The sequence below is a fragment of the Methylocystis sp. Uni0008 genome (assembly GCF_056838045.1).
In genome coordinates this window covers 1376585-1434255 of sequence record NZ_CM166370.1, presented here as the reverse complement: position 1 = coordinate 1434255, position 57671 = coordinate 1376585, and the positions used below count along the sequence as shown (strand labels likewise).

Sequence of the window (57671 nt, the reverse complement as noted above, 5' to 3'; positions counted from 1 at the left end):
TGAGCCTTTCGGTCGTCATTTCCGTACTGCTCTATCTCGTCGGCCTCGTCGAGGCGCCGCTTCTCGTCGCGCTGATCCTGCCGACGACGGCGTTCGGCATATTGATCCCCATGTTGCGTCAGTCCGGGGATCTCGAAAATGAATTCGGGCGCTACGTCCTGGGCGTGGCGGCGGTCAGCGAACTCGGGCCGCTCGTTCTCGCATCGATCGTTCTGGCGCAGCACAATCATCATCTCCATCAGACGCTGTTGAGCGCGCTCTTCATCGCCATCGGACTCGCGGCGATTTTCTTTCTCAAGAGGGCGCGCTCCGATCGCCTCGCCGACAGCGTCGTGCATTGGCTTGGCGACGGCGAGCTTCTTCCCATTCGAATCTCGCTGGTGGTTTTGCTCGGCTTCGTCTCCTTCGCCGACAGGTTCGGCATGGAGCTTGTTGTCGGCTCCTATATGGCGGGCATGGCGGTCGCCATCCTCGTGCGCGGCACCAAGGCGGAAATATTGGAGGAGCGCCTGACCGCGATCGGCTCCGGCTTCCTGATCCCGCTGTTTTTCATCGAGAGCGGCGCGTCGTTCGACTTGATGGCGCTCGTCAGGAGCCCCGCGACCGCAGCGCTCTTTGCCTTTTTTTGCGCCGCCTTCCTGCTCATCCGGCTGGCGCCGCTGAACCTGTTCCGCGGGAAGTTGCCGGAGCGCGACATGCCGGCGCTGGCGCTCCTGTCGTCGACCACGCTGCCGCTCGTCGTCGCGCTGACCTATCTCGGCGTGGGGAGGGGACAGCTCGCGCCGCAGACGGCCTCCGCGCTCGTGGGCGCCGCGATGGTGACCGTCACGGCCTTTCCGACATTGGCGCTCTGGCTGCGCGGAACGCAGCGGCCGTCGCGTCTTGAAAGCGGCGTCGCGTCGGTGGCGCACGCCGTCGCCGACTGGTTCTCGCTGCAAGCCTCCGCCGCGCTCGCCAGGCTTCCCGCTGAATGGCTTCAGGCGCTCCAGGGCTTGGAGCGACGCGTCTCTGATCGGCTCGACCGCTCGTAAGGCGCGCCGCCAAATCGGTCCGGGGGCGCAACGCGCGTCACGCGGGCCTCAGCCAAGCAGGCCGCTTGTTCTTGGCGCGAGCGGATTGTCGGCGAGCGCCTGCGCGTCTGGCTGGTCCGGCGCGGGGTGATTGACGAGCGCGCCGTAGAGTCCGTGGACGAAGCCTTCGTCGAGGTCCTTGACGATGAAGACGATGCGCGTGCGCCTGTCCGCGTCCGGCCAGGCGTCGAGGCGGTGCGGCGGATGAAAGACATGCTGCACGCCATGGATCGCCACAGGACGCGACGGATCGTCCGAGAGCGCGACGATTCCCTTCACGCGCAGCATGCGCGGCCCATGCGTGTGGCGCAGAAGGTCGATGAAGATATCGAAGGAGGCCGGCGTCAGCGGCGCATCGGACGAAAAACAGAAGGCGCGGATATGCGCGTCATGACGATTCACGTCATGTCGATGGCGGTGAGTCTCGCCGTGATGACCATGATCATGATCATGATCATGGTCGTGACCGTGCGCGTGATCGTGCGCCTGCGCCTCTTCGACCGCTTCGGCGTTGAGCCATTCCTTCACGCGCGGCGTCTTCGTCTCGGGATCATAAAGACCGCAGTTGATGAGCGCCTCTGGCGCCGCTTCGCCCTTGGCTGCGTCGAGTTGCAGCGCCCCAGGATTGAGCCGCGCGAGCCGCGCCTTCAGCGCTTCGATGCGCCCGGCGCCTTGCGGCAGATCCGTCTTGGTGATGACGAGGCGGTCCGCAACGGCGGCCTGTTTCACGGCCTCCTCATGCGCGTCGAGCGTCGCCTCGCCATTGACCGCGTCGACGAGCGTCACGACGCCGTCGAGCCGATAGCGCATCATGAGATAGGGGTGGTACATGATCGCGTGCAGGATCGGCGCGGGATCGGCGAGGCCGGTCGTCTCCAGCACCACGCGCTTGAACGGCTTGATCCGGCCGTTGTCGAGCCGCTTCAGCAAATCTTCGAGCGTATTCACCAGATCGCCGCGGATCGTGCAGCACACGCATCCCGAACTCATCAGCACCATGTCGCCGTCGATCTTCTCGATGAAGAGATGATCGAGGCCGATCTCGCCGAATTCATTGATGAGGACGAGCGTGTCGGCGAGCGCCGGCGAGGCGAGCAGTCTGTTGAGCAGCGTTGTTTTGCCGGCGCCAAGAAAGCCCGTGACGACGGTGAGGGGGATTGGCGCCGGCGCGGAGCGCGTCGCGCGACCGGCGGCGGGCTTGGTCAGATCGTTCATTCAGGCGGAGCTCGCGTCGGAGCAGAAGTGATTTCCTGCTCACGGACGGCGCGCATTTTCGTCGAAAACCGCGCGAGACTCCAGAACGAACGAAACCTGCCTATTCTCAGCTCTTGCCCTGTTCCCCGGCGGAGCGAGCCTTCGGCGCGGCGGGCTTTGCTTCGGCGCGCGGCGCGGCGGGCTTCGGCTTCGCTGCGCTCTTCGCCTTGGGCTTCGACGCCGGTTCGTCGGCGATGACGTCATCGACCTTTACGGCGTCCGCTTTCGCCGCCTTGGCGGCGGCGCGCGCCGCTTTCGCGGCCTTTGCATGTTTGGCGCGGCGCAGCGACACGGCGTCCGGGGCCGGCTTGCTGATCGGCGAGGCGTCCGCGTCCCCGGGCTCGGGCTGCGACGCATAGGCCGCGAGGTCGGTCTGCTCGCCGACGGGCGCGCCGGGCGCACGCGTGCGGGCGACCGGGCCGACATAGCCGGGGGCGCGTCCGACATAGACCGGGACGGCCTCGAAGCGCGGGCGCGGCAGATGCGCGATCTCCTTGGCGTTCATCTGCTGCTGAGCGCCGCCGAGCGTGTCGAGCAGGGGAACTCCCGAGCCGACCGGGACCGACGCGTCCTCGATCTCCGCCATGAATTCGGCCGCCGCCGGGCCGCGATGATGACAGACCGACTCGCGCAGGTCAGGCGCCGCCGTGGGACCCGAAGCCGGGAGCGACGCCAGCGAGGCGACAGCCGCGCCGCTCTGGAAGCCACGGTCGAGCAGGGCCGCCATCTTCGCCGTGCGAAGGATGGGGTTCGGCGCGCCGAGGACGACAGCGACCAAACGCCGGCCGCCGCGGGTGGCCGAGGCGACGAGATTGAAGCCCGCCGAGCAGGTGAAGCCCGTCTTCATGCCGTCGGCGCCGGGATAGCGGCCGAGAAGATGGTTGTGCGTGGGGATGATCTGCTTGCCGAGTTGCATCGCGCCGACGTTGAACAGATTGGCGTGCTCGGGAAACTGCAGGTAGAGCGCGCGCCCGAGAATGGCGAGGTCGCGGGCCGAGGTGACCTGCCGCGTGTCGGGCAGGCCGTTGGGATTGACCCACACGGATTGCGTCATGCCGAGCGAGGCGGAGGCTCGGTTCATTTCGTCGGCGAAGGCTTCGACCGAGCCGGAGACGCCTTCTGCGATGGCGACGGCGATGTCGTTCGCCGATTTCACCATCAGCATGATGAGCGCGTTGTGCAGGGTGACTTCCGAGCCGGGTCTGAAGCCCATCTTGGAAGGCGCCATGCGGCACGCGCGCGGCGACATCATCACGGGCGTGTCGAGCGAGATGCGGCCTTGGCGCACCGCGTCAAGCGCGACATAGACCGTCATCAGCTTGGTTAGGGAAGCGGGATACCAGGACGCCGTCGCCTGATCATGCGAGAGCACTGCGCCCGAGGTGACGTCGATGACGATCGATGGCGTCGCGCGGGCCGGCGCGGCTGCGCCGAAAGCGATCATCAATGCGCTAGCCGCCGCAATCAATGTGGACTTCGAGAAGATCATCCGCTTAGCCCCGTTACCCGACGCTGAAACGGCCGGGATCGCATGAAAACGCCGCTTATATAATAGCGCCGGAGGCGCCCAGCCGAAATAGGGGGAGAATTAGGGCGATTCGGGGGCGGCTATTAGCGAAGCGTTAACCATGCCGCTCGGGCAGCGCGGCCGCGACCTTCAGCGCGGAACGGGATGATGTCGCCTCGCGAGCTCTGGCTCGACGAGTTGATATCGGATCAGGAACTTCAGCGCGCGGCTCCACGACTGGTCTGTTTCTCCTCTCAAATCGGTTTGCGACACATGCACGAGATCGCCTGTGCGCGCATCGCGGATGCGCATTTCGAGATATTGCTCCATCACGCTCACTTTTCGAAAGAAGCAGACGAAGGACAGGTCTGCGCCGAGCGCGCGCGCGATATCCGCGTCGCAGCCGTTGCACTTGCGCAGCCAGCGATCCCTCACCCTCTGATCCGTTGAGGCGCTTCCATCGATGATCTCGAAAAGGCCGGATTGGGCCAGAAGCTGCCGCACGAGCGATGTCATCCGATGGAGGCGCGCCGTTTCCTCTGGGCTTTCGCCGGCGATCGGTCCTCCGGCGGAGAAATCGTCGAGCTCGATGTCGAAGACCGCGAGTTTCGCCGGCGGAGAAGACGACGTTTGGGCGTCAGCAGCTGCGCCGCTGATCGCGATCGCGGCCATCGCCGATAAGATGATGTGCGTGAGTGTCTTTTTACGCATCGCCAGGCTCCGCTCTTCAGTGAGAGATCCGTAGCTGCGCAGCGCGCGTGCGGCTTCGGCCTTTCGCCCGGAGGAGGCTGGGCAAATTTCCTTTTTCGAGTGGATCAGGACGCCGATGCGTCGCCGACGAGTCCGGCGCCAATCGCGAGCCAGACGAGATGCGCGTCGGTGCGCGCGCCGATCTTGGATTTGATCTGATAGTGGTAGTTCTGAACCGTCTTCGGACTGAGGTTTAATATCGCGGCGATGTCCTCGGTCGTCCGACCGGAGGCGACGAGCCGCAGGATCTCCGTTTCCCGCGGACCGAGTTCATCAACAATGGCGCGGCCTTCGCCCAGTCGCTCGGCGGCGATTTCGCGCGCGACGTCGTCGCTGAGCGCGCGTCCGCCGGCGGCGACGATCGCGACGGCGCGAAGAAGCTCGGCGGCGTCGCTGCTTTTCGTGACATAGCCGCATGCGCCCGCTTCAAAGGCTTTCAGCGCGAAAGCTGCGCCGCTATGCATGGTGAAGATCAGAATGCGCGCGTTTCGATCCCATTGCCGTATGTGGCGGACCGCTTCGACGCCGCTCGCGCCAGGAAGCGAGAGATCCATGATGACGATGTCGGGCGAAACGCGGCGATAAGCCTGATAGGCGTCTGCGGCGTTGTCGGCTTCGGCGACGATCTTGTAGCCCGGCTGGCGTTCCAGCAGCCGCCTGTATCCCTCGCGAACGATGGGATGATCGTCAACGAGAAGGATCGTCATCATGCAGGCGCGAGACCTTTGGGCGTAGGCTCGACGCCGGCGAGCGGAATGCGCGCCGCGACGCGCACGCCGTGCGCGGCGTCGCTGATCGAGAGACTTCCGCCGAAGGCCGCGATGCGTTCGCGAATTCCGAGAATGCCGTGGCCGGAGGAGACGGCGAGGCGCGCGGCGTCGCCGCCGCCGTCATCCTCGACCGTCAGCGCGACGAGGCCGTTGTTCGAAGCCGCGCGCTCGACGCGCAGATAGACGTTTTTCGAGCGGCCATGCCGCATCGCGTTCGTGAGACATTCCTGCGCGATGCGGTAGAGGCTGGTTGCAATCGTCTGCGGCACGCCGGCGAGGTCGCCCAGGAGCCGGACGTGAACGACGGAATTCCGCCCGGCCTTGGCGTTCCAGCTCGCGGCGAGTTGAATGAGACAGGCTTCGAGGCCGAGCTCTTCGAGGTCCTGCGTGCGCAGGCGCGCCAACGCGTCGCGGAGCGTCGTCATCATGCGCTTGGCGGCGCGCGCGATGGAGCGGGCGTCTTCGGCGACGCCCGGATCAAGCTCGGCCGCCGCGGACTCGATCGAGCCGGCGAAGGCAAGCGTCGCGGTCAGGCATTGGCCGAATTCATCGTGTAGGTCGCGGGCGAGGGCGCGGCGCTCCTCCTCCTGGACCTCGAACAGCCGCTTGGTCAGCGCGGTGCGCTCAGCCGTCGTCTGCGCCAGGCGCTCGGCGAGGTCGTTGACGGCGCGGGCGATCACGCCGAAGTCGCTTTTGACCGCGGCGTTGAGCCGGCTCCCGTAGTTCCCCTGTTCGAGCTGACGTAGCCCCTCGACGATGGCGCGGGTCGGCGCCAGCGCATGAATGATGGCGATCGCCGCGAGCGCGCAAAAGCAGAGGGCCATCGACGCCGCGACGCTCACGACGATCGAAATCTGTCGCCACGCCTGCCGGATCGCCGCCTCCTGGTCCGCCCTGACGAGGATTGATCCGGTTTCAGGCTGCCGCACCGTCAAAGGACGGACGATCGGCGCATGCGCGCCGAACATGCGCTCATAGGCGGATGAGAACCACGCAGGCGCCGGCGCGCCCACTCCCTCGAGCTGGCTGCAGAGCGTGCGCGGCTCCTCTTTTCCCGGCGCATAGCTGATGCAGACGCCCGGCGAGACGAGCTTCAGGGTGGAAAGCGTCTCCCATTCCGGAATCGGCAGGATATTGTCGCGGCGCATGCTGCCGCGCCACAAAATCCCGCGCCAGTAGAGATTCTCAAGCTGATGCGCGATGCGCTCGGCGGAGGCGGCCGCCTCCGTTTCGATGGCGCGATGGGCGTCAACCATGACCCAGCCGGCGGTCAGCGTCAGACATAAAAGGCCGATGCCGATCAGCTGCAAGACAAGTCCGACGATCAACCGCATTGACGCATTCCCCGACGCGAAGACCCGCAGCGAGTAGAGCAGGAATTCGAAAGCCCGCCAATGAGTTCAAGCCGTCTTGCAGCAAGATCGGGCAAATTGCCCGAGCGGGTCATCGGTTTTGAATTCCTTGAAATTTTCGGCGCGACCGGAGCGGATATGCTAATGTGACGCCCGCGTGGTTCGAAGAAAGCGTCGCCAGCGACGCCTGGTCCAGCCGATCTTCGGCAATCTCGAGCTTCGCCCTTGCGTTCTGGCGGCTATCCGCGCCTGTGGACTCCGGTCGTGATCGAAAAGCTTGAATTCCTGATCGCCGTCGCAAAGGAGAAGAGCTTTTCGCGCGCGGCGGAGGCGTGCGGCGTGACGCAGCCCACGCTCTCGGCCGGCGTCAAGCAGCTGGAAGATTCGCTGGGCGTGCTGCTCGTCAACCGCTCGTCTCGGTTCCACGGGCTGACGGCGGAAGGCGAGCGGGTGCTCGATTGGGCGAAGCGCATCGTCGGCGACGCCAGGGCGATGCGACAGGAAGTCCGCACGCTCAAGGAAGGGCTCGTCGGGCAGCTGAAGATCGCCGTCATTCCGACCGCGCTCGGCATCGTCTCGGCGCTGACGACGCCCTATCGCGAGAAGCACCCCGGAGTGCGCTTTTCCATCATCTCCGCCTCGTCCAGCGAAGTGCTGACGATGCTCGACAATCTTGAGATCGACGCCGGCATCACCTATCTCGACAACGAGCCGCTCGGCCGCGTGCGCACCGTGCCGCTCTGCACGGAGCGCTACCGGCTCTTGACCTTCGCGGGCAATCCTCTTGGAGACCGCGAGCGAGTGACCTGGGCCGAGATCGGGCGCATCGATCTTTGCCTGCTGACGCCGGACATGCAGAACCGTCGCATCATCGATCGGCTCATCCGCAAGGGCGGTACCGAGCCCGCGCCGATCCTGGAGTCCAACGACGTGATCTTGCTTTTCGATCATGTGAAATCCGGCCACTGGGCGACCGTGCTGCCCGAGAAGCTCGTCAAGACGCTGGAGGTGGCGGCGCCGCTGCGATCGATTCCTATCGTGGAGCCAGAGGCGGTTCATGAGATCGGCCTTATTGCGCCGCAGCGAGATCCGGTGATTCCGCAGGTCGCGGCGCTCGTCTCGGAGGCGAAAAAGCTCGCGGAAAGCGAAACGCTCGGCGCTTAATAGGTTTGCCCTATCGCACAACGAAGGGTCGCTATTGATCGCGCCTTGGATTTCCGGCACTGTCCTCGGAATTAATCTAAAAAGGGCGGCCGTGTATGCGCAACGCCCGCACTGAAGGGGAAGAAATGGCTGGCGCTGCTCAGTATAGCGACGAGCGCGCGCGGGAAATCATCGCCGCCCACATGGGTCTTGAGGGGCCCGCGATGCCGATTCTGCACGCGTTTCAAAAAGAATTCGGCTATGTGCCGGACGCCGCCGTCAAAGAACTGGCCGAGGCGCTGAACATCTCGCGCGCCGAAATGCACGGCGTCGTCACCTTCTATCACGACTTCCACCGCGCCCCGCATGGCCGCCATGTGCTGAAGATCTGCCGGGCCGAATCCTGCCAGTCGATGGGCGCGGAGCGACAGGCGCTGGCGTTTCTCGAAAAGTTGAAGCTCGACTGGGGCGGCACGACGCCGGATGGCGCGCTGACCGTCGAGCCGGTCTATTGTCTCGGGCTTTGCGCCCACAGTCCTTCGGCGCTTTACGACGATGAGCCGATCGGCTGCGTCGACGCTGAAAGGCTTGACGAAATCGCCGCGGAGGCGCGCGACTGATGGTGAAAATATATATTCCGCTGGATATGGCCGCCGTCGCGATGGGCGCCGACAAGCTCGCCGCCGCCGTCGCCAATGAAGCCGCGGTCCGCGGCGAAAACATCGAGATCGTCAGAAACGGCTCGCGTGGAATGCTCTGGCTCGAACCCCTGATCGAGGTGGAGACTCCCGCGGGCCGCGTCGGTTATGGCCCCGCCAAGGTTAACGACGTCGCCTCGCTCTTTGACGCCGGCTTCCTCGCCGGCGGCGCGCATCGGCTGAACATCGGGATCGTCGACGAACATCCCTGGATGAAGAAGCAGAACCGCGTCACCTTCGTGCGCTGCGGCGTGATCGATCCGCTGTCGGTCGCCGAATATGAGGCGCATGACGGGTTCAAGGGACTGAAACGCTCCTTCGAGATCGGTCCCGCGGCCGTTGTCGAGGAAGTCACCAAGTCCGGTCTGCGCGGCCGCGGCGGCGCCGGTTTTCCGACGGGCATCAAGTGGAAGACGGTGGCGGACTGTCCGCCCGGCCAGAAATACGTGGTCGTCAACGCCGACGAGGGCGATTCCGGCACCTTCGCCGACCGCATGATCATGGAGGGCGATCCGCTCTCGCTGATCGAAGGCATGCTGATCTGCGGATACGCCGTCGGCGCCTCCAAGGGCTATGTCTATCTGCGTTCGGAGTATCCGATCGTGGCCAAGGTGTTCCAGGCCGCGATCGAGAGGGCGCACGAGGCGGGCTGGCTCGGGACGAACATCAAGGGTTCGGGTTTCGACTTCGACGTCGAACTGCGCATCGGGGCGGGCGCCTATGTCTGCGGCGAGGAAACGTCGCTGCTCGAGTCGCTCGAGGGCAAACGCGGCATCGTGCGCGCCAAGCCGCCGCTGCCGGCCCATGTCGGCCTCTTCGAGAAGCCGACGGTCATCAACAACGTGCTGTCGATGGCCACCATACCGATGATCATGGAGAAGGGCGCCAAGCACTACGCCGATCTCGGGGTCGGCCGCTCCCGCGGCACCATGCCGCTGCAGATCGCCGGCAATGTGAAATACGGCGGGCTGTTCGAAACGGATTTCGGCATTCCGCTCGGCGTGGTCGTCAACGAGATCGCCGGCGGCACCCGCTCGGGCCGTCCTGTGCGGGCGGTTCAGGTCGGCGGCCCGCTGGGCGCCTATGTGCCCGTGTCGCTTTTCGATCTTCCGATCGACTACGAGGCCTTCGCAGCCAAGGACAGCCTCATCGGCCATGGCGGCCTCGTAGTGTTCGACGACACCGTCGACATGGCCTGGATGGCGCGCTTCGGCATGGAGTTCTGCGCCATCGAAAGCTGTGGCAAATGCACGCCCTGCAGAATCGGATCGACGCGCGGCGTCGAGACGATCGACAAGATTCGCAACGGCCAGAACGTCGATGCGAATATCGAACTCCTTAAGGATCTCTGTCACACCATGAAGTTTGGCTCGCTCTGTGCATTGGGTGGCTTTGCGCCCTATCCGGTCGAGAGCGCGCTTCGACATTTTCCCGAGGACTTCCGCAAGCCGGCCCTTGAAGCCGCTGAGTGAGGTAGCCATGACGCTCATCAAGGAAATCGATTACGGCACGCCCGAATCAAAATCCGAGAAACTTGTTACGCTGACCATTGACGGGAAGAGCGTCACCGTGCCCGAGGGCACGTCGATCATGCGCGCGGCGATGGAGGTGGGCACCGAAATTCCCAAGCTCTGCGCCACCGACAGCATAAAGGCTTTCGGCTCCTGCCGACTGTGCGTCATCGAGGTCGAGGGCCGCAACGGCACGCCGGCCTCCTGCACCACGCCGGTCGCGCCTGGCATTTCCGTCAAGACGCAGACGCCGCGCCTCGCCGCGATCCGCCGCGGCGTGATGGAGCTTTATATCTCCGACCATCCGCTCGACTGTCTCACCTGCGCCGCCAACGGCGATTGTGAGCTTCAGGACATGGCCGGCGCGGTTGGCCTGCGCGACGTGCGCTACGGCTATGACGGCGCCAATCACGTCTTCGCCCGCAACAGCGGCGAAGCGAACTTCAACTGGAAGCCGAAGGACGAGTCGAATCCCTATTTCAGCTACGACCCGTCCAAGTGCATCGTCTGTAACCGTTGCGTGCGCGCCTGCGAGGAAGTGCAGGGCACGTTCGCGCTGACGATTTCCGGCCGCGGCTTCGATTCGCGCGTTTCGCCCGGCATGGACGAAGCCTTCATGGAATCGGAATGCGTGTCCTGCGGCGCCTGCGTGCAGGCCTGTCCGACCGCGACGCTGATCGAGAAATCGGTTATCGCCGTCGGCCAGCCCGAGCATTCAGAGGTCACGACCTGCGCCTATTGCGGCGTCGGCTGCACCTTCAAGGCGGAGATGCGCGGCGAGGAAGTCGTCCGCATGGTGCCCTGGAAGGACGGCAAGGCCAACCACGGCCATAGCTGCATCAAAGGCCGCTTCGCCTATGGCTACGCGCATCATGGCGACCGCGTCGTCGATCCGATGATCCGCGAGTCGATCGATCAGCCGTGGCGCGTCGTCTCGTGGGACGAGGCGATCAGCTTCGCCGCCGACCGGCTGAAAGCCGCGCAGGAGAAATACGGCAAGAACTCCGTCGGCGTGATCACCTCATCGCGCTGCACGAATGAGGAAAGCTACCTCGTTCAGAAGCTCGCCCGACAGGGCTTCCGCAACAACAACACCGACACCTGCGCGCGCGTGTGCCATTCGCCGACCGGCTACGGCCTGGCGCAGGCCTTCGGCACGTCGGCCGGCACGCAGGATTTCGACTCGGTCGACGACGCCGACGTCATTCTCGTCATGGGCGCCAATCCGACCGACGCGCATCCGGTGTTCGGCTCGCGCATGAAAAAGCGCCTGCGCGAGGGCGCGAAGCTGATCGTCATCGATCCGCGCCGCATCGACCTCGTGAAGTCGCCCCATATCCACGCCGACTACCATCTGCCGCTCAAGCCCGGCACCAATGTCGCCATGATCACGGCGCTGGCGCATGTGATCGTGACGGAAAAACTCGTCAATCTCGAATTCGTGAAGTCGCGCTGCGACTGGGACGAATATCAGGATTGGGCGGAGTTCGTGTCGCTGCCCAAGAACAGCCCCGAGGCGCTGGAGAGCGTGCTGGGCGTGCCGGCCGCAGACATCCGCGGCGCCGCGCGGCTCTACGCCACGGGCGGCAACGCCGCGATCTACTACGGTCTCGGCGTGACGGAGCATTCGCAGGGCTCCACCACGGTCATGGGCATCGCCAACCTCGCCATGGCGACCGGCAATCTCGGCCGTCGCGGCGTCGGCGTGAATCCGCTGCGTGGGCAGAACAATGTGCAGGGTTCCTGCGACATGGGTTCGTTCCCGCACGAGCTGCCGGGCTATCGCCACATCTCCAATGATTCGGCGCGCCAGGCGTTCGAGAAGGATTGGGGCGTGTCCCTCGATCCGGAGCCGGGCCTGCGCATCCCCAATATGTTCGACGCGGCGATCGAGGGCACGTTCAAGGGCCTCTACGTCCAGGGCGAGGACATTCTGCAGTCCGACCCCGACACGCGCCACGTGTCGCGCGCGCTCGCGAATATGGACATCGTCATCGTGCAGGATCTCTTCCTGGTCGAGACGGCGAACTATGCGCATGTCTTCCTGCCCGGCGCGACCTTCCTGGAGAAGGACGGCACCTTCACCAACGCCGAGCGTCGCATCCAGCGCGTCACCAAGGTGATGTCGCCAAAGAACGGTTACGCCGATTGGGAAGTCACCCAGCTGCTCGCCAACAAGCTGGGGCTCAATTGGAACTACACCGACGCCGGCCAGATCATGGATGAAATCGCACGGCTGACGCCTTCCTTCGCGGGCGTGTCGTTCAAGCGTCTCGAAGAAGTCGGTTCGCTGCAATGGCCGGTCAACGCCGACTCGCCGGACGGCATGCCGATCATGCACATCAACGGCTTTGCCCGCGGCAAGGGCAAATTCGTGGTTACGGAATATGTGCCGACCGATGAGAAGGTGGGGCCGCGCTTCCCCTTGCTGCTCACCACCGGCCGTATCCTGTCGCAATATAATGTCGGCGCGCAGACGCGACGCACCGAGAACAGCCAGTGGCATCCCGAGGACATCCTTGAGATCCATCCGCATGACGCCGAGGATCGCGGCGTGCGCGAGGGCGATTGGGTGAAAGTCGCGAGCCGCGCCGGCGAAACGACGCTGCGCGCCAAGATCACGGATCGCGTGGCGCCGGGCGTCGTCTATACGACCTTCCACCACCCTACCACTCAGGCCAATGTCGTCACCACCGATAATTCGGACTGGGCGACCAATTGTCCCGAATACAAGGTCACGGCGGTGCAGGTCTCGACCACCAACGGCCCGACCGACTGGCAGCATCAGTATCGCGAGCTGACGGAGCAGAGCCGCCGTATCGCGAGCGCAATCGACGCGGCGGAATGACAGAAACGCCGTCGCCGACTATTCGGGTGGAATGCCTGGCGCGCCGTCACGATGTGACGGCGCGTTCTTCTCGCGTGATCCCCGAAGAGACGCCGGTCGCCTTCACCTATGGCGGCTCCACCCATGCTGTGATGATGGCGACGCCGGCGGACCTCGAAGATTTCGCGATCGGCTTCGCGCTGACCGAGGGGCTGATCGATTCGCCGGAACAGGCCGGGGAAGTCGAGATCGTCGTCTCCGACGCCGGCGTCGAGCTGCGCGCTTGGCTCAGGGGCGGGCGGCAGGAAGCCTATGCGGAACGACGCCGTTCGATGGCCGGGCCGACGGGCTGCGGACTCTGCGGCATCGAGAGTCTCGAGGCTGCGACGCGTTCGCTGCCGACGCTGGACAATGCGCTGTCGGTGCGCGCCGACGCCCTGATCGAGGCGATGGAGCGGCTTCCCGCCGCCCAGAAGTATAATCAGGAGACCCGCGCCATTCACGCCGCGGCCTTCTGGAACCCGGTCTCCGGCGCGCTGATCGCGCGCGAGGACGTTGGCCGTCACAACGCGCTCGACAAGCTCGCCGGCGCTTTGACGCGTCAGGCGATCGCGGCGACACAGGGCGTGGTGCTGATGACGAGCCGCGTCTCCGTCGAACTCGTGCAAAAGGCGGCGCGCATGGGCGCGCCGATCATCGCCGCGGTCTCGGCGCCGACGGCGCTCGCCGTGCGCAACGCGCAACACTGCGGCATGACGCTCGTTGCGGTCATGCGCGGACGGGACTACGAAATCTTCACCCATCCAGGACGCATCCTCGAACAGGTTTCCGCACATGTCGCATGATTCGGTCGATAAGCTCGTCAGAATGGCTAACCAGATCGGAAAGTTCTTCGTGGCTCAGAAGCATCCCGAAGGCGTCGCGAGCATGACGGATCATTTGAAGAAATTCTGGGACCCGCGCATGCGCGAGGCGATCATCGCACATGTCGATCATGGCGGCGCTGGCCTCGACCCGATTGCGGTCGAGGCGGTGAGGCGTCTGAGACATCGGGCTGGCGCCGCCGCTTCGGGACTGCGCCCCGGCGAAGGCGGCGCCGACGGCTGAGAATGTTTGTGCGGCGCGCCAACCCGCCCCGCCAGAACAAACTGCAAAAACATTGGACGTCGACGCTCTCGTCGCCTAGGTCTTGATGCCTAGGCGCAGCGACGCGCGACACTTCTTACGCCGACCGAGCGATGACCGATCAAACCTGCCCCTGCCGCGCGATGGATGCGCAAAAGCTTTCCTATTCGGCCTGCTGCGCGCCCTATATCGAACAGCGGCAGCCGGCCCCCAGCGCCGAAGCGCTGATGCGCTCGCGCTACACCGCCTTCGTCCTGGGCGACATCGATTATCTCGTGGATTCGCTGGCGCCGGAGTCGCGTTACGATTTCGATCGCAAGGCGATCACGCACTGGTCGCGCAATTCGCAGTGGCACGGGCTTGAGATCCTGTCCACCGAGCAGGGACTCGCTGGCGATGAAACCGGATATGTCGAGTTCGTCGCGCATTTCACCAGCGACGACGAACGGTATGCGCATCGCGAACGATCATTGTTCCGCCACGATGCGGAAGATGGCCGCTGGTATTTTCTCGAGGAAGCCAATCGCAAGAATGCGCCCATCGTGAAGGGCAAGCAGGCGGGCCGCAACGATCCATGTCCGTGCGGCTCCGGCAAGAAATTCAAGAAGTGCTGCGGCGCGGCCGCCGCCTGAATCGTTCGACTTGATTGCCGATGACGCTCGGTTTTCCGCTGCTGGCGTCGTTCAATCCGCGTCCGCTTTTAAGCGCCAAGGTCTGGAACAAGACGGCTCCGCCCGCGTTCTGTCGGCGTGGAACGCTCCTTAACCTTGGGAGAATGGCGATGGATTGGAATCGCGTCGAAGGCAATTGGAAGCAGTTTACCGGCAAGCTGCGCGAGCAGTGGGGTAAGCTGACGGACGACGACCTTGCGCGTCTGGATGGAAAGCGCGAGCAGTTCGAGGGCGTTCTTCAGGAACGCTATTGCGAAGGCCGCGATCGCATTCGCGAAGAAGTCGACAGCTGGTTGAAGACCCTGAATTAGATCCGACTTCGCGTCGCCTTTGGGCGACGCCATCTCCTTGGCGCCTCTCCTGCCCGAACCTTTGGTTCGGGCTTTTTCATAGGTGGGCGCCGTTGGCGAGCAATTCGGCGTCATTGAAGCTTGGCCGGCAACTTTGGAACATTCTCAAAAAGCGGGAGTTGTCTTTCTATCCCGTCTCCGTTGAAAGGAGAGCCAGATGAGTTCGAAGCCTAAACTTGGAGTGTCGTGGCGACAATTTATTCTTGAGGCTTCTGGCGTTGTGGCCAGGATGTTGCTCCTCACTCGGGATGACGTTCGTGAGCGTCGCATCTATGTTCGGGAACCCAAGCGAGCGGAGATCGAACATTGGCTGCGCACCCGAAACTGACTTTCCAATGATTGCCTGTCGATCCGGCAGGCAATCATTTTGTTTTTCGGTGATTTGATTTCAGCAACCCCCGCGCGAAGCTCTTTAAGCTGACGCCCAACTCGTCGCGCACAAGACGTCCATCAGTCTGCGTCCGAGTGAAAATCGTTCGACCAGATCGAAAAGCTGATCATCTGGCGGCGCCACGAACGTTCCGGCTCGCGTGCAAACTGATCTGCGTGTCGAACCACCGTTTGGCTGGACGCAAGCGGAACGATGGGCTCTATTGAGCGTTAAGGGAGAGTTCCCTTTCGTCAGAGAGACGGGGATGGCGCCGCGGTCGTTCTGGAAAGGCTATTTGAAGCTATCGCTCGTGACCTGCCCGGTCGCGATGACCCCGGCCACGACCGAAGGCGAGAAGGTTCGATTTCACATTCTCAATCGCAAGACCGGCAATCGTGTCGTCAGCCAATATGTCGACGCGGTCACCGGCGCCCCGATCGGCGAAGACGACGCGGTGAAGGGCTACGCGCGCGGCGAAGACGATTATGTGCTGCTCGAGGATGAAGAACTCGACGCGTTGAGCCTCGAAAGCACCCGAACGATCGATATCGACGCCTTCGCGCCGGCGACGAGTGTCGACTGGATCTGGTACGAGAAGCCCCACTACCTCACGCCCGACGATCCGATCGGCGTCGAGGCCTTCTCCGTCATTCGCGACGCCATGAAGGCGACAGGCACCGTCGGTCTGTCCCGCCTGGTGATGTATCGGCGCGAACGCGCCGTGATGGTGGAGCCGCGTGATAAGGGTCTTGTGTTGTGGACGCTGCGCTTCGCTGACGAGGTGCGTGATCCAAAGGACTACGTCGAGAAAATCCGCGCCGAGACACCCAACGCAAAAGCGCTCACGCTGATTTCCAAATTGATCGAAGAGCGAAAGAGCCATTGGGATCCTGCAATGGTTCAGGACTCGGTCCAAGCCAAGTTGCTCGACATCATTTCAGAGAAGAAGAAGGAGCACAGGCCCGCGCGCGGCAAGAAGCATGCGCCAGCGGCGCCGAGCAATGTCGTCAACATCATGGACGCGTTGCGCAAGAGCATCGATTCGGAAAAAGGCGCCGCCAAACGGCGCTAGTGTCCTGATTCAGAAGTTTCTATCCAGCTTTGGCTTGGAGGTCGAGGGTGCGACGGCAGAAGCGTTCGATGGAGGCCAGAATGTCGTCGGCTGACTTGGTCCAGCGCAGCGGCTTCGGATCAGCGTTCTGTTGGGCGAGGAAAGCCTTGATGGCGGCGATGAGGTCTTTGACGGACTTGTGCGCGCCTCGCTTGATCTGCTTTTCGGCCAGCAGCGCGAAGAAGCGTTCGACCTGATTGATCCACGACGACGATGTCGGCGTGAAATGCATGTGCCAGTGGGGCCGCTTGGCGAACCAGTTGCGGATCACTTGCGTCTTATGGCTCGAAGCGTTGTCCATCACGACGTGAATGTCGAGGCCGGCGGGAACGTTGCTCTCCACTTCGTCGAGAAACTTGCGGAACTCCTGCGCGCGATGGCGCGGCATGCATGTGCCGATCACACTGCCAGCCTTCACGGTCGTCTCAGCCGTGACAGCAGCGATGAAGCCGGCAAAGAGCGTCGTAGTGCCGTGGCGGTCGTAGTCGTGCGTGCGCCGCTCGACTTGTCCAGGGCGCATCGGCAGCAGCGGCTGCGTTCGATCAAGCGCTTGTATTTGGCTCTTTTCATCCACGCATATCACCAGCGCCTTGTCGGGCGGATCGAGATAGAGGCCAACGATGTCGCGCACTTTCTCGACGAACTGCGGGTCGGTCGAGAGCTTGAAAGTCTCGGTGCGATGCGGCTGTAGGGAGAATGCACGCCAAATGCGATGAACCGACGAAGTCGACACGCCCGATGCTTTCGCCATGCCGCGCGTGCTCCAGTGCGTCGCGTTCTTGGGCTGCGTTTCGAGTGTCCTGGTCACGATCTCCTCAACGCGGTCGTCGCCGATCTTGCGTGGCGCGCCACAGCGCGGCTCATCGTCGAGACCATCGAGACGGTGCTTGGCGAAACGCTCGCGCCATGTGCGCACGGTCTGCCGCGTTACACCGACCGCAGCCGCGATCTCGCAGTTGTTGAGCCCGTCAGCGGCCCGCAACACGATCTCCGCGCGTTGCGCATGCCCACGCGCCACCTTGCGTCGCCGGACGAGCCTTTTGAGGTATTCCCGTTCGTTCTCGCTGAGCTCAATCTTGCTCGCTTTGGTCGCTCCGTCCCTCGCCATGCCGCCCTCCCGAATCCCGCCTGGGCCGAAGGAATCACAATCGCGAAAACGTGGCTAGTAATTTCTGGGACAGGACACTAGGCCTTCTTCCCCTTGCTCGGCTTCGGCGCTTCGATCGGAGCCGCGGCCCGGCGAAAGTCTCTCCAGGGGTCGTTCGTTAGCGAATCGAGACGGGCAAGGACTTTCGCAATCGTGAAATAGTCCGGTCCGATCGCCGGACTGAGTTCGTCCCAGGCCAGCGGCATGGACACGGCGGCGCCAGGGCGGGCCCGCGTCGAGTAGGGCGCAACAGCCGTCGCGCCGCGCTGATTGCGCAAATAGTCGACGAGGATCTTGCCGCGGCGCTTTGCCTTCGCGATCGTCGAGACGAATTTGCCGGGACTGTCATGCGCCATCGCATCCGCGATGCTCTTGGTGAACGCCTTCACTTGCGGCCATTCCGCTTTTGGCTGCACGGGCGCCATCACATGCAGGCCTTTTCCGCCTGACGTCTTGACGAAGGCCGTAAGGCCGAAATCCTCAAGCCGGCGTCGCGTTTCTTCCGCCGCAGCAATGACGGCCTCCCAAGAGACCTGCTCGCCGGGGTCGAGATCCATGATGATGACGTCGGGACGCTCCCAGTCAGATGCCGTCGAGCCCCAGGGATGGATTTCCAGCGCCGCCGACTGGACCAGCGCGGTGAGTCCGTCGAGGTCCTTGATGCTGAGCAGGGGCTCGTCTTCGTCCTTGGGGTCATCGATGAGCACGATGCTGGGATCGATGCCTTTCCACGCGTGCTTTTGGAAGAATTTCTCACCGTCGACCCCATTCGGGCAGCGTAGAAGCGCCAGCGGCCGATTGATGATGAATGGCGCGATATAGCGCCAGATCTCGGCGTAGTAGTCGGCGAGCCCCTGCTTTGTGACCCCTTGGTCGGGCCAATAGAGCCGATCGGGATGGGTGAGGATCACGCCGCTTTTTTCTGCTCTTGTCGCTGCAGGCCGCTCCATGGAAAGCGCTCTTTCACGAACGACGTCGCGCGCTTCCTTGTCCTCGCGCAGACCGCGAAAGGAGGCGTGCCGAAGATTTTGGTCAGCGGTCCAGCCGCGAAATTCAACTTCCGCGACGAGTTCCGGCCGCACATAGCGAACGTTCCGCGCCGCCTCTGTGCTGAGGCGCGCGCCAAAGGGACTCGAGGATGAGCGCATCGGATCGAGCTTCCTGAAAAGCTCATGCGCCATTTCCGTGGTGAAACCCGTGCCGACGCGCCCGACATGACACAGGACCCCATTCTGATAAACGCCGAGCACAAGCGCGCCGATCGCGCGTCGCGACACGGTCGACGGCGTATAGCCGGCGACGACGAATTCCTGCCGCGCGAAGCATTTGGCTTTTATCCAACTCTTCACGCGCCCCGAGCGGTAGGGCGAATCGCGCAATTTCGACACGACGCCTTCGAGGCCGAACCGGCAGGCGTGCGACAGCACGACCGCGCCGCTGTCTTCGAAGTGAATGCTGAGACGGACTTTGTCGGCGCCGTCGCCGACGAGCCGTTCCAGCGCGCGCTTGCGTTCGAGCAACGTCGCGCCGCGCAGATCGTAGCCGTCGAGGTAGAGAAGATCGAACACCCAATAGACGAAGCGTTCGGCGCGTCCTGCGCTCAGATCCGCCTGGAGAGCCGAGAAGTCCGAGGCGCCTGAACTGGTTTCAACGACGATTTCGCCGTCGATGAGAGCGGCGCCGAGCGGCAAGGCCCGCAGCGCCGCGACAATCCCGTCGCCAAACTTCTTCGTCCAGTCGAGGCCGCTGCGCGAGAGCAGCCGCACGCGTCCCGCCTCGATGCGCGCCTGCACGCGATAGCCATCGAATTTGATTTCGTGAACCCATTCCTTGCTCGACGGCGCGGCGCCCGAACTTGCCTGCATCGGCTCAACGAAAGTCGGCAGCTGCGCCTTCTTCGCGCCCTTGATCCGCGACGGCTCCACATCAGGAGCGGGGGATGACTTCGTCGCGGCGGCGCCGGTCTTCACTGACCGGGATTTCGCAATCTGCTTTGGCGCGGCGGCTTTCTTCTCGCGCCGCGCTGACCGACCGTTCGCAACGTCGTCGATCGTGCGCCCGGTCTTCACCGACTGCGGCATTTCGTCGAGAATGTCATCGTCGTCGGGCGAACGCGCAAATTCGTCATCGCTCTTGATGAGAAGCCAATTGTCGTGCTTCTCGCGCGGCTTTTTCGCCATACGCACGAGATGCCAGCGGCCGCTGAGCTTCTTGCCGCGCAATTCGAAATCGAGATGGCCTTTCGCATAGCTCTTGTGCGGGTCGCCTTCGGGAATCCAGACGCCCTTGTCCCAGACGATCACCTCGCCGGCGCCATATTGGCCTTCCGGGATCACGCCCTCGAAGTTGCGATAATCGAGCGGATGGTCCTCGACGTGGACCGCGAGCCGCTTCTCTCCAGGCACAAGGCTTGGCCCTCTCGTGACGGCCCAGCTTTTCAAAACGCCGTCCATCTCCAGACGCAGGTCGTAATGCAGGCGCCGTGCGGCATGTTTCTGGACGACGAAGCTGCTGCCGGTCTTGCGAGCGCTTCGCCCTTTCGGCTCGCCTGTCGTTGAAAAGTCGCGCTTCTTTCGATAGTCGGCGAGGGACATGCGTCGTCAGCTCGCTTTCCGGCGCGTCGCTGCTGTCCTGCTTTTGCGAGTCGGCGTCGCCCGCTTCTTGGCTGCCGTCTTGTCGCCCCGCTCGGATAGAGCGGCGCTCTCGCGCAGCGCATCAAGCAGATTGACGACCTTGGCTTCTCGCGCCTTGCGCGGCGGCGCAATCGACTTGCCTTCAAGCTTCGCCTTCACGAAGTCAGCGAGCGCCTGCTCATAGCGGTCCTCGAAGGTCGATGGATCGAACGCGCCGCGCTTGGTGTCGATGATATGTTTGGCGAGCTGAAGCATCTCGCCCTCGATCTTGATCTCGGGAATTTCGTCAAACGCCTGCTGTGCGGAGCGAACCTCGTAGTCGAAGTTCAAGGTGACGGCGAGAAGCCCGTCGCCATAAGCGCTGACCAGAACCGTGCGCGCGCGTCTGAAGAGCACAGCGTTGGCGAGCGCGGCGACTTTGTTCTTTCGCATGCCTTCGCGGATCAGAACGAAGAGCTCGTTCGCGTCGGTCTGAGAAGGCGCCAGATAGTAGGGCTTGTCGAAATAGACACTGTCGACTTCAACAAGGTCGAGGAAAGTATCGATCGTCAGCGTCTTGTCGCTCTGCGGCCTCGCTTGTGCGAGTTCGTCGGCTTCGAGGACGACATGTTCGTTCTTGTCGACCTCATAGCCTTTGACCTGATCCGCCGATTCGACAGGTTCGCCCGTTTCACTATCCACGAAGGCGCGCCGGACGCGGTTGCCGGTTGCGCGGTTGATCGTGTGAAATGCGATCCTTTCCGACGTCGAGGTTGCGGAATAGAGCGCCACCGGGCAGGTGAGCTCTGCAATCTTAAGAGAGCCCTTCCAATTCGCTCTCGGCGCCAACGCAAACCTCGCACGCTCGCGGGCTCGGGGAGCCCGCCACTAATTACGCTTCTGGAGACTTCATGTTGTCAAGCTTTTGCGCGAGTTTCGACGCAACGAATAGTCCTGCGGCCGCCCCGACGATCAGATGGAGGTTCGGCGCCACGCGTTCGGCGACCGCTCTCGCGGCGACCGGCGCCATCGAGCCGATCGACGAGCCGATCGACCGCACCAGGTCCCCGTCGGCCTTGAGCAACTGGTCGGCGAAGGGCAGGGCAGAAAGGCCGCTTGCTTCGATTGTCGACGCGGGCGCTTGAGTTTCCTCGATCTCAGAACTCCGCGGCGCGGTCGCCAGGTAGACAATGAGAGCGGCCGCGAGGAAAGCGCCGGCGATCACAAGATTGCCGGCGATGTCGCCCCACATCCTCGTGGCATAGGCGTGGGCGGCGGCGGTGGCGAAGCCAAGCGCCAGCAGCGAGAGCGTCATGACGATTGCGAGACGCGACGCCGTTCGCGTCGCGTTCTCAAGGCTTTCGTCAACCCTTCTGAATAGCGGATCCAGCATCATGAGCTTGCCCGAAGTTAGCTGCGGCCCTTCCACATGGCGCCGACCAGGAATCCGCTCGCGATAGCGAGCAACAGCGCCGTCACCGGCTGCTCGCGCACCACGTCTTCGACCGTCGTCTTGAGGCCTTCTCCCGCGGTCCTGGCCTTCTCAGCCACCTGCCGGGATTGTTCGCTCACCGTTGTCAGCGCGGCGTCGGCCTTCTCCATGGTTTCATCGACCTTGGCGCTCACGTCCTCAGCCATGGCGGCGGCTTTTGCGGCGGCATTGCCCGACGCCTTGGTGATGGCGTCCTGCGCCTCCTGAACCTTGTTTGTGACCTGAGATGTTACGCTCATGTCCTCTTCTCCCGCTGTTATTGCCTCGCTGGGCGAATACTGAACTTACAGATCGGTTGATTGTTCCTCGCGAGCCGCGAGCGGATTCCATCGCGCGCGCCTATTCCGGAAGATTGATCTCGTGTTTGGGGAAGAGGTGGCTGAGCGTCACGGCGCCCGTGATCAGCAGAGGCGTCGCGAGAACTGCGCCGACCGGCCCCCAAAGCCATGTCCAGAACACGAGAGCCAGGAAGACCAGCCCCGGATTGAGAGTCAGCCGCCGGCCAACGACGCTAGGCGTGACGACATTCGACTCGAAAGTATCCGCAACCACCATGACGAGCGGCGCGACGAGCGCATGCGTTATCGAGCCGAATGTGGCGAAGCCCACGAGAAACAAAGCCAGATAGATGGCGAGCGGGCCGACATAGGGAACGAATTCCAAAGCGAAAGCGACGAGTCCCCAAAGCAGAGGATTCGGCAATCCCACCGCAAAGGCGGTTAGCGCGACGATCGACGCCAGCGCCAGGTTGATGGCGGCGACCACCGCCATGTAGCTCTTGAGATCTCGTTCGATGTCGTTGAGGAGACGCAACGTGCGCAGCCGCGTCTCCTTTTCTTCGAAGACAAAGACAAGGTAACGGCGCAATTCTTCTCTCCCCGCGAGGGAGAAGAACAAGGCCGCCAGAAAAACGACCAACTCGCCAATCGTCGGCGTAAGGAAATTCATGGTCGATTGCAGCAACGCTGTGGCGTCGAAGGGGACGCCTTCGCCGCGGGCGAAAATGCTTTGCAGTCGTTGCAGCGAGAAGGCGGGGCCGAAGGCCGCTTTCAGCTTGTCGTCGAAGGAGCTCAGCAGTTCGGGCGCGCGGCCGACCCAATCGACGGCGATGGCGGATCCCTGAACGATCGCCGCATGAATGATCAACAAGGCGCTGAAGACGATGGCGGCGGCAAAAGCGCTGGGAGGAACGCCCCAGCGCCGCATGGCGCTTGCCCAGGGTCCGAGCATGAAGGCGAGCACAGCCGCCGAGACGAGCGGCACCATCAGAGTCTGCGCCAGGCTCAATGCGACTGTGAGCGCCAGCGCGAAAATGCCGACCACTGCCCAGGAAGACAGTCTCTGGATGTCGAATGAAGGCTCGAGCGCTTGTTCTTGGATGGTCTGCGTCGTCAAGTTTGGCCCCCGGAAAGCGCGGCAATTCGCCGGAGACCTAACTCAAGGGCGACAGCGAATGTTCCATCGCGATCAGTCGCCTTGGACCTTCGCTAAAGTCCGGGAAGAATATCTTTCCCGTCTTCAGCGAGCTTTGCCTCGCCAATCGACTTTTGAAAACCGCCGACCGCGATTTGCGCCAGTCCGGTGAGGGTGAGATGGGTGGATTGCGTAGCCAGTCCGAGCGTCAGTTTGGTTTTGCCCATGGCTTCATTGGCGTAGCCGCGCATCTGATCGGTGGCGCCCGAGCGGGCGATATTGTCGAGCGCCTCCCACATCGAGTCCTTCACTTGAGAGACGGAGTAGCGGGCGCGCGCGGATTGTTCGAGATCGTCAGCAGGCTCTTCCGGAGGGGCCGGCGGATTAGCTGCGCCAGGAGCGCCGTCACTTTGAGGATACACCAGAGGGCCGCCGGCGCCGTCATCCAAGTCAATCATCGATTCCACTCTCCTAATCTCAATTCCGGCGTTCGGCCGAGGCCGGCCGCCAGAATAAAAACCGACAAGAGAGTTCTATGTTCCGAACTCGTCGCACTGCGAAGCTCGGGGTTGGGCGCCAGAGACAAAAAGACAGGATGGGTTGGTTCCCGGCGATCTATTTGAACGGCTTCTCGACGCCGGGCGGCAGCGCGATGTGGAAGCCCTGATTGATCGTGGAAAACATCTGATAAAATCCCGACAGGACGACGAGTTCGACAAAACCCTTGACGCCGAACGCCTTGATGGCCTCGTCCTGAACGCGCTGCGGAATGTTCCGCCAGGACAATGTCGACGCCAGAACCTGCGCGACGAGATCATAGGGCGGCGCTGCGACGGCGCTCAAATCCTCGCCATTTTGGAGCGCGCTGATCAGCGAGGAGGGAACGCCCGCCGCTTCGGCATGCTGGATGTGGTCGGCCCATTCGAAGGCTGCGCCGGTGCGCCGCGCCACGAAGAGCACGACGAACTGGTAGACGTCGCGCGGCAGATGGCCCTCGAACTTGAGGTAGTAGCCGAGGTCTTCGATCTTTTCGCAAAGCTGCGGATGGTTCATCAAGGCGGCATAGGGTCCGCCGAATCCAGCGCCTTGCGCCTTGCGTCTTTCGACCATGCGTTCGTAGCGCGCGCGATCGTCCGGCGACAGGGTTGAAGGATCGAAAGGCAACTGAGCCATCGGCGTTTCTCTCACTCGTGATAGGAATAGGCCGCGATCGCTTCGGCCCAGTCCTTCACCGGCGTCGTGAAAGCCTTGTCGGCCTTGACGTCGACGAGGCAGGGGCCTTCGCCCTGTAACGCTCTCTCGAACGCGCCGGCGAGATCGCCGGGAGAATGCACCGTCTCGGCGCGCGCGCCCAGCGCCCGCGCGAAGCCGGCCCAATCATGATCCGGCAATCGCGTCAGTTCGTCCGGCGTGGGCCCCAGCCCATGCGCGCGAAGCCAGACATTGCCCAGCGCCGCATTGTTGATGACGACATAGAGGACCGGCAGCTGATAGCGGGCCGCGGTGGCGATCTCCATGCCGCCCATACGCATGCATCCATCGCCTGTGATGACGGCGACGCGCCGGTCCGGCCGCGCGCATTGGACGCCGATCGCCGCGCCGATCGCCCAGCCCATCGGCCCCAGATTGGTGGCCGAAACATAGGTTCTGGGTTCGAAAGCTTCCCAGTAATGGCCGGCGAAAGCGCGATGGGCGCCCGAATCGACCACGAGAACGCCGTCGCGCGGAAAAATGTTTCTCAGCTCGCGGATGACGCGGGCCGGATGCACTGGAAAGGCGTCGCTCTCGCAATGTTCCGGATCCTGCAGGCGGGGTTTGGCGCGGATCTCTGAGACCCAGGTCGCCCGCGAAGCGCTTGTCGGTTCGAGCGCGCCACGCAGCTTCTCGCTTTGATCGAGCAGATAGCGAAGATAGGCGCCGCAGCTCCCCACGATGCCGCCGTCCTGGACGTGCGTCCCGATCGCCGAGGGCAGCAGATTCACGCAGATCGACGCATTGGGCTTCACCTGCAACGCCCAATGCATCGTGTCGCGCTCGTTCAGTCCGGAACCCAAGATGATCAGCAGGTCGAGGGAGGGATCCATCAGCGCGGCGCGGGAGTGATGCGTCCCCGCATAGCCGAAGACGCCGAGCGAAAGCGGATGATCCTCGGGGAAAACGCCCTTCCCGCGCAACGTGGTCGCGACGGGGATCCGCCAGAGCTCGGCGAATTCCCTGAGCGCGTTGGCGGCGTTCGAATGTTCGACGCCCGCGCCCGCGAGAATGGCGATTTTGACGGGCGGCTTGCCTTCGGCGCTGCTCAAGAAATGTCGCAGCGACGCTTCGGCGGCCGGCATGGAGAGCGCATTGTAGTCGACCAGCGCCCGGTCGATCGGCGAATGGCTGACAGAAAGCTCTTCGGCCAGACAATCGCCGGGCAGCGAAAGGTGCACGGGCGAAGCGGGCCGGGTGCGAAGCTGCAGCAGCGCGTGCTGGAACAGGTGCGGCATGTTCTTCGGATTGTCGACCGAAGAAGAATAGCGCGTCAGCGGCTTCATGATCGCGACGTCGTCCAGCGTCTGCGGGCTCGCGTCCTGAAACACGCCGAGGCCTTCGAGGACGGTCGCCACCTCCCCGCTCATGAGAAGCAGCGGCGAGCCGTCGGACTGCGCGGTCGCCACCGCGGTGACGGTGTTGGTCAGGCCGGGCCCGCCGATGCAGAGCGCGGCGCCGAAATTTCCGCTCGCCCGCGCATAGCCGTCGGCCATATAGGCGGCGCCGCCTTCCTGCGCGGCGACGATCGGCGTGAGCGCCTTCTGCCTCCCCAAAGCCGGCAAAAAGGGGTCGACGAGCCCGCCGGGCACCATGAACAAATGGTCGAGTCCTTCACTCGCCAGCGCTTCGAGGATGAAGTCGACCCCTTGGGGCATTCTGTGCTCCAGTTCAGCTTGGCGAGCCCAGCAAGGGGCGGACAATCTTTATGGCTGGAATCATATAGGCGAGCGCAAGCTTTGCGATCAACCGAAGGATTTCGGTTGGGGACCGGCAAGGCTGCGCGCTCGGTTCAAACGCGAGCGGGCCGGTCGTGGGTTGGGGTGAATAGACTCGACCGAGTCCCTATCTATGCTGTCGGTAAAAATCCAAGTTGGACCGACGCGCTTTCATGCCTTCAGCGAGATGAACAAGGATCTGATCGTTTCCACGGCGGAGGGGCTCCACTGCCCTGCCGGAAAATTTCACATCGATCCCTGGCGTCCGGCGGCCCTGGCGGTGATCACGCACGGCCACTCGGATCACGCGCGATGGGGCAGCGGCGCCTATCTCTGCCACGAGGATTGCGCGCCCATCCTGCGCAAGCGGCTTGGCGACGTGCGCATCGAGACGCTGAAGTATGGCGAAATCCGTGAAATCGGCGACGTGCGGCTTTCGCTGCATCCCGCAGGCCATGTCCTTGGCTCGGCCCAGGCGCGGATCGAGCATCGCGGCGAGGTCTGGGTCGCGTCCGGCGACTACAAGCTCGAGGCTGACGGCGTCAGCGCGCCCTTCGAACCCGTCCGATGCGACGTCTTCATAACGGAGTCGACCTTCGGTCTTCCGATCTACCGTTGGCGCCAGCAGGCCGAGGTGATGGCCGACATCAACGCGTGGTGGGCGGAAAATGCGCGCGCGGGGCGGGCGAGCGTGATGCAGGCCTATGGGCTCGGCAAGGCGCAGCGGCTGCTCAGACATCTCGACGCCGGCATCGGCCCGATCGTCTGCCATGGCGCGATCGAACCGCTCAACCAGATACATCGCGATCTCGGCGTCGCGCTGCCGCCTACCGTCAACGTCACCACACTCGACAAGCCCGCGCTCGCGCGGTGCTTTGCGCTTGCGCCGCACTCGGCGATCGAGAGCCCGTGGATCAGACGGTTCGGCGCCCATTCCGACGCCTTCGCCAGCGGCTGGATGCAGCTGCGCGGCAATCGCCGGCGCCTCGGCGTCGATCAGGGCTTCGCGCTCTCGGATCACGCCGATTGGCCGGGCCTGCTACAGGCGATCGCCGCGACCGGCGCCGAGCGGATCCTTGTCACGCATGGAAGCGGGGAAGCGCTTTCTCGCTATTTGCGCGAGAGAGGCTATGACGCGCGGCCGATGGCGACCGAATATGGCGACGCGGCCCTCGAGGACGAGCCGGGCGGTGAGGCAGACGCAGCCGGCGCATGAAGACCTTCGCGACGCTCTACCGGCGCATCGACGCCGCGACCTCGACGCAGCGTAAGAGACAGGCGCTGACCGACTATCTGCGCGACGCGATCGGCGATCCGGCGCAATATGCCAGCGCCGCCTGGACCATCTACTTCCTCGCGGGCGGGAAACCTCGCCAGATGATCGCGACCAGGCTGCTGCGCCAGCTGGTCCTCGCGGCCAAGGCGTTGCCCGAGTGGCTCATTGACGAGTGCTACCACAGCGTTGGCGATCTCGCCGAGACTTTGGCGCTTCTGCTGCCGCCGCCGGCCAACGTCGAAGACGTTCCGCTCGATGTGTGGATGAATGAGCGGCTGCTGCCCCTGCGTGAACTTGATGAAGCTTCGCGGCTCTCGGCTGTGCGCGAGTGGATCGACGCGATGGCGTTCGAGGATCGCTTGCCGTTCTTCAAGCTCATTACCGGCGAGTTGCGCATCGGCGTCTCGAAACTGCAAATGACCCAGGCTATTGCCGAAGCGACGCAGCTTGACGCCAAGCATGTCGCGCAGCGGATGATGGGCTACACGCAGGCGAACCGCGCGCCTCAGGCGCAGGATTTCGTCGCGCTCGTCGCGCCGGCGGAAGCGGCGGAAGACGGGCGGCCTCTGCGCGGCCAGCCTTACCCGTTCTTTCTCGCCCATCCGCTTCAGGCGCCGCTCACCGCTTTTCCGGAACTGCTCGGTCCTGTCGATGACTGGCTGGTCGAATGGAAATTCGACGGCATACGCGCGCAGTTCATTCATCGCGCGGGCGAGTGGTGGTTGTGGTCGCGCGGCGAAGAGCTGATCAGCGACAGCTTTCCGGAGCTCGGCGCGCTCGTCGACTTTCTGCCCGATGACGTCGTCCTCGACGGCGAGCTTATCGTCGTTGCATCCGACGCTCCCCCGCGCGGCGCGGCGGACGACCTGGACGACCTGCGCCCCTTTTCAGAGTTGCAGCAGCGTCTCGGCCGCAAGCTTCTCACCGCGAAGATGCTGCGCGAGCGTCCTGTGGCGCTGATCGCCTATGATCTCCTCGAGAAAGACGGCCATGACCTGCGCGAGAAGCCGCAGCGGGAGCGACGCGCGCTTCTCGAGGAGGTCGTGTCGCGCGCGCATTCTTCCGCCATTCAGGTCGGCGCCAATCTGCCGCTGCGTCTGAGCCCCGCGCTGACGCAGCCCGACTGGGAATCTTTCGCGCGGCAGCGCGAGGAGGCGCGGGCGCGCGGCGCCGAAGGCATGATGCTCAAGGCGATGGGCGCGCCTTATGGCGTCGGCCGCCAGAAGAGCGGCGCAAATCTGTGGTGGAAATGGAAGCTCGATCCGATGAGCGTCGACGCCGTGCTGATCTACGCCGCGCGGGGTCATGGGCGACGTTCCGGCGTCTACAGCGATTACACTTTCGCAGTGTGGAGCGGCCCGCCGGAGCAGACGGACCGCATACTGCTTCCTTTCGCCAAGGCTTACTCCGGCCTCTCGGACGAAGAGATGCGACGAGTCGACGGCGCCATCAGAAGAACCACGATCGAAAATTTCGGGCCTGTGCGCAGCGTTCGGCCGACGATGGTTTTCGAACTTGGCTTCGAGGGCATAGGTCCGAGCAATCGGCACAAGAGCGGCATCGCCGTTCGCTTTCCCCGAATGCTGCGCTGGCGGCAGGATAAACCGGTCGAGGACGCCGATACGATCGACGCTCTGCGCGCTCTGCTGCCGGACGGCGGCGCATGAAGGACAAGCGCGGCAAACAAGCCGCGACGCAGGCCTTGTTCCACGAGCGCGGCTGGAAGCCGTTTCCCTTCCAGCGCGAGGTGTGGCGGGAGATGGCGAAGCGGCGCAGCGGGCTGCTGCACGCCACGACCGGCGCCGGCAAAACTCTCGCCGTCGCGCTCGGCGCCTGGCAGGCGTTTGCAGATAGCGGGGAAGAGCCGCCGCGGCTCTACACGCTGTGGATCACGCCGATGCGGGCGCTTGCGGCCGACACGGCGCGGGCGCTCGGCGAGGCGTTCGACGCGCTTTCCGCGCATGGACAGCGATGGACGGTGGGCGTTCGCAGCGGCGATACGCCTTCCGCCGAACGCGCCCGGCAGTCGCGCCGCCCACCGAGCGTGTTGATTACGACGCCGGAGAGTTTGTCGCTCATGCTGTCGCGCATCGACGCGCGCGATTACCTCGGCTGCGTCAGGTGCGTCATCGTCGACGAATGGCATGAGCTCATCGGCAACAAGCGGGGAGTCCAGACGCAGCTCGCCTTGGCGCGTTTGAAACGCTGGCGCCCCAATCTGCTGATCTGGGGAATGTCGGCGACGCTCGGCAATATCGAAGAGGCGAAGCGCGTCCTGCTTGGTCCGGAAGAATCGCCGAACGGCGTGATTGTCGCTGGAGCCTTACGCAAGAAAATCATTATCGACACGCTGATTCCTGAGGATGCGGCGCGATTTCCCTGGGCGGGCCACCTCGGCGTCAAAATGGCGCCGCAGGTCGTCGGCGAGATCGACAAGTCGCAGACCTCGCTCGTCTTCACGAACACGCGTTCGCAGGCTGAAATCTGGTACCACCATCTCCTGCGCGCGCGGCCGGACTGGGCAGGGCTCATCGCGGTTCATCACGGATCGCTGGCGCGGGAGTCGCGCGACTGGGTCGAGGATGGACTTAAAGCCGGCAAGCTCAAGGCGGTCGTCTGCACCTCGAGTCTCGATCTCGGCGTCGATTTCCTGCCGGTCGAACGCGTTCTGCAGGTTGGTTCGCCGAAGGGCGTCGCGCGTCTCCTGCAGCGCGCCGGACGCAGCGGCCATTCTCCCGGACGCGCCTCTCGCGTCACGCTCGTGCCGAGCCATTCGCTCGAACTCGTCGAGTCGTCCGCCGTGCAGCAGGCGGTGCGGGAAGGCCGCATCGAGAGCCGCCGCCGTCCAAACGCGCCGCTGGACGTTCTGGTGCAGCATCTCGTCACCGTCGGGCTTGGCGGCGGCTTCAGGCCGGACGAGCTGCGCGAGGAAATAGGCTCCACGGCGGCCTACGCTAATCTCTCGGACGAGAATTGGCGCTGGTGCCTCGACTTCGTGAGCGGCGGCGGTCCGAGCCTTCGGGCCTATCCCGAATATCGCCGCTGCGATCCAGACGCCGACGGCGTCTGGCGCGTGAGCGATAAGCGGATCGCCCTGCGTCATCGCCTCAACGTCGGGACCATTACGGCGGACGCGAGCGTGCTGGTGCAATATGGGCCGGCGCCCGCCGGGCAGAAGCTCGGCGTGGTTGAGGAAAGTTTTATCGCGCGGCTCAAGCCCGGCGACAGTTTCTGGTTTTCCGGCCGGCTGCTGGAGTTCGTACGCTTGCGCGATCTTGTCGCTTATGTGCGTCCGGCGAAGGCGCGCAGCGGCGCCGTTCCGCGCTGGGACGGCGGACGCATGCCGCTTTCGACGACTCTCGCCGACGCCATGGTCGAGCAATTGCAGCGCGCGGCCGAAGGCCGTTTCGATACGCCGGAGCTGCGCGCCGCCGAGAAGATGCTCAGACTGCAGGCGCGCTGGTCGCAGCTTCCGACTTCGGCGACTCTGCTGGCAGAGACGCTGAAAAGCCGCGACGGCTGGCATCTGTTTCTCTATCCCTTTGCGGGGCGCAATGCGCATGTCGGCATGGCGAGCCTCATCGCATGGCGCGCCGCGCAGAAGACCGCCGGCACATTCTCGATCTCCGTGAACGACTACGGTTTCGAGTTGCTGAGCGCCGATGCGCGCGACTGGGCCGAGATCCTGCCCGAGCTGATCGCACCGCGCGACGTTGGCGAATTGACGCATGAAGTGCTCGCGAGCCTCAACGCGGCGGAGCTGGCGAGACGGCGGTTTCGCGATATCGCGCAGATCGCGGGTCTGGTCGTCACGACCTATCCCGGACAACACAAGAGCCTTCGCCAGTTGCAGGCGTCGTCGAGTCTATTCTATGAAGTGTTCCGCAAATTCGACCCCGAAAACGGGCTCTTACGGCAGGCAGAGCGTGAAGTGCTGGAAGATGCGCTCGACATCGCCCGTCTTGCCGAAAGCTTCGAGCGGCTGCAGAATAGAGAGATCGTCCATGTCGCGTTGCAGCGCTGCTCGCCGCTCGCCTTTCCGTTGATGGTCGAGAGAATGCGCGAACGCCTGAGCACCGAAACGCTCGCCGCGCGTATCGAGCGCATGACATCGCAACTGGAGCGCGCCGCCGACAAATGTTAGAACGCGTTTCGCAGCGGCCCCGCTCCCGACTTCTTCCCTTTCACGAGTATCGCGGTCTCATTCTGCTGCCGCAGCGCGCCGCATGGCGCGAGACGACGCGCACGCTCTTCATCGCCGATGCGCACCTTGGCAAGGCCGCGACATTCCGCGCGCTCGGTCTGCCTGCGCCCAAGGGAACGACGCGCGACAATCTCCACCGCCTCGATGCGCTGGTGGAGCGGTTTAACCCTGCGCGTCTCGTTTTTTTGGGCGATTTGTTTCACGCACGGCAGGCGCATGCGCCGGGAGTGGCGGCCGCTTTCCTCGACTGGCGCAGACGACGCCCCGCCTTGCCGCTCACGCTCGTGCGCGGCAATCATGATCGGCGCGCGGGTGATCCGCCGCCTCACTTCGAGATCGAGCTTGTCGACGAGCCTTTCGAGGTGGGAGGCGTTGTCGCGCGCCACCACCCGCTCGGGGCTGACGCATGCAAGGAGGACGGACCGACGGCGCTTGCCGGACATCTGCACCCCTGCGTCAGGCTGAACGGCGCTGCGCGCGACAGCGTCCGTCTGCCGTGCTTCGTTCTGCAGGAGCGGCAAATCACGCTGCCGGCGTTCGGCGCCTTTACAGGCGGCGCGCTGGTTCGTGCGCGTGATGTCAGAACCTGCGCGATCGTCGACGATCAACTGCTCGTTTCAGACTAGCTGCGCGTCGCGTGAAAGGGAGCGGCCACGGGCGGCGCCCGCGGGCGGCGCGGGTGTTCGGTTTCGTATCCGAGCAGGCCAAGACGTTCGACCTGAGCGTAATCTCCAGCAATGAGCCGCTCTCCAATGTCGCGCCGGCAGCGCATATTGGGAATGTGCACGCGATCGATCAGACGATAGGCGTTGCGCCTTGCGCTCTCGATCGTGCGCCCGCAACCCGTCGCCACCATCGTCCAGCCATAGGCGCCGGCGGTGACGAGCTGACCACTATCGAGGGCGACTTCGCCGTAATGGATATTGTCGCGATCCTTTCGCGACAATGCGCCGTCGAAGAGGATCGGCATGCCGATCGGCTCCTCCGCCTGCCGCCGCGAATAGGGGAAGGGCGGCACGGTCAGCACGACGCCGACTGAGAATCCCTCATCGACAGCGAGACAATCCTTGTCGCGGCGGGCCATCGCTCCGAATAATTCCGGCCATGACGTTCGCTGCAAGGGAGACAGATTGGCGAAGCCCGGGTAGCCGAACCTGCAAGTAAACTCGAGTGGCCATATGCCCTGCTCATTGACGATCGTGTTGAGGTTCACATAGCCGCAATGGCCATGGCGCCGCAGCAGCGTTTCAATCCTCGCCAGAGTTCTCTCAAAGAAGATAGTCGAGCGCTCGAAGGTGGCGACCGTGCCCATCTCCCCCGTCAGCTCGCCGAGGTCGCCCGGGAAGAAGCGTTTGTGCTCCCAATCGAGACACGCCGGCCGCAAGAATTTCTCGCCGTCGAAATAAGCGCCGACGCCCATCTCGACGCCCTCGATAAAATCCATGAGGATGAAGCCGGCGTCTTCCGCCGGACTGGGTGGAAGATGTTGCAGGAGCGCGAAGATGTCGCGGCCATCCTCGAGAAGGCCGACATAATTGCGATGCGCGAGAGCGGGCGAATTGAATTTCAGCACATATCGTCCAGGCCGTTCGCGAAGAAAACGCATGCCGTCCTGCCGATCCGAAAATCCCCTCGTCGCGGCAGTGGCGAGGCCGAGTTCGGCGAGCAGGTTCTGCGCGTAAGCGCGATCGATTTCGAGCCGGTCTCCAAAGGCGCTTCCGCCGATGACATTGAACCCGTCGCGGCGCAGCTGATCTTGCAGGACCCCGCATGAGACGTTTTCGAACAGGATGAGTCCTTCGTCGCCCGCGGCCTTCACCCATGGCAGCTCGGCGCGCCAATCGTCAGTCTTGACGATCATTCCGGTCAGAATGTTTCGACAGAGCGGCGCGTCGACGAAGACTTTGACGTCGTGTCCTTCCTCGGACAGTCGAAGATAGACGGCGGCGAGATCGCAATAGTCTCCAATCCCGAGAATCCGCATGGAGGCTCCTAAGCCGCTGCTCGCGGCGGCTCAGCGATAAGTCGGAAGTGATGTCGGTAGCGCTCGAAGCACCGCGCGCCATGCCAGAGTCTGAGCACGGCGCCCTCGCCGATCGCCTGCGCGCGGCGCGGATCCTCGACGACGAGAGGACGCAGAACTTCGCGATTCCAGGCTTCAGAATGTTTCACGTCGAGAATCGCATGCAGGGAAAAATATTGGCGCTGTTTGCCCGGCACTTTGAGCCGCCGCAGTCCACGTTCAACGTGGACCGCACGTCCTGGCGCCGTCATTTCGATGGCCCCGAGCGCGCCGATCGAATGGAAGGCGTAACGGCGGTTGCTGGCGAGCGCCACCATCGTGTTGCCGAGCGCAAGCGATTCAGGGCAGACGTGTTCCGGTGTGGCGTCCACGCCAAAATAGTGGGCGAGCCGCGACAGCATAGGTCCGTGCATGCCCTGCGCGTTGCCACGTCCCATTTCGTCCCAGTAATTGCGGGCCATTTCGAGCTTGGGCGTCTGCGGCATCTTGATCTGCGTGAGGGCGACGAGATCGTCGAAGCCAGCCTCGCCCGATACTTCCTGCTCGAGAAACCACTTCATTTCGCCGAAGGTCGCCTGTCGCTCCAGCCACGGAAACAGCGGTTCGTTCTGCCCGGGTCCATTCTGCGCGAGGCGCTCGTACCAGGAGAGAAAGGCGTCGGCCTCGCCCGGAATATCCACGACGAGTGGAGCGATCGCTTCGCGAACGCTCTCCACATAGGCAATCTCAGCTTCGGCGAGAGCAGCGCGCTCACGCATATCTTGGCGCCAGTCGCCAAGAGGCGTTGAAGGCTCAAGACGCGCGCCGTTACGTCGCGACAGTTCTCTCTGGAAGCGCTCAAAGCCTGGCCCGTGGAGCGCCGGCGCCAGAGCCGACCAATCCGGCTCACGCATATGTCACCCCTGTTGTTTCACGTTGAGGAAGACCGCCGCTATGCGGTCCACGTTCTGATAGGCTGGACGTTCCAATTCCTCGCCGAATACGTCAGGGTCCACCTCTTCGTAATCGAAGGAGACCGGAGAGGCGTCGAGGATCGGCTTCACAGACGCAAGAAATTGATCCACGCCGCCGATGATCGGCGCGCCGGTATAGAGCAGCAACCTTCCATTCGTTGCGAGATGCGCGACGCCTTCCCTCACGATCTCCAGCGAAAGCTCGATGCCGAGTTCGCCGCCGCCGTGGCGATAGAGCCGCTGAAAGTCGTCAACGAGATAGGGCGGGTTGGCGACGATGTGGTCGAACGGCCCATGCGCTTCTTCGAAGAGGTCGCTATGGACGGCCTGTGCGCGCGGAACGCCGTTGAGCGCCGCATTGACCCGCGCATAGCGCACGGCTTCCGGATTGATGTCCGAGAGCAGCAATTGCACGCGAGCATCAATGAGCTTGGCGGCGAAAATCCCGCCTGCGCCGCTGCCGCAGCCGACGTCGATCATGCGGCAGGGCGCTTGGACCCGAGGAAGCTCGGAATTTAGCGCCGATTTGATGCAGCGAGCGAAGCGGTAGGTGTCGGGCCCGAAGAAGACCGAGTCGGGCGCGTCCGTGGGAAAGGCTGAATGCGCATAGAGCTGGTCCTTGAGAGACGAGAACCGGACCTTGCTGCGCAACAGGCCGCCGTGGCGCGCCAACGCCTTCGCCTCTGCAAGATCATGCAAGACGTCGGCGGGCAGATCGCTCGCTGAGAAGGGCAGACTCCACCCGAAGACGCGCATAAGGGGCGTGCCGACAACTGAGGCACGGTGCACGACACGGCTATGGGTCAGCGGCGTTGTGGTCGTGAAGCGATAATCGTGATCACGCAGGCGCTCGCCCAGCCGAAGCAAAGCTTCGTCGGCGACGCTCAGCGTATGAGGATAAGCGCGGGTCGCAGTGGCCGCGTCGAGACTCAGTTGCAATCGGCAAGGACACCCCAGCAGGAGAGGTCTCAACTCTCGGCGCGTCCGATAGTTCCGATACGTTTGCGCTTGTGGTGGCGCCACTTAAGCTCGTGGCCTACTCGTCGTGTAGAAGGGCATCTCGGCAGAGAGCAGGCGCAAATCCGCTATTTCTTGGACTCGAGAGCGTGCAACTCTCCCGGCGCAAGCGTCTCGGCCTCGTCTTTAAGCTCGACGCCGGTCAATTGGCGCCGCCGCGCTTCGTGGCAAAGATAAAGCAGCTTGCGCGCCGCCTCGTCATAGGAGAGGCCTTGCGGGCGAATATTCGAGAGGCAGTTGCGCTCGGCGTCGGTGCGGCCGACGCGCGGCGCAAATGTGAGATAGACGCCCATGCTGTCCGGCGCTGAGAGGCCCGGCCGCTCGCCAATGAAAACCGCGGCGAGCCTTGCGCCGAGGATTTCGCCGATGTCGTCGCCGAGCGCGACGCGGCCCTGTTCTGCGAGAACTATTGGCGCGATTTTCCATGACTGTTGACCGAGCGACTGCAGCGTTCTTTCGAGAACCGCAATTGCGTGCCGAGCGATGGCGCGGGCGGACAGCCCTTCGGCGATGACGATCGCGATGTCGTAAGCCCCCGTGTGCGCCTGCAGTCGCTCGCGTGATTCGTCGTCCAGCCTTCGTCCGAGATCAGGACGCAGCAAAAAGCTGCGCCGGTCTCGCGCGGCGCTTTTCACGCGAACTGCGGTCAGCCCGCGTGAGGATAGCTGATCGGACAGAGCATCGATGTCGAGCCGTTCTTCGACCGCGTCACGCGCCTCGGCATGCGCCAGTTGAAAATCCAGAGTGGCGCGCGTCGTCAGCGCGGCGCCGGCGCGGGGCAGAAAAATTCTGGCCGGCGTCGCCGAACGCAGCACGGAGATTTTGTCATGAGGCGTCAGACGGCTGTCAGCCATCGCTCAGGCTCGCTCGAGAAGCGGCGCAAAGGACGCGGGGAGCGCCTGAGGCCGCGGTTCGCCCTGCGCGTCCGACAGACCGACCTCGTCCAGCCATTGCGCAAATTCCGGGGCCGGCGCGAGGTTCAGCATGCGCCGGACCGCGAGCACGTCGTGATAGGAGGTGCTCTGATAATTCAGCATCACATCGTCGGCGCCGGGGACGCCCATGACGTAATTGACGCCGGCGACGGCGAGCAACGTCAGCAGATCGTCCATGTCGTTCTGATCGGCTTCGGCGTGATTGGTGTAGCAGACGTCGCAGCCCATGGGCAGGCCGAGCAGTTTGCCGCAGAAATGATCTTCGAGCGCCGCCCGGGTAATCTGCTTGCCGTCGAAAAGATATTCGGGGCCGATGAAGCCAACCACCGTATTGACGAGCAGGGGCGCGAACGCCCGGGCGACGCCATAGGCGCGCGCTTCAATCGTCTGCTGATCGCAGTTCCAGTGCGCGTCGGCGGAGAGTGCACTGCCCTGGCCGGTTTCGAAATACATGACGTTGTCGCCGATCGTCCCGCGCTTTAAGGCGAGCGCCGTTTCGCGGGATTCTCGCAGCAGCGCGAGGTCGATCCCGAAGCTTGCGTTGGCGGCCTGCGTTCCGCCGATCGACTGGAACACCAGATCGACCGGCGCCTGCCGTTGCATCAGCTGCAGCGTCGTCGTCACATGGGCGAGCACGCAGGACTGGGTGGGAATGTTGAGCGTCTCGCGCAGTTCGTCGAGCAGGCGCAAGAGTTCGTAGCACTGATCGGGACTGTCGGACGCCGGGTTGACGCCGATCACCGCATCGCCATTCCCCAGCAGAAGTCCGTCGATGGCGCTGGCGAGAACCCCGCGCGCGTCATCCGTCGGGTGGTTCGGCTGAATGCGCGACGACAGCCGCCCGCGCAGGCCGAGCGTGTTTCGAAACCTTGTGACGACGCGCCGCTTGCCCGCGATCAAAATCAGGTCCTGGTTGCGGCAGATCTTGGAGACCGCTGCAACCATCTCCGGCGTGAGTCCCGATGTCAGCGCTGCGAGCGCCGTCTCATCGGCGGCGTCCGAGAGAAGCCAGTCGCGAAATTCGCCGACGGTCAGCGAAGCGACCGGCGCAAACGCCTCGCGGTCGTGGCTGTCTAGGATGAGACGCGTGACCTCGTCTTCCTCATAGGGAATGAGCGCCTCACTAAGGAATGCGGCGAGCGGCAGGTCGGCGAGAGCTATCTGGGCCGCCACGCGCTCGGCGGCGCTCGTCGCCGCGATTCCGGCCAGGCAGTCCCCGGACCGCAGGGGAGTGGCCTTCGCCATCAGCGCCTTGAGGTCCGGAAAATTATAGCGCGTACCGCGAATCGTCGTCGCATACATAGCTGACCTCGCACGACCCATTCAGGCTAGGGCGCCCATGCGGACCTGTCACCTTTCCGCCGTAAGGTTTTCCCCAGCCGCTTCGTCGCCCATGGCCTTTGCGCGCGATACGCATATATTAGTCGAGTCAGAGTTTGTTTTCCCGCCGCCGGAGCCGATGTCAGCTCATAACGCAGATTCCGAGACTCTGATACGCGGTCTCCCGCTCTGGCGCGGACCGATCGACATCGCGCCATTGCTCGGCGGCATAACCAACAAGAATTACATTGTGACGGACGGCGATCGCCGCGTCGTCATTCGCCTTGGCGGAGACATTCCCGTTCATGGCGTCATGCGATTCAACGAACTCGCGGCGAGCAGGGCAGCGGGCGCCGCGGGCGTATCGCCCAAGGTTCTTTATGCGGCGCCCATGGCGCTGGCGCTGGAATATGTCGCCGGCCGCACATATGAAGCGAGTGATATCCGCGAAAACCGCAGACGCTGCGTCGACCTTGTTAAGCGCGTACATCACGAGATCGCGCAGCATTTGCGCGGGCCGACGCTGGCGTTCAACGTCTTCCACATCATCCGCGACTATGCGCATACGCTCGTCGAGGATCGAAGCCGCATTTCCGAGAATTTGCCGCGCCTGCTCACGGCAAGCGAGATTCTGGAAAGGGCGACCGGCCCGATCGATCTCGTCTTCGGCCATAATGATCTCCTCGCCGCCAATTTCATCGACGACGGGCGACGCCTGTGGCTCGTCGACTGGGACTATGCGGGCTGGAACACGCCGCTGTTCGACCTCGGCGGACTCTCTTCCAATAACGGTTTCAGCGCCGCGGAAGACGACGCGATGCTCGAGGAGTATTTCGAGGCGCCGCCGACCGATGCGCTGCGCCGGCGCTTCAAGGCGATGCTCTGCGCGTCGCTGTTGCGCGAGGCGTTGTGGAGTTTCGTTTCGGAAAGTCGATCGACGATCGATTTCGACTATGTCGCTTATTCTGATCAAAACATGTTGCGCTTCGATGACGCCTGGGCTGCGTTTCAGCAGATGGAAAAGTCATGACCGATCTCCCGGCAAGCGCGCAGATCATCGTCGTTGGCGGCGGCATCGTCGGCTGCTCGGTGGCCTACCACCTCGCCAAGCGCGGCGTGGAGACGCTGCTTATCGAACGCCATCAGCTGACCTCGGGTTCGACCTGGCATGCCGCCGGGCTGATCGGGCAGCTGCGCACCAACGCCAATATCACGAAGCTCCTCGGCTATTCGGTGGAGCTTTACGATCGGCTCGAAGCAGAGACGGGCTATGCGACGGGCTGGCGACGCAACGGCGGGCTGCGTCTCGCCTGCAACGCCGATCGCTGGATCGAGGTCAAGCGGCAGGCGACTTCCGCGAGAAGCTTCGGCCTTGAGATGCAGCTCCTCAGCGCCAAGGAGGCGCAGACGCTCTGGCCGCTGATGAATGTCGATGACGTCGTCGGCGCGGCCTTCCTGCCGACGGACGGCCAAGCCAATCCTTCCGACATCACTCAGGCGCTTGCGAAAGGCGCGCGGCTTGCCGGGGCGAAGCTGATCGAGGGCGTCGCCGCCACCGATTTCATCGTCGAGAATGACCGCGTGCGCGGCGTCGTGACCGATCGCGGCGCGATCGCCTGCGAAAAGCTCGTCCTTTGCGCAGGGTTGTGGACCCAGCCGCTCGCGGCGCGCGCAGGCGTCTCCGTTCCGCTCTCCGCGGTGCATCATCAATATCTGGTGACCGAGAAAATCGTCGGCGTGACCAGCGATCTGCCGACGCTGCGCGACCCGGACCGGCTGACCTACTACAAGGAAGAGGTCGGCGGCCTGGTCATGGGCGGCTATGAGCCCAATCCCGTGCCCTGGTCGTCGGGCGCCGTGCCCGAGGATTTCGCCTTCCGTCTTCTCGAGGACGATTGGGATCATTTCGAGCCGATCATGGATCTTGCGCTCGGACGGGTTCCCGCGCTCGCCGAGGCTGGCGTCAAGCAGATGATCAACGGCCTGGAAAGCTTCACGCCCGACGGCAATTGGATGATCGGCGAGGCGCCGGAGGTAAAGAATTTCTTCGTCGGCGCCGGCTTCAACGCTTTCGGCATCGCCTCCGCAGGCGGAGCCGGCATGGCGCTCGCGGAATGGGCGGCGGACGGCGAACAGCCCTTCGATCTCTGGCCCGTGGACATCAGGCGTTTCGGCGCGCCGCATGGGGATCCGAACTGGGTGCGCGTGCGCACCCTCGAAGCCTATGCGCGTCATTACAGCATCGCTTGGCCCTTTGAGGAGTTCACGTCGGGTCGGCCGCTGCGGCGCTCGCCGCTCTATGAGCGGCTCAAGGCGAAGGGCGCGAGCTTCGGCGAGAAGATGGGCTTTGAACGGCCCAACTGGTTCGCGGATTTGAGCGCCGGCGAAGAGCCGCGCGATCGCTATTCTTTCGGCAGGCCGGGCTGGTTCGATGCGGTCGGACGAGAGCATCGCGCCTGCCGCGAAGCCGCGGCGCTTTTCGACCAGACGAGCTTCGCCAAGGCGCTCGTCGTCGGCAAGGACGCCGAAGCGGCGCTCTCATGGATCGCCGCCAACAATGTCGCCAAGCCGCCGGGCGCCGTCACTTATACCCAATTGCTGAACCACAAGGGCGGCATCGAGTGCGATCTGACGATCACGCGACTGGCGAGCGACCGATTCTATGTCGTGACGGGGACGGCGTTCGGCACGCATGACTTCGACTGGATCAGGCGCTCAATTCCGGAAGGATTGGCTGCGAGCGTGGTCGATGTCACCTCCGCGAATTCGGTTCTGGCGCTGATGGGGCCGCGCGCGCGCGAGATCCTGCAATCATGCTGCGACAATGATCTATCGAATGCGGCGTTCCCCTTCATGACCGCGCGCAAAATTCATCTGGCGGGCGCGCCGGTGCTGGCCATTCGCGTGACTTATGTCGGCGAGCTCGGCTGGGAGCTGCATATTCCCGTCGACTTCGCCGTCTGCGTCTACGACGCGCTCACCGAAGCGGGCGCGCCGTTCGGTCTTGTCGACGCCGGCTATAGAGCCATCGAATCTCTTCGTCTGGAGAAAGGCTATCGCGCCTGGGGCGCCGATATCGGCCCGGATCACACGCCGACGATGGCTGGCCTGGGCTGGGCCGTCAAACTGAAGTCGGGCGTCCCTTTTCAGGGCAGAGAAACGCTCGTCGAGGCGGCGAGCGTGCCCTTGCCGCGTCTTCTTGCCGGCTTCGTCGTCGAAGATCCCGAGACTGTGCTGCTGGGGCGCGAAACGATCTATCGCAACGGCGCGCGCGTCGGATGGCTGTCGAGCGGTGGCTATGGCTATTCGGTCGGCAAGCCGATCGGCTACGGCTATGTTCGCAGCCCAGATGGCGTCGATCCGGCGTTCGTCCTCTCGGGCGACTACCAGCTGGAAATCGCGGGCGAGCGCCGGCCCGCGAGAGTCTCGCTCTCGCCGTTCTATGATCCAAAAGGCGCGCGCATTCGCGCCTAGCCGCCGCGGCTAGGCTTCGAGCCGCTGGTGCGCGGCGGCCGCCTCCCCGACATCGCGTGGCGCGCGATACGTCGAAATCGTCTCTTCGACAGCGTCGAGCGCGAGATCGAGATCGTGCTCCGAGATCACGAAAGGCGGCGCCAGCCGAACCACCGTGTGATGCGTCGCGGTCGTCAGCACGCCCTTGTCCAGCAAGCCCTCGCAGATTTCTCGCGCGCTCGCGTAGCGCGGATCTATGTCGACGCCGGCCCACAAGCCGCGCCCGCGTACTTCCTTGATCGCCGGGGCGCGCATCGCGTGCAGCCGCTGCAGCATGCGCGCGCCAAGCGCCGCGCTGCGTTCGACCAGCCGCTCGTCACGAAGGACGCGCAGCGCTTCGAGCCCGACCGCTGCGGCGAGGGCGTTGCCGCCGAAGGTCGAACCGTGCGAACCCGGGGTGAAGACATCCATGACTTCGCGCTTGGCGACAAAAGCAGAGACGGGCAGCACGCCGCCGCCGAGCGCTTTACCGAGCATGACGCCGTCGGGGACGATATTCTCGTGCTGGAAGGCGAACCAAGTTCCGCTGCGGCCGAGTCCGGATTGAATTTCATCCAGCAGCAGCAAGACGCCGCGTTCGTCGCACAACCGGCGCAGTCCGGCGAGCCAGCCGTCGGGCGGCACGATGACGCCCGCTTCGCCCTGGATCGGCTCGACGAGAATCGCCGCGGTGTCCGGCGTGACGGCGGCTTCGAACGCCGCAAGATCCCCAAAGCGCGCAGCGCGAAAGCCCGGCATGAAGGGGCCAAAGCCGTCCCGATACTCCTTTTCCGAAGAGAAGCTGATGATCGCTGTGGTGCGTCCATGAAAATTGCCGGCGGCGACGATGATCTCCGGATTGGCGATTCCCTTGACGCGATGGCCCCAGCGGCGCGCCGCCTTGATCGCGGTCTCCACCGCCTCCGCGCCGGTGTTCATCGGCAATGCGACATCGAGCCCAGTCGCTTTGCAGAGCTCTTCGAGAAAGGGGGCGAGCCTGTCGTTGTAAAAGGCGCGCGACGGAACGGCGAGCCGCTGCGCCTGCTCAGCGAGCTTTGCAAGAATTCGGGGATGCGCGTGACCGAGGCTGACGGCTGAATAGGCGCTCATCATGTCGATGTAGCGCCGGCCTTCCACATCCCACAGATACGCGCCCTGTCCGCGCGTGAGGACGACGGGCAGAGGATCGTAGTTTCTGGCGACGTGCGGGTTTCTGAACGCCGAGTTGTCCATATCCGAGAGCTTTTTGCGCGCATCGACATTACATAGATGCGTGCGAACATGTGCGTGTCTATTACATAGTAGATGCGACGGGCGGCGCCAGCCACGTAAGTCCGTGCCAACATCGGGAGTCGAAATGGAGGCGCGCGTTCCGCATTCCGATCTTGCCGCCGAAACTGCGGCTCTTCTCAACAGGCTCGGGGTTAGATCTCCAACCATCGAGCGCGGAACGCTGGCGACCCGCTCGCCGATCACCGGCGAGGTTATCGCACGCGTCGAGAACGTGGATTCTGCTGCTGTGCAAGAGGCTGTCGCGCGCGCCGAGGAGGCGTTTCGCATCTGGCGCAATGTGCCCGCGCCGCGCCGCGGCGAGTTCGTGCGCCTGCTCGGCGAGGAGTTGCGCGCCGCCAAGACCGAGCTGGCGCGTCTCGTCACGATCGAGGCAGGCAAGATCACCACGGAGGGTCTAGGCGAAGTTCAGGAGATGATCGACATCTGCGACTTCGCCGTGGGCCTCTCGCGCCAGCTTCACGGCTTGACCATCGCCACCGAGCGTCGCGGGCATCGGATGATGGAGACATGGCGACCACTCGGGGTTGTCGGCGTCATTACAAGCTTCAACTTTCCCGTCGCCGTCTGGGCCTGGAACGCGGCGCTCGCGCTCGTCTGCGGGAATTCGCTCGTCTGGAAGCCGTCGGAAAAAACTCCGCTGGTCGCGCTCGCGACGCAGGCGCTGCTCGAGCGCGCCGCCGCGCGTCTCGGCGAAGCGTCTCAAGGGCTTTCCAATCTCGTCATCGGGGGCCGCGAAATCGGCGAAGCGCTCGTGGAGGACGCGCGGGTCCAGCTCGTGTCCGCAACGGGCTCGACGGCGATGGGCCGCGCTGTCGCGCCCCGCCTGGCGCGTCGCTTCGCGAAATCGATTCTCGAGCTTGGCGGCAACAACGCCGCTGTCGTATGCGCTTCGGCGTCTCTCGATCTCGCCGTGCGGGCGATCGCCTTCGCGGCGATGGGCACGGCGGGTCAGCGATGCACGACGCTGCGCCGGTTGATCGTGCATGAAGAGGTCTACGACGAGCTTCTCGCACGGCTACGAAGCGCCTACGCTTCAGTATCCGTCGGCGATCCGCGCGAGGGCGCCTCGCTCGTCGGGCCGCTTATCGACGGAAGCGCCTATGCGGCGATGTCCGCCGCGCTCGACGAAGCGCGCGGCGCTGGAGGTGAAGTGCTCGGCGGAGAACGCGTGCTTGCTCGAGAATTTCCCGACGCCTTTTACGTCCGTCCGGCGCTTGCGGAGATGCCGGGCCAGACAGACGTCATGCGACGCGAGACCTTTGCGCCGATCCTCTATGTGGTGAAGTTTCGCAGCCTCGATGAAGCCATCCGGCTGAACAACGACGTCGCGCATGGCCTCGCCTCTTCGATTTTCACGTCGCGGCTGGATGAAGCCGAACGCTTCATGGCCGCCGACGGCTCGGACTGTGGCATCGTGAATGTGAACATTGGCCCATCCGGCGCCGAGATCGGCGGCGCCTTCGGCGGCGAGAAGGATACGGGCGGCGGTCGGGAAGCGGGATCCGACTGCTGGAAGTTCTACATGCGCCGCGCGACCAACACGATCAATTATTCGGGCGAACTGCCGTTGGCTCAGGGCGTGAAGTTCGATCTGGGGGCTTAGCGGAAGGCAACGCTAAGCTCATGATTTCACGCGCCAGCGACTTAGATATGGAACGAAAGTCGACCGGGTCAGAGCTGCGATGAACCAGTCTCCTGCTTCCGCTGCTTCCGCGAACGCCATTCGCGCAATGTTCGCGTCGGCCGTTTCGGACATGTATCAGGCCGAAGCGCCGCAATATGGCGCGATGAAAGCGCTCGTCACCGAGGCCAATCGGAAGACGCTCGCGAATGATCCCCGGCTCGAGCGCCGCCTTGCCGAGAGGGGCGAACTTGCGCTCCTTGATGTGGAGCGTCACGGCGCCATTCGCGTCGGAACTGCCGAGGAGCTTTCCACGCTGCGCCGACTCTTCGCCATCATGGGGATGGCGCCGGTCGGCTACTACGATCTGTCGGTCGCGGGCATTCCGGTGCATTCGACGGCGTTCCGACCGATCGGCGAAAGCGCGTTGCGCGCCAGCCCGTTTCGGATCTTCACATCGCTTCTCCGCTTGCAACTCATTCCTGACGCGGAAGCGCGCGAGGTCGCAACCAAGGTTCTCGCTCGCCGAGACATCTTTACGCCGCGCAGTCGGGAGTTGATCGATCATTTCGAGAAGCGCGGATTTGACGATGAAGAGGCGCGCGCATTCGTTATTGAAGCGATCGAAATATTCCGCTGGAGCGGCCAGGCGACGGTCTCGTCAGCCGTTTATCGAAGGCTCTACTCAGCGCATCCACTGCTCGCCGACATCGTTTGCTTCAAGGGGCCGCATATCAATCATCTCACCTTGCACGCGCTCGATATCGACGCCGTGCACCGCGCCCTGGCCTCCTGCGACATGAATCCCAAGGCCATCATCGAGGGGCCGCCGCGTCGTCGCTGCCCGATTCTTCTGCGCCAGACGAGTTTCAAAGCGCGCCCCGAGCCTGTCGAATTCACCGAGGAGGACAGCCGCCGCACAAGCGGCGCGCATACGGCCCGCTTCGGCGAGATTGAACAAAGAGGCGCCGCGCTGACCGCCAAGGGACGCGCGCTCTACGACAGGCTGCTCGCTGAAGCGCAGGGCGCGTGCCCTCTTGCCGTCGACGGCTCCAACGCTTTCGCCTTCAATGAGGAGCTGGCGCGGCGCTTCGCCGCCTTTCCCGACGATGATGAAAGTCTGCGAAGGGAGAAGCTCGCCTTCTTCCGCTATTCGGCCGATCCGCGCGCGAGGGCAGGGGAGTCTTCCTCCCATGCTTCGATGGACGATCTCCTGCGCTCCGGCGCGCTGCGCGCCGAACCGATCACTTACGAGGATTTCCTGCCGGTCAGCGCCGCGGGCATCTTTCGCTCGAATCTCGGCGAGCGAAGCGCGGAAGAACTCGTTGAGCGCGCCGATCGAAGCGCTTTCGAAGGTGCGCTTGGCGCGCCGGTGATCGATGAACTCGCGCTTTATGCAGACGCGCAGGCGCGCTCCCTGACGGCGAGCCTTGGCGCGCTTGGCCTCGCATGCGCAGCCTCTCTTCAGTCGGCAAAATCGGCTTAGGCGCCTATTGGCGCGGCGGTGATCAGCCATAACTGAGGAGTATCGCGCTCCCCTCTTTGGAGCGCCGCGGATTCGGAAGGCGCATGCGACCTATTCTCGTCACCGGCGCGCTTGGCCAGATCGGCGCCGAACTGACGCCGGCGTTACGCAAGGCATATGGCGCTGACCGCGTCATCGCCTCGGATCTCGCGCAGGCGCAGCCAGCCGAGGAGGGCTACGAGCGTCTCGACTGCACGCAAGCTGAAGCGGTCGCCGATCTGATCGCGCGACGCGACGTCGGCGTCATCTACCACTTGGCGGCGCTCCTCTCGGCGGTGGCCGAGGACAGGCCGCAGGACGCGTGGGACGTCAATATGAGCGGGCTCTACAATGTGCTGGAGGCCGCCCGCCGCTTTGGCTGCAAGGTGTTTTTTCCTAGTTCTATTGCGGCTTTCGGCCCCTCGACGCCGCGCCGTCGCACGCCTCAGGAGGCAATCCAGAGGCCGACGACCATTTACGGCGTCACCAAAGTCGCCGGCGAACTGCTTTGCGATTATTACGCAAACCGCTTTGGCGTGGACGCGCGCGGTTTGCGCCTGCCCGGCCTCGTCTCCTGGGCCGCGCCCCCAGGCGGCGGCACGACCGATTATGCCGTCGAGATGTTTCACGCCGCCGTCCGACGCGAGCGCTATTCATGCTTTCTCGGCCCCGAGACGCGCCTCGACATGATGTATATGCCGGACGCGATAGCCGCCATTATCGAACTCATGGAGGCCGATCCCCGACGGCTGCGATACCGCAATGCCTATAACGTCTCGGCGATGAGCGTCACGCCGCGCGAGATCGCCGCGGAGATTCGCAAACATGCGCCGTCGTTCGCCGTGGAGTATCGCATCGATCCGAAGCGTCAGGCGATCGCCGATTCCTGGCCGCAATCGCTCGAGTCCGGCGCCGCGCGGGCTGACTGGGATTTCAACCCACGCTTCGATCTTGCCGCCATGACCCGCGACATGCTCGCGCGACTTGGCGCGGCGAGAGGTTCGTTTGACGATCCGATTTCCAGTGAGGTCCCCAATGCCAACGCAAGGTTTGGCTAAGGCGCTCGCGTCGCAGCTCGACGAGCTGTCGCGCGCCGGTCTGCTCAAAGGCGGTGAAAGTGTTCTCTACGGCGTCGTTCCTCCCCGCGATGGATACGGTCCGCGCTATCTCATCGAAGGTGAGGGCGAAAGGCCGTTTCTGCGCATGAACGCTAACAATTATCTTGGCATGTCGTTGCGCAAGGAGGTGATCGCCGCGGAGGAAGAGACGGCCGCGAAATTTGGCGCCGGTCCAGGCGCCGTGCGCTTTATCAGCGGCACGTGGGCGTCGCATGTCGCGCTGGAGCGTCGGCTGGCCGCCTTTCATTCGCGCGCCGCCGCGATCATCTTTTCGTCCGCCTATGCGGCGATGATGGGCCTCATTCCGCAGCTCGTCAGCAAGAAGACCGCCGTCATCAGCGACGAACTCAACCACAACTGCATCATCAACGCGATCTCGCTCGCGGCGCCAGCCGAGAAGCGGATCTATAAGCATCTCGATATCGGCGAACTCGAACGATGTCTCGACGAATCGGCGAAATCATGCAACCGCGCAATCATCGTGACCGACGGCGTGTTCAGCATGCGTGGCGATCATGCGCCGCTCGACCGCATCATGAAGCTGGCGCGCAGCCGAGACAGCGCCTTTGCCGAAGGGGCGATCGTCGTCGTCGACGATTCGCATGGCGTCGGCGCCCTCGGCGCGACCGGGCGCGGCGCGGAGGAATACACGAGGTCGGCGCCGGTCGACATTCTGGTCGCGACGCTCGGCAAGGCTTTTGGCGTCAACGGGGGTTATGTGGTGGGCGACGAAATCTTCATCCGCTACCTGCGCGAGCGCTCGCCGCTCTACGTCTACTCCAATCCGATTACGCCGGCCGAAGCCGCCGCGGCGCACAAGGCGATCGACGTTCTGGACAGTCCCGAAGGCCTGTCCCTGCTCGATCACCTGCGCGACATGACCGCGCGCTTCAAGGCCGGTCTTATCAGGCTAGGCTACGAGACCTTGCCCGGGGAGCATCCGGTCGTGCCGCTCGTCACGCGCGACGGCGATCGCACCATGGCGCTGGTCGCGCATCTGCGGCGTCGGGGCGTCCTCGTCACGGGTCTGACCTATCCGGTCGTGCCGAGAGGCGACGAGGAGATCCGCTTCCAGATCAGCGCCGATCACACGGCCGCGGACATCGACGCAGCCCTGGCGGCGCTGGCCGAGATGGCGAAGTCGAACGCTCCGGCCGCCGCGGCGGGCAAGTAGACCTTAGCGCGCTATTTCTACGCTTGCGGCGCCGCCTGCCGAGCGGGCGAGAGTCGAGGACAGGAACATGGACAGCGCGCGTTACCACAAGGCGAGCATCGGCAACCGCTTGCTTCAACCGGAAACGCTGATGCTGGGCTACGGCTACGATCCGGCGCTCTCCGAAGGCTCCGTTAAGCCGCCGGTATTTCTGACCTCGACTTTCGTTTTTCGAACGGCGGAGGACGGGCGCGACTTCTTCGACTATATGGCCGGCCGTCGCGCGCCGCCGGAAGGCGAAGAAACCGGTCTCGTCTATTCGCGCTTCAACCATCCCAATCTCGAGATCGTCGAGGATCGACTCGCCATCTACGAGCACGCCGAGTGCGGACTCGTCTTTTCTTCGGGCATGTCAGCCATCGTCACGACGATTCTCGCCTTCGCGCGGCCTGGTGAAACAATTCTGCGCAGCCGCCCGCTTTATGGCGGCACGGAAGTTCTCATCGACAAGACCCTGGCGCCGTTCGGCCTGACAGGCGTCGGCTTCACTGACGGGCTCGACGAAGCGAACATCCGCGCCGCAGCCGCGCGCGCGATGGCAATCGGACGCATCGCGATGATCTTCATCGAGACGCCGTCCAATCCGATGAACAGCCTCGTGGACATCGCGCTCGTGCGGCGAATCGGCGAGGAGATTGCCGAAAAGCAGGGCGCAAGGCCGGTCATCTGCTGCGACAACACGCTGCTCGGCCCCGTGTTTCAGTCGCCGCTGCGGCATGGCGCCGATCTGTCGCTTTACTCGCTGACGAAATATGTCGGCGGCCACAGCGACCTGATCGGCGGCGCGGTCATCGGCTCTTGCGCGCATCTCAAGACGATTCGCGCGATGCGTAGCGCGATTGGCACGCAGCTCGATCCGCATTCCTGCTGGATGCTCGGCCGCTCGCTCGAGACCTTGTCATTGCGCATGAACCGCGCGGCGGAAAACGCGGCGATCGTCGCGAATTTTCTGGCGCGCCACCCCAAGGTCGCCTGCGTTCACTACCCGCCGCTGCTTCCGGCCGATCACCCCCAGCGGCTGTTGATGGAGCGCCAGTCGAGTTCCGCCGGCTCCACCTTCTCCTTCGACGTCGTCGGCGGACAGGCCGAAGCCTTCGCCTATCTTAACCGGCTGCAGATCTTCAAGCTCGCGGTCAGCCTCGGCGGCACCGAATCCCTGATCTGTCATCCGGCGACGACGGTGCACTCGGGGCTCAGCGAAGAGGCCCGCCGCGAAATCGGCATTGCGCCTGCCCTCGTTCGCGCGTCGATCGGCATCGAACATCCGGACGATCTCGTCGCCGACCTCACGCAGGCCTTCGCTTAAACGAGTCGTTAACCGTGGCCGACTCGCTAGCCGAGACTGCGCGCTAGGGCCTGTTAATCGCGCGCCGCAGACATATCTATTGATGGCCTGTTTAGATGCGAAATCGAGCAGAGACTGAGCAATGAGAGCAGCTAAGGAAGTGCGAGACGACCGAACGGTTCTGAGCATCCAGGAGGATCGCATCGATGCGCACAACTCCGGCGAACTCAAGGATCTGGTGTTGAAGACGCTCGAGAGCGGCGCTCGAAACGTGGTGATTGATCTCGCGAGAGTCCAATTCATCGACAGCTCAGGGCTCGGGGCTCTGCTCTCCGGCTACAAAAATGCGAGTTTGCGCTCGAGCGGATTCGCCTTGGCGGGACTTCAGCCGCGCGTCAGATCGATGTTCGAACTCACAAGGCTGCATCGGGTTTTCGACATCTATCCGAGCCTGCAACTCGCCTTGAGCGCCTGAACAGAGCGCGTGAATCGAGGATGTACGGTGATCGAAATGTGCGAGACGATCGTCAATCTGGACATCGTCGTTCCCAATGAGACGAGATATCTGCGTCTCGTCGGCGGGATCGCCGAACAACTCGCGAAGGAGTTGGACATTCAGGAGGATCAACGCGAAACGCTTGCCTTCCACCTCAATCTTGCGCTGACCGAGGCCGTCGCCAATGCGATCCAATACAGTTCAGCGGCGCACGCGAAAGACACTGTTCGGATCTGTCTTTCGGTCGAAGACGCCTATCTCTCGGTTCGGGTTTTTGACCATGGCAGAGGCTTTGATTTCGCCGCCGTGCCCTCGCCTGACTTTGACGAACTTCGTGAACGCGGCCGCGGCATTTTCTTCATCCGCTCTGTGATGGACTCTGTCCAATATCGCAAAACGGACTCGGGCAATGTGCTCGAAATGCGCAAGAAGATCGCTTAGACGGTTGGCCCCCGTGCTCCGCTCAACCGACACACTGACGCCTCAAGCGCCCCCCGCTCTCGACTGGGACGCTGTCGTGCAGAGGTTTCTCCGCAGCGCCCGCCGCCGCCTGCCGCTTAGACGGTCCGACCCGACGCAGGCGCTGCCGAAATCCTACCGCTATCTCGTGGCGCCTCGACGCGCCGCGCGTGATCTCGCGCTGATTGCGGCGAACGATGATGCGCGCGAGATTGTCGAATTGCGCCCGCTTCGCGTCTCTGGCGGCGCCAAGCCAGGTTACGAAGTTCGCCTAATCGGCCAGAAGGAGCGCGCGCTCGACGAACTGTTGCCTATACTGCAGAACCTCGGACTGCGCGTCGCGGACCAGATTTCGTTCAAGTTGAATCTAAGCGTCGGACCGCGTTTCATCCGAAGCTTTACCGTTGAGCCTTCGGTTTCGGGCGGCCCGAGCATGGCGCGGTCTCGCGCTCGTCTATTGGAGGCGCTCGAAGCCGTGCTTGCAGCGCAGGTTGAAAGCGATCCCTTGAACGGCCTGGTTCTGATCACTCAACTGGACTGGAGACAGATCGATCTCTTTCGTGCCTATTGCAGCTACTATCAGCAGCTCGGGTTAAGGATCGAGCGCAGCCGGATCTATCGGGCGCTCTTACGCAGTCCAGCAGCCGTCGACCTTCTCTATCGCTATTTCGAGGCGCGGTTCACGCCGGATCGAGACGGGCGGGATTCTTTTCAGATCGAACTGGAATCTCTCACGCCCGTCAGGGCGCAACTCGTCGACGTTCTGGACAAGGTCGAGGACGCAGGCGACGATAGAATCCTGCGCAATCTTTTCAACCTCATCGATGCGACCGTCAGGACGAATTTCTATTTTTCCAGTGAGCGATCGCGTGACGTCATCGCCCTGAAGATCAGCAGTCTCGGCGTATTCAACATGCCGCCTCCAAAGCCGATGGCGGAGATCTACGTTCACTCGCTCTCCATGGAAGGCGTGCATCTTCGCGGCGCAAAGGTTGCGCGTGGCGGCATCCGCTGGTCCGACAGGCCGGAGGACTTCCGCAGCGAAATACTCGCGTTGATGCAAACCCAGATGATCAAGAACGCTCTCATTGTGCCGCAAGGCGCCAAGGGCGGCTTTGTTCTGAAGACTCGCTCCGCAGACGCTGCGCAGAGACAGCGCCTTGGCAAGGACGCCTACACGCAATTCCTGCGGGGGCTGCTCGATCTCACGGACAATCTCAAGGACGGCAAGATCGTTCGGCCGCCGGAGCTGGTCATCTATGACGACGCTGATCCCTATCTCGTCGTCGCCGCGGACAAGGGCACCGCCACCTGGGCGGACGTCGCTAACGAGATTTCGCAGTCTTACGACTTCTGGCTCGGCGACGCCTTCGCCAGCGGCGGCGCGCATGGATATCATCACAAACGTCTGGGGATCACCGCGCGCGGCGCATGGGTGTGCGTCAGACGGCATTTTCGCGAGCTTGGCCGCAACGTGGATGCGGAGCCGATCACCGTTGTGGGGGTCGGCTCAATGGATGGCGACGTCTTCGGCAACGGCATGTTGCAGACGCCAAACATTCTTTTGCGAGCCGCGTTCGACGGTCATTACATATTCCTGGATCCGAACCCGGATCCGCTCGTTTCCTTCGCCGAACGCCGCCGCTTGTTTGAGCTGCCGCAGTCGACGTGGCGCGACTATAATTCGGCGCTGCTCTCCAACGGCGGCGGCGTCTATCGGCGCGACGCGAAGGACGTTCCGCTCAGCCCGGAAGTGCGCGAGTGGCTCGGCGTGCGCCACAGCGCCGTCGATGGCGAATCTCTGGTGCGCTGGCTGCTGACGGCGCCCGTCGATCTGCTGTGGATGGGCGGCGTCGGCACTTACGTGAAGGCGAGCTCCGAAACCAACGAGAGCGTCGGGGATCGCGTCAACGACGGCGCGCGGGTCGATGCGCTGCAGCTGCGCGCCAAGGTCGTTGGCGAGGGCGCAAATCTCGCCTTTACGCAACGCGCCCGCATTGAATACGCCCTGCGAGGCGGCCGCATCAATACGGACGCGGTCGATAATTCCGCCGGGGTCGATCTCTCGGATCACGAAGTCAATTTGAAGACTCTGCTCCGCGCGCCGGGGGAAGAGAGCGCTCGGAAAGTTAAGGATCTCCATGGCCTGCTCGAGTCGCTGACGACGGATGTCTGCGCTTCTGTATTGCAGGACAATGATCGACAGAGTCTCTGCCTGTCGTTGGATCAGGCGCGCTGCCGAATCCAACTCGACCCTTTTATGGATCTTGCGGAGCAACTCGAGAACGCCGGCTATATCAACCCGGTCGCCGAAGCCTTTCCGACGCGACGGGACGTATCGGCGCGCGAGACGAAGGAACTGACCCGGCCGGAACTCGCGGTGCTCATGGCGAGTTCCAAGTTGGCGTTGAAGCAGCGACTGCTCGAAGATGAGACGTTTCTGCAGGGATCATGGTCGTATGAATTCCTGGCGAGCTATTTCCCGGAATCTGTGCGCTCGCAGTTTCCGGAACGAATCAGAAGCCATTCGCTCGCGCGCGAAATCGCGGTGACCGTGATCTGCAACAAGGTGATCGATCAGTCGGGCGTATGCTTCCTGCTGTTTGGCGAGGGACTGATCCCGACGCTGCTCAGCTACGCCGTCAAGCTCTATCTCTCCTTCGATCGGATATTCGCAGGCGACCGATGGCGCGAAGCTTTCGAAGCGCGAAATGAGCTGGACGCCGCGCGCCACTACAGCCTGCTTCTCCAGCTCGAAGACGCTCTCGCCTATATGTGCCGATGGGCGATGCGACGCGGGCGCCGGCTGAGCCCGAGCGACGAAGCGATCGGACGGTGGCGCGCCGATCTACACGCCTTTCGTGAGCGCGTAGGCGCCGCCGAGCCGACCGGCGCGCCATCGCTGGGGGAACCCTATTTCGACCGCGTGGGCGACTTTCCCTTCCTTGTCGCGCTTACGCGCGACTCCGGCGAGGACATGCAGGTCGCCGGCGCCTATTTTGATCGGGCGGCCAATCTTTTCGGCTTGCCGAAGCTTGTGGCTATCCTCGCCGGCGTGAAGCCGAGAGATCGCTGGGAGCAGCAGTTGCTCGCGGCGCTCGACTCGCGAATGCGAGATGTCTCGGCGCGCATCGCGTCCTTGCAGTTGCAAAATGGCATCGGCGACGCGCGGGCGTTATTCCGCAATGTCGGACTGGAGTTTCGTGTCGCCGGGCTTGAGCGCATGGCGTTCAAACTCGAGGCTTCGCTGTTCACGACGCTGACGCCGGTCGCGGCTTTTGTGGCGGAGCTGAGCGCCCTCGTCGACGCATGCGACGCCGCTTACCGCAGCCGCTCGGCGGAGGCATCCGACGGCGGTCGAAAGAGCGTCCGCGCGTCTTCCAAGGCTGGAGGTTCGTAGCGGGATGGAAACGCTTACGGCCGACCGCGCCATTCTCGACGCTTTCGACGAGGCGCTATGCATTCTCGAGCCCTCGGGCGCTCTGCGGTCGATGAATCGAGCCGCGGAGCGTCTTACAGGCTATCCCGAATGCGAGCTTCGCGGGCAGCCCTTCTTTTCCCGCATCCTCGCGACTGGGGCCGACGATTGCGAGCCTCTGTCGCCCGCACGGCCCACGCGCGAGCTGCTTTCGCTGCGCGTGCGGCGCAAAGACATGACGACGCTGGACGTTCGCTGCGAGGTCGACCCGCTTTCCGGCGACCGGGACGGCGGCTCGCTGATCAAGCTTCGCCCGATCGACGCGGCGAGCCAGGCGGTCGCGCTCGACGACATCAAGCAGAAGCTCGGAACGATCTTCGGCGGCATGGTCGACGGCCTCGTGGTGATCAATGAGATCGGCGACATATTGCTCTTCAGCCGAGGCGCGGAGAAGCTGTTCGGCTATTCGGCGGAAGAAGCGCTCGGCAGAAACGTCAAGATGCTGATGCCCTCGCCCTATCGCGAGGCGCATGACGGCTATCTCGCCGCCTATAGAAAGACCGGCGTCAAAAAGATCATCGGCGTCGGCCGGGAGGTGGTCGGGCGGCGAAAGAACGGCGCGACCTTCCCGATGTATCTCTCGATCGGCGAAATCCGACTCGAAGGCGTGCGCTACTTCGTCGGCGTCACCCACGACATGACGCGCCTCAAGCGCGCCGAAGACCGTTTGGTGACGCTCTCCGCCGCCGTCGAACAAAGTCCGATCGCAGTGATGATCACCAACAAGGATGGCGAAATTGAATATGTGAACAGCCGTTTCGCCAGCCTCACCGGCTATCCGCCGCATGAGCTGATCGGCCAGAACCCGCGAATGCTTCAGTCGAAGCGCACCGAGGGCGATCAATATCGGCGGCTCTGGGAGAGCATCAGCGCCGGCGTCGAATGGCGCGGGCAGATCCAGGACAAGCGCAAGGACGGCACGCTCTACTGGGCGTCCGAAATCATCCGCCCGCTGCGCGACGCGAAGGGCGAGATCACCCATTATCTCGCCATTCAGCAGGACATCACCGAACAGAAGCGCGACAAGGAGGCGCTGTTCGAGAGCGAGCAGCGGTTCCGGCAGATCGCCGACATGGCCGGCGACTGGCTGTGGGAGCAGGATCAGGACGGCCGCTACACCTACAGCAGCAGCGCCGTCGAAGACGTTCTCGGCATGGCGCCCGAGGAGGTTCTCGGCAAGACCTATTCCGATCTCTTCGCCGCGGAGGACTCGAACGACGCCGCCGCGGCGCAGAAGCATGCGGCGCTCCGCCGGGCTTTTCACCGCGTCGTCAATCACTATCGCCACAAGAGCGGCGGCGACGTCTTCACCGAGTCGACCGGGGCGCCGATCTTCGACGAAGGCGGCCGGCTGATCAAATGGCGCGGCGTCGATCACGACATCACCGCGCGCAAAAAATTCGAGGACGCGCTGCGCGTGCGCAACCGCGCGATCGAATCGGTGCCGATCGGCATCGCCGTCTGGGACGCGCAGGCGCCGGGCGTTCCCAACATCTACGTCAATCCGGCGCTGAGCCGCATCACCGGCTTCACGCGCGAGGAGCTGCTCGGCCACAGCCTGCATCTCCTGCGCGGGCCGGAGACGGACCCCGCGGCGCTCGAAGAGATCCGCAACGCCATCCTGCGCCGCCAGAGCTGCCAGATCACGGTGAAATTCTACCGCAAGGACGGCTCCGCCTTCTGGGACGAACTCTCGATCTCGCCGGTCGCCAATGAGACGGGGCGCATCACCCATTTCGTCAGCGTCCACGCCGACATTTCCGACCGCCGCCGGATCGAAGAGAGCCGGCACGAGCTCGAAATCGCCAAGCACATCCAGCTGTCGCTGCTGCCGAACGCGCCGCTGCGCACGCCGCACATGGAGATCGCCGGCATCTGCGTGCCCGCCTCGCATGTCGGCGGCGACTATTTCGACTATTTCGAAAACGCCGGCGTCATCGACATCGTCATCGCCGACGTTTCCGGCCACAGCGTCGGCGCCGCGCTGATCATGACCGAAGTGCGCAGCACGCTGCGCGCCGAGACGCGCAAGGCGACCAACGCGTTGAGCGGCCCGGCGGAGCTGCTGCGCGACCTCAACGACCTGCTGCACGAGGACCTCTTCGCCGCCGACCTCTTCATCACCATGTTCTACTGCCGCTTCCTGCCGTGGACGCGCACGCTGCAATACGCCAACGCCGGACAGAATCCGCCGCTGCTGCTGCGCGCGGGGAGCGCGATGTGCGCGCAGCTCGACGCCGACGGACTCGTGCTCGGCGTGATGCGCGCCGTCGATTTCAAGGAGGGGAGCGTCGAACTCGCCGCCGGCGACAAGCTGCTGTTCTACACCGACGGAATCACCGAGGCGCAAAACCGCCAGGGCGAGTTCTTCGGGCTCGAACGCCTGTCCACATCCTTCATGCAGCATCGCCGCCTCTCGCCGCGAGACCTCATCGAGGCGGTGCTCGCCGACGTGCGCGCCTTCCGCGGCGAGGCGCCGGCGTCCGACGACGTCGCCATGGTGGTGGCGGAAGTGTGCTGAGAGGGGAGCGCACGCGCGCATGGGCGGCGTTGGGCGCGCGAAAATGTTCCGCGGCCGTGCGGCGCGCGGGGGCGAGCGGTCCGGGACGCCCCGGCCGTCGCTGGCCGCAGCGCTAAGAAATGTCTTCGACTGCCGGTTTCTCCCGGACACGGATCGCGTCGTCTCGCCGCCTCCGGGCTGAGGGAGCCGCTCCCCATCGTTCGGGTAACCGACGCCTGCGCCATCCTCGGATATTGTGGTCCGGGCTTTCAAAGCCTGCACATGAGTTTCGTCTGAGCCTTGCGGCTCATCGAAGGGCTCATGCGTCTCCGCGCAAAGGAGAGAAGCCCAGACCGGCGACGCGCCGCCGGATCAGGGAACGAGGGTCGTTCGTCCCGCCGGATCCGTCCTTCGCCGGCGCCGCTCGACCCTGAGCCGCGCCCTCGCTTGACGAAGGCGAGCGGAGGATAGGAATTTATTCATAGATGTCAAGAGGGCGCGGGAAGCACGTGTCGACTTCCACGACACATTCGTCGACCCTATTCTCCGAGGGAAACCCGATTTCCTTAGTAGGTCGCAGCCTCATGACAAAGCCCCCTATTTCGTACCACGACACGGTCGAAATAATTGATCCCGAAGACGACCCGATAAATGGCCCGTCTTGCGGCAGCAAGGCTGCGGAATTTTATGCGAATTTGGGAAAAACAATGACGCTTTGGGCGCGTGTTGAGCGTTCAGTTTTTGATCTCTTCGTATTTGGAATGATGGCAGATCGGCAGAAATGTTCTTTTCTATTTTATCGATATCAGTCCATAAATGACAAACTGGATATTACAAATATTATTCTCAAAATGGCTCTTGAAGAAGATTGGTACATTAGATGGAGTGAAATATATAAAGCTCTAAATGGGAGATTGAATTTCAGAAATAGTCTTGCTCACAACCCGATTTTCAAAGACTTGGCTCTTTCTCCTTATAGAGATTCCCACTTTGTATACTACTCTGCAACAGAGTCGAGGAAGCCGGCGACGAAGGGACGATACTACATAGCACTAGAAGACATTAAGGCTCATAACGAATGGCTGATATCAATTATCAGTAATATGGAATCCTTCGGGATTCCCGCTAACGCTAGGAGGCAGTCGACCGAAACCCCTCTACAAGAGGAGTTTCTGCCGCCCTCACCATTCAAACCATCACAGGTTCAGCGATCCGGGAGTGCTTCAAAAACGCCACGCGACTAGCAATGCTCTCCCGGCTGATTGCAATCGCAGACGTTCAGATCGACATTGCTAGGGACGCGACGACGTCGCAGTCCAGTAATTGCCGCGATCTTTTGGAC

The 57671-nt window shown here is 63.5% G+C and carries 46 protein-coding genes (1 of these 46 cut by a window edge); 26 read left to right on the top strand and 20 right to left on the bottom strand.

Annotated features, from left to right (window positions below; all coding sequences use genetic code 11):
* A protein-coding gene (locus tag AC0X69_RS06995; protein ID WP_482612643.1) for a cation:proton antiporter crosses the window boundary here: on the top strand, positions 1-1031 show its 3' portion. Its footprint begins 286 nt before the window's first position; only the last 1031 of its 1317 coding nucleotides appear in the window; its start codon lies off the left edge, out of view; it ends in the stop codon at positions 1029-1031.
* A gap of 48 nt (positions 1032-1079) precedes the next feature.
* Here AC0X69_RS06995 and AC0X69_RS06990 read toward each other — a convergent pair whose 3' ends face one another.
* The 5 genes from AC0X69_RS06990 to AC0X69_RS06970 all read right to left on the bottom strand — a co-directional run bounded on the left by AC0X69_RS06990 (position 1080) and on the right by AC0X69_RS06970 (position 6685).
* Positions 1080-2285, bottom strand: a complete 1206-nt coding sequence (locus AC0X69_RS06990) for a CobW family GTP-binding protein (protein ID WP_482612641.1) — start codon at positions 2283-2285, stop codon at positions 1080-1082.
* A 106-nt stretch (positions 2286-2391) separates the two neighbouring features.
* The gene (locus tag AC0X69_RS06985) at positions 2392-3813 is read right to left on the bottom strand and encodes a D-alanyl-D-alanine carboxypeptidase family protein (RefSeq protein WP_482612639.1); all 1422 of its coding nucleotides are present in this window, start codon (positions 3811-3813) and stop codon (positions 2392-2394) included.
* A gap of 168 nt (positions 3814-3981) precedes the next feature.
* A complete protein-coding gene (locus AC0X69_RS06980; protein WP_482612637.1) occupies positions 3982-4542 on the bottom strand; it encodes a DUF3280 domain-containing protein in 561 nt (186 codons plus the stop codon).
* 104 nt (positions 4543-4646) lie between these two features.
* The gene (locus AC0X69_RS06975) at positions 4647-5291 is read right to left on the bottom strand and encodes a response regulator (protein ID WP_482612635.1); all 645 of its coding nucleotides are present in this window, start codon (positions 5289-5291) and stop codon (positions 4647-4649) included.
* A complete protein-coding gene (locus tag AC0X69_RS06970) occupies positions 5288-6685 on the bottom strand; it encodes a HAMP domain-containing sensor histidine kinase (RefSeq protein WP_482612633.1) in 1398 nt (465 codons plus the stop codon). The genes AC0X69_RS06975 and AC0X69_RS06970 overlap by 4 nt, the downstream gene beginning before the upstream one ends.
* A 282-nt stretch (positions 6686-6967) precedes the next feature.
* Here AC0X69_RS06970 and AC0X69_RS06965 point away from each other — a divergent pair, with 282 nt between their 5' ends.
* The 9 genes from AC0X69_RS06965 (at position 6968) to ku (AC0X69_RS06925) (ending at position 16470) form a co-directional block, all read left to right on the top strand.
* Positions 6968-7867 carry a LysR family transcriptional regulator gene (locus AC0X69_RS06965; protein ID WP_482613321.1) on the top strand — a complete coding sequence of 300 codons (900 nt, stop codon included), beginning with the start codon at positions 6968-6970 and terminating at the stop codon, positions 7865-7867.
* 125 nt (positions 7868-7992) lie between these two features.
* A complete protein-coding gene (locus tag AC0X69_RS06960) occupies positions 7993-8466 on the top strand; it encodes a formate dehydrogenase subunit gamma (protein WP_482612631.1) in 474 nt (157 codons plus the stop codon).
* Positions 8466-10016 (top strand): formate dehydrogenase beta subunit, encoded by a 1551-nt coding sequence (locus AC0X69_RS06955; protein ID WP_482612629.1) that lies wholly within the window; start codon positions 8466-8468, stop codon positions 10014-10016. Before AC0X69_RS06960 ends, AC0X69_RS06955 begins: the two co-directional genes overlap by 1 nt.
* A 7-nt stretch (positions 10017-10023) precedes the next feature.
* Complete coding sequence (gene fdhF / locus AC0X69_RS06950) at positions 10024-12903, top strand: formate dehydrogenase subunit alpha (protein WP_482612627.1); 2880 nt, start codon at positions 10024-10026, stop codon at positions 12901-12903.
* Entirely contained in the window at positions 12900-13727 is an 828-nt protein-coding gene (fdhD, locus tag AC0X69_RS06945; protein WP_482612625.1) for a formate dehydrogenase accessory sulfurtransferase FdhD, read from the top strand. Before fdhF ends, fdhD begins: the two co-directional genes overlap by 4 nt.
* Entirely contained in the window at positions 13717-13989 is a 273-nt protein-coding gene (locus AC0X69_RS06940; protein WP_482612623.1) for a formate dehydrogenase subunit delta, read from the top strand. The genes fdhD and AC0X69_RS06940 overlap by 11 nt, the downstream gene beginning before the upstream one ends.
* Positions 13990-14120: 131 nt before the next feature.
* Entirely contained in the window at positions 14121-14639 is a 519-nt protein-coding gene (locus tag AC0X69_RS06935) for a YchJ family protein (RefSeq protein ID WP_482612621.1), read from the top strand.
* Between the two features lie 149 nt (positions 14640-14788).
* Positions 14789-14989: a CsbD family protein gene (locus AC0X69_RS06930; protein WP_482612619.1), complete on the top strand. Its 201-nt coding sequence runs from the start codon at positions 14789-14791 to the stop codon at positions 14987-14989.
* Between the two features lie 674 nt (positions 14990-15663).
* Positions 15664-16470, top strand: coding sequence for a non-homologous end joining protein Ku (gene ku / locus AC0X69_RS06925; protein WP_482612608.1), 807 nt, complete (start codon positions 15664-15666; stop codon positions 16468-16470).
* Between the two features lie 19 nt (positions 16471-16489).
* Here the strand turns inward: ku (AC0X69_RS06925) and AC0X69_RS06920 are convergent, their stop codons facing one another.
* From AC0X69_RS06920 to AC0X69_RS06880, 9 genes are all read right to left on the bottom strand, one after another.
* Positions 16490-17617, bottom strand: coding sequence for an IS630 family transposase (locus AC0X69_RS06920; RefSeq protein ID WP_482607591.1), 1128 nt, complete (start codon positions 17615-17617; stop codon positions 16490-16492).
* 77 nt (positions 17618-17694) lie between these two features.
* Positions 17695-20250 (bottom strand): DNA ligase D, encoded by a 2556-nt coding sequence (ligD, locus tag AC0X69_RS06915; RefSeq protein ID WP_482612595.1) that lies wholly within the window; start codon positions 20248-20250, stop codon positions 17695-17697.
* A gap of 6 nt (positions 20251-20256) precedes the next feature.
* Positions 20257-21117, bottom strand: coding sequence for a non-homologous end joining protein Ku (gene ku, locus AC0X69_RS06910; RefSeq protein ID WP_482612593.1), 861 nt, complete (start codon positions 21115-21117; stop codon positions 20257-20259).
* 43 nt (positions 21118-21160) lie between these two features.
* The gene (locus AC0X69_RS06905) at positions 21161-21664 is read right to left on the bottom strand and encodes a hypothetical protein (protein WP_482612591.1); all 504 of its coding nucleotides are present in this window, start codon (positions 21662-21664) and stop codon (positions 21161-21163) included.
* 14 nt (positions 21665-21678) lie between these two features.
* On the bottom strand, positions 21679-21999 hold the full coding sequence (locus tag AC0X69_RS06900; protein WP_482612589.1) for a hypothetical protein: 321 nt from the start codon (positions 21997-21999) through the stop codon (positions 21679-21681).
* 100 nt (positions 22000-22099) lie between these two features.
* Positions 22100-23155, bottom strand: coding sequence for an AI-2E family transporter (locus tag AC0X69_RS06895; protein ID WP_482612587.1), 1056 nt, complete (start codon positions 23153-23155; stop codon positions 22100-22102).
* 92 nt (positions 23156-23247) lie between these two features.
* Positions 23248-23631, bottom strand: coding sequence for a hypothetical protein (locus tag AC0X69_RS06890; protein ID WP_482612585.1), 384 nt, complete (start codon positions 23629-23631; stop codon positions 23248-23250).
* A gap of 157 nt (positions 23632-23788) precedes the next feature.
* Positions 23789-24346 (bottom strand): carboxymuconolactone decarboxylase family protein, encoded by a 558-nt coding sequence (locus AC0X69_RS06885; RefSeq protein ID WP_482612583.1) that lies wholly within the window; start codon positions 24344-24346, stop codon positions 23789-23791.
* Positions 24347-24357: 11 nt separating this feature from the next.
* On the bottom strand, positions 24358-26082 hold the full coding sequence (locus tag AC0X69_RS06880; protein WP_482612581.1) for a thiamine pyrophosphate-binding protein: 1725 nt from the start codon (positions 26080-26082) through the stop codon (positions 24358-24360).
* Between the two features lie 193 nt (positions 26083-26275).
* Between AC0X69_RS06880 and AC0X69_RS06875 the strand changes: the two genes are divergently transcribed.
* The 4 genes from AC0X69_RS06875 to pdeM are packed head-to-tail and all read left to right on the top strand — an operon-like array spanning position 26276 to position 32248.
* Complete coding sequence (locus AC0X69_RS06875) at positions 26276-27358, top strand: ligase-associated DNA damage response exonuclease (RefSeq protein ID WP_482612579.1); 1083 nt, start codon at positions 26276-26278, stop codon at positions 27356-27358.
* A complete protein-coding gene (locus tag AC0X69_RS06870; protein WP_482612577.1) occupies positions 27355-29085 on the top strand; it encodes an ATP-dependent DNA ligase in 1731 nt (576 codons plus the stop codon). The genes AC0X69_RS06875 and AC0X69_RS06870 overlap by 4 nt, the downstream gene beginning before the upstream one ends.
* Positions 29082-31562 carry a ligase-associated DNA damage response DEXH box helicase gene (locus tag AC0X69_RS06865; protein ID WP_482612575.1) on the top strand — a complete coding sequence of 827 codons (2481 nt, stop codon included), beginning with the start codon at positions 29082-29084 and terminating at the stop codon, positions 31560-31562. Before AC0X69_RS06870 ends, AC0X69_RS06865 begins: the two co-directional genes overlap by 4 nt.
* Positions 31556-32248: a ligase-associated DNA damage response endonuclease PdeM gene (gene pdeM / locus AC0X69_RS06860; RefSeq protein WP_482612573.1), complete on the top strand. Its 693-nt coding sequence runs from the start codon at positions 31556-31558 to the stop codon at positions 32246-32248. Before AC0X69_RS06865 ends, pdeM begins: the two co-directional genes overlap by 7 nt.
* Here pdeM and AC0X69_RS06855 read toward each other — a convergent pair.
* The 5 genes from AC0X69_RS06855 to AC0X69_RS06835 form a co-directional block, all read right to left on the bottom strand.
* Entirely contained in the window at positions 32245-33606 is a 1362-nt protein-coding gene (locus AC0X69_RS06855; protein WP_482612571.1) for a phosphoribosylglycinamide synthetase C domain-containing protein, read from the bottom strand. The two genes, pdeM and AC0X69_RS06855, sit on opposite strands and share 4 nt — an antisense overlap.
* Positions 33607-33614: 8 nt before the next feature.
* Positions 33615-34403, bottom strand: a complete 789-nt coding sequence (locus tag AC0X69_RS06850; RefSeq protein ID WP_482612569.1) for an iron-containing redox enzyme family protein — start codon at positions 34401-34403, stop codon at positions 33615-33617.
* Positions 34404-34541: 138 nt separating this feature from the next.
* On the bottom strand, positions 34542-35537 hold the full coding sequence (locus AC0X69_RS06845) for a methyltransferase (RefSeq protein ID WP_482612567.1): 996 nt from the start codon (positions 35535-35537) through the stop codon (positions 34542-34544).
* 146 nt (positions 35538-35683) lie between these two features.
* The gene (gene eutC / locus AC0X69_RS06840; protein WP_482612565.1) at positions 35684-36469 is read right to left on the bottom strand and encodes an ethanolamine ammonia-lyase subunit EutC; all 786 of its coding nucleotides are present in this window, start codon (positions 36467-36469) and stop codon (positions 35684-35686) included.
* 3 nt (positions 36470-36472) lie between these two features.
* Entirely contained in the window at positions 36473-37852 is a 1380-nt protein-coding gene (locus tag AC0X69_RS06835; protein WP_482612563.1) for an ethanolamine ammonia-lyase subunit EutB, read from the bottom strand.
* Between the two features lie 157 nt (positions 37853-38009).
* Here AC0X69_RS06835 and AC0X69_RS06830 point away from each other — a divergent pair, with 157 nt between their 5' ends.
* Both AC0X69_RS06830 and AC0X69_RS06825 read left to right on the top strand, forming a co-directional pair.
* Entirely contained in the window at positions 38010-38900 is an 891-nt protein-coding gene (locus AC0X69_RS06830; RefSeq protein ID WP_482612561.1) for a phosphotransferase, read from the top strand.
* Positions 38897-41344 carry a GcvT family protein gene (locus tag AC0X69_RS06825; RefSeq protein ID WP_482612559.1) on the top strand — a complete coding sequence of 816 codons (2448 nt, stop codon included), beginning with the start codon at positions 38897-38899 and terminating at the stop codon, positions 41342-41344. The genes AC0X69_RS06830 and AC0X69_RS06825 overlap by 4 nt, the downstream gene beginning before the upstream one ends.
* Before the next feature lie 9 nt (positions 41345-41353).
* Here AC0X69_RS06825 and rocD read toward each other — a convergent pair whose 3' ends face one another.
* Positions 41354-42595, bottom strand: a complete 1242-nt coding sequence (gene rocD / locus AC0X69_RS06820; protein WP_482612557.1) for an ornithine--oxo-acid transaminase — start codon at positions 42593-42595, stop codon at positions 41354-41356.
* Between the two features lie 124 nt (positions 42596-42719).
* Here rocD and amaB point away from each other — a divergent pair, with 124 nt between their 5' ends.
* From amaB to AC0X69_RS06770, 10 genes are all read left to right on the top strand, one after another.
* Positions 42720-44258 carry an L-piperidine-6-carboxylate dehydrogenase gene (amaB, locus tag AC0X69_RS06815; protein WP_482612555.1) on the top strand — a complete coding sequence of 513 codons (1539 nt, stop codon included), beginning with the start codon at positions 42720-42722 and terminating at the stop codon, positions 44256-44258.
* Between the two features lie 79 nt (positions 44259-44337).
* Positions 44338-45762, top strand: coding sequence for a 2-oxoadipate dioxygenase/decarboxylase HglS (gene hglS / locus AC0X69_RS06810; protein WP_482612553.1), 1425 nt, complete (start codon positions 44338-44340; stop codon positions 45760-45762).
* 83 nt (positions 45763-45845) lie between these two features.
* Positions 45846-46838 (top strand): NAD-dependent epimerase/dehydratase family protein, encoded by a 993-nt coding sequence (locus tag AC0X69_RS06805; protein ID WP_482612551.1) that lies wholly within the window; start codon positions 45846-45848, stop codon positions 46836-46838.
* Positions 46816-48072, top strand: coding sequence for an aminotransferase class I/II-fold pyridoxal phosphate-dependent enzyme (locus tag AC0X69_RS06800; RefSeq protein WP_482612549.1), 1257 nt, complete (start codon positions 46816-46818; stop codon positions 48070-48072). The genes AC0X69_RS06805 and AC0X69_RS06800 overlap by 23 nt, the downstream gene beginning before the upstream one ends.
* Before the next feature lie 67 nt (positions 48073-48139).
* Positions 48140-49417 (top strand): cystathionine gamma-synthase family protein, encoded by a 1278-nt coding sequence (locus AC0X69_RS06795; RefSeq protein WP_482612547.1) that lies wholly within the window; start codon positions 48140-48142, stop codon positions 49415-49417.
* A gap of 121 nt (positions 49418-49538) precedes the next feature.
* A complete protein-coding gene (locus tag AC0X69_RS06790) occupies positions 49539-49871 on the top strand; it encodes an STAS domain-containing protein (protein WP_482612545.1) in 333 nt (110 codons plus the stop codon).
* A 9-nt stretch (positions 49872-49880) separates the two neighbouring features.
* On the top strand, positions 49881-50333 hold the full coding sequence (locus tag AC0X69_RS06785) for an ATP-binding protein (protein ID WP_482612543.1): 453 nt from the start codon (positions 49881-49883) through the stop codon (positions 50331-50333).
* Between the two features lie 76 nt (positions 50334-50409).
* Positions 50410-53751: an NAD-glutamate dehydrogenase domain-containing protein gene (locus tag AC0X69_RS06780; protein WP_482612541.1), complete on the top strand. Its 3342-nt coding sequence runs from the start codon at positions 50410-50412 to the stop codon at positions 53749-53751.
* Between the two features lie 4 nt (positions 53752-53755).
* Positions 53756-56350, top strand: a complete 2595-nt coding sequence (locus AC0X69_RS06775; protein ID WP_482612539.1) for a PAS domain S-box protein — start codon at positions 53756-53758, stop codon at positions 56348-56350.
* A gap of 563 nt (positions 56351-56913) precedes the next feature.
* A complete protein-coding gene (locus tag AC0X69_RS06770; RefSeq protein WP_482612537.1) occupies positions 56914-57573 on the top strand; it encodes a hypothetical protein in 660 nt (219 codons plus the stop codon).
* Positions 57574-57671: the final 98 nt, after the last annotated feature.

Excerpts from the sequence above, each read along its gene's own strand:
- AC0X69_RS06790 (WP_482612545.1), top strand. The coding sequence starts at position 49,539 with ATGAGAGCAGCTAAGGAAGTGCGAGACGACCGAACGGTTCTGAGCATC.
- AC0X69_RS06850 (WP_482612569.1), bottom strand. The coding sequence starts at position 34,403 with ATGCGTGAGCGCGCTGCTCTCGCCGAAGCTGAGATTGCCTATGTGGAG.
- pdeM (WP_482612573.1), top strand. The coding sequence starts at position 31,556 with ATGTTAGAACGCGTTTCGCAGCGGCCCCGCTCCCGACTTCTTCCCTTT.
- AC0X69_RS06830 (WP_482612561.1), top strand. The coding sequence starts at position 38,010 with ATGTCAGCTCATAACGCAGATTCCGAGACTCTGATACGCGGTCTCCCG.
- eutC (WP_482612565.1), bottom strand. The coding sequence starts at position 36,469 with ATGGCTGACAGCCGTCTGACGCCTCATGACAAAATCTCCGTGCTGCGT.
- AC0X69_RS06855 (WP_482612571.1), bottom strand. The coding sequence starts at position 33,606 with ATGCGGATTCTCGGGATTGGAGACTATTGCGATCTCGCCGCCGTCTAT.
- ligD (WP_482612595.1), bottom strand. The coding sequence starts at position 20,250 with ATGTCCCTCGCCGACTATCGAAAGAAGCGCGACTTTTCAACGACAGGC.
- AC0X69_RS06770 (WP_482612537.1), top strand. The coding sequence starts at position 56,914 with ATGACAAAGCCCCCTATTTCGTACCACGACACGGTCGAAATAATTGAT.
- AC0X69_RS06835 (WP_482612563.1), bottom strand. The coding sequence starts at position 37,852 with ATGTATGCGACGACGATTCGCGGTACGCGCTATAATTTTCCGGACCTC.
- AC0X69_RS06990 (WP_482612641.1), bottom strand. The coding sequence starts at position 2,285 with ATGAACGATCTGACCAAGCCCGCCGCCGGTCGCGCGACGCGCTCCGCG.
- AC0X69_RS06985 (WP_482612639.1), bottom strand. The coding sequence starts at position 3,813 with ATGATCTTCTCGAAGTCCACATTGATTGCGGCGGCTAGCGCATTGATG.
- AC0X69_RS06805 (WP_482612551.1), top strand. The coding sequence starts at position 45,846 with ATGCGACCTATTCTCGTCACCGGCGCGCTTGGCCAGATCGGCGCCGAA.
- AC0X69_RS06900 (WP_482612589.1), bottom strand. The coding sequence starts at position 21,999 with ATGAGCGTAACATCTCAGGTCACAAACAAGGTTCAGGAGGCGCAGGAC.
- AC0X69_RS06930 (WP_482612619.1), top strand. The coding sequence starts at position 14,789 with ATGGATTGGAATCGCGTCGAAGGCAATTGGAAGCAGTTTACCGGCAAG.
- AC0X69_RS06775 (WP_482612539.1), top strand. The coding sequence starts at position 53,756 with ATGGAAACGCTTACGGCCGACCGCGCCATTCTCGACGCTTTCGACGAG.
- amaB (WP_482612555.1), top strand. The coding sequence starts at position 42,720 with ATGGAGGCGCGCGTTCCGCATTCCGATCTTGCCGCCGAAACTGCGGCT.
- AC0X69_RS06955 (WP_482612629.1), top strand. The coding sequence starts at position 8,466 with ATGGTGAAAATATATATTCCGCTGGATATGGCCGCCGTCGCGATGGGC.
- AC0X69_RS06825 (WP_482612559.1), top strand. The coding sequence starts at position 38,897 with ATGACCGATCTCCCGGCAAGCGCGCAGATCATCGTCGTTGGCGGCGGC.
- ku (WP_482612608.1), top strand. The coding sequence starts at position 15,664 with ATGGCGCCGCGGTCGTTCTGGAAAGGCTATTTGAAGCTATCGCTCGTG.
- AC0X69_RS06970 (WP_482612633.1), bottom strand. The coding sequence starts at position 6,685 with ATGCGGTTGATCGTCGGACTTGTCTTGCAGCTGATCGGCATCGGCCTT.
- AC0X69_RS06975 (WP_482612635.1), bottom strand. The coding sequence starts at position 5,291 with ATGATGACGATCCTTCTCGTTGACGATCATCCCATCGTTCGCGAGGGA.
- hglS (WP_482612553.1), top strand. The coding sequence starts at position 44,338 with ATGAACCAGTCTCCTGCTTCCGCTGCTTCCGCGAACGCCATTCGCGCA.
- AC0X69_RS06800 (WP_482612549.1), top strand. The coding sequence starts at position 46,816 with ATGCCAACGCAAGGTTTGGCTAAGGCGCTCGCGTCGCAGCTCGACGAG.
- AC0X69_RS06940 (WP_482612623.1), top strand. The coding sequence starts at position 13,717 with ATGTCGCATGATTCGGTCGATAAGCTCGTCAGAATGGCTAACCAGATC.
- AC0X69_RS06795 (WP_482612547.1), top strand. The coding sequence starts at position 48,140 with ATGGACAGCGCGCGTTACCACAAGGCGAGCATCGGCAACCGCTTGCTT.
- fdhD (WP_482612625.1), top strand. The coding sequence starts at position 12,900 with ATGACAGAAACGCCGTCGCCGACTATTCGGGTGGAATGCCTGGCGCGC.
- AC0X69_RS06890 (WP_482612585.1), bottom strand. The coding sequence starts at position 23,631 with ATGATTGACTTGGATGACGGCGCCGGCGGCCCTCTGGTGTATCCTCAA.
- rocD (WP_482612557.1), bottom strand. The coding sequence starts at position 42,595 with ATGGACAACTCGGCGTTCAGAAACCCGCACGTCGCCAGAAACTACGAT.
- AC0X69_RS06880 (WP_482612581.1), bottom strand. The coding sequence starts at position 26,082 with ATGCCCCAAGGGGTCGACTTCATCCTCGAAGCGCTGGCGAGTGAAGGA.
- AC0X69_RS06865 (WP_482612575.1), top strand. The coding sequence starts at position 29,082 with ATGAAGGACAAGCGCGGCAAACAAGCCGCGACGCAGGCCTTGTTCCAC.
- AC0X69_RS06980 (WP_482612637.1), bottom strand. The coding sequence starts at position 4,542 with ATGCGTAAAAAGACACTCACGCACATCATCTTATCGGCGATGGCCGCG.
- AC0X69_RS06885 (WP_482612583.1), bottom strand. The coding sequence starts at position 24,346 with ATGGCTCAGTTGCCTTTCGATCCTTCAACCCTGTCGCCGGACGATCGC.
- AC0X69_RS06905 (WP_482612591.1), bottom strand. The coding sequence starts at position 21,664 with ATGATGCTGGATCCGCTATTCAGAAGGGTTGACGAAAGCCTTGAGAAC.
- AC0X69_RS06870 (WP_482612577.1), top strand. The coding sequence starts at position 27,355 with ATGAAGACCTTCGCGACGCTCTACCGGCGCATCGACGCCGCGACCTCG.
- AC0X69_RS06935 (WP_482612621.1), top strand. The coding sequence starts at position 14,121 with ATGACCGATCAAACCTGCCCCTGCCGCGCGATGGATGCGCAAAAGCTT.
- AC0X69_RS06920 (WP_482607591.1), bottom strand. The coding sequence starts at position 17,617 with ATGGCGAGGGACGGAGCGACCAAAGCGAGCAAGATTGAGCTCAGCGAG.
- AC0X69_RS06960 (WP_482612631.1), top strand. The coding sequence starts at position 7,993 with ATGGCTGGCGCTGCTCAGTATAGCGACGAGCGCGCGCGGGAAATCATC.
- AC0X69_RS06875 (WP_482612579.1), top strand. The coding sequence starts at position 26,276 with ATGCTGTCGGTAAAAATCCAAGTTGGACCGACGCGCTTTCATGCCTTC.
- fdhF (WP_482612627.1), top strand. The coding sequence starts at position 10,024 with ATGACGCTCATCAAGGAAATCGATTACGGCACGCCCGAATCAAAATCC.